Origin of the sequence: Neisseria sp. HMSC31F04 (assembly GCF_001807735.1) — a bacterium.
GTDB lineage: Bacteria > Pseudomonadota > Gammaproteobacteria > Burkholderiales > Neisseriaceae > Neisseria > Neisseria elongata.
The window spans coordinates 1-55,020 of the sequence record NZ_KV790806.1 but is presented as its reverse complement, the minus strand read 5'-3'; the positions used below and the strand labels follow the sequence as shown (position 1 = coordinate 55,020).

Genomic DNA, 55,020 nt, shown 5'->3' with positions numbered 1-55,020 from the left:
CGACCGCCGGGGCGATGCGGGCAATCAGGCGCGGGTCGAACGGTTTGGGAATCAGGTATTCCGGACCGAAAGTCAATTCCGCATCGCCGTATGCGCCGGCCACCTCCGCGCTGGATTCGGCCATTGCCAAATCGGCAATCGCGCGTACGCAGGCCAGTTTCATTTCTTCGTTGATGGTGGTCGCGCCCACATCCAGCGCGCCGCGGAAGATGAACGGGAAGCACAAGACGTTGTTTACCTGGTTCGGGAAGTCGGAACGGCCGGTGCCGATAATCACGTCGGGGCGGGCTTCTTTGGCTTCGGGCGGCCAAATTTCAGGCTGCGGGTTGGCCAGCGCCAACACGATGGGGCTGGCGGCCATGGTTTTCAGCATTTCTGGGCTCAACACATTGGGGCCGGAGAGTCCCAAGAAGATGTCTTTGCCGTTTACCGCGTCGGCCAATACGCGCTGGCCGTTATCGGCGATGGCGTAGCGCACCTTGCTTTCGTCCATGCGCCCACGGTCTTCGCGGGTTTGGTAAATCACGCCTTTGGAGTCGCAAACGGTGATGTTTTCGCGCTTCATGCCCAAAGCAACCAGCAAGTCCAGGCAGGCGATGGCGGCCGCACCCGCGCCGGAGCAGACGAGTTTGACTTGGCCGATATCCTTGCCCACCACGCGCAGGGCGTTCAATACGGCGGCGGCGGTGATGATGGCCGTACCGTGTTGGTCGTCGTGGAAAACGGGGATGTTGCAGCGTTCGCGCAATTTTTTCTCAATATAAAAACACTCGGGTGCTTTGATGTCTTCGAGATTGATGCCACCGAAGGTGGGTTCCAGCGATGCGATGATTTCAACCAGTTTGTCGGGATCGGTTTCGTTGATTTCGATGTCGAATACGTCAATGTTGGCAAATTTTTTGAACAATACACCCTTGCCTTCCATCACGGGTTTGCCCGCCAATGCGCCGATGTTACCCAAACCCAAAACCGCGGTACCGTTGGAAATGACGGCCACGAGATTGCCTTTGGCGGTGTATTTGTAGGCGTTCAGCGGATCGGCGTGGATTTCCATGCACGGTGCGGCCACGCCCGGCGAATAGGCCAGCGATAAGTCGTATTGAGTGCCCAGCGGCTTGGTGGGCGCGACTTGGATTTTGCCGGGATTGGGGTATTCGTGAAAGCGCAGTGCGGCTTCTTTGATTAAATCATCCATGCTGTTTTCTCCTGAAGGGTTTGGGATGCAGGCCGTCTGAAAACGCTGCCGGTTCAGACGGCCTGCGAAGATTTGCAAATGCACGATTCTAACATGGCGTGCATACGGGAAAAAGGCCGTCTAAAATGCCTGCATCGGCGTTTTCAGATGGCCTCCGTGTGGTGTCAGACAACTTGGGTTTGGTGTTCGTCGCCGCTGCGTTCGCGGATAACGCCCAAACGGTAAACGGTTTCGCCTTGTTCGGTTAAGAATGCCTGCACCGCGTCGGCATCTTCTTCGGCAATCACAACCACCATGCCGATGCCGCAGTTGAAGGTGCGGTACATTTCTTGAGTTTCCACATTGCCTGCCTGTTGCAGCCATTGGAACAGCTTGGGCAATTCCCATGCTTCGGCGTCGATTTGGGCGACGGTGTTTTCAGGCAGGATGCGCGGTACGTTTTCGGTGATGCCGCCGCCGGTAATATGCGCCATGCCTTTGACGGTGAATTTTGCCAAGGCGGCGAGAATGGGTTTCACATACAGACGGGTCGGGGCGATGATGGCTTCACGCAGGGTTTTGCCGTTGTCGAACTCGGCGTCCAAATCGGGATTGTCGCGGGCGATGATTTTGCGGACGAGGGAGTAGCCGTTGGAATGCGCGCCGTTGGAAGCCAGACCCAATACGATGTCGCCCGCTTTGATGCTGCGGCCGTTGATGACGCGCTCTTTTTCGACCACACCGACGGCGAAGCCCGCCAAATCGTATTCGCCTTCGGGATACATGCCGGGCATTTCGGCGGTTTCGCCGCCGATGAGGGCGCAGCCGGATTCTTCGCAGCCTTGGACAATGCCTTTAATCACGTCGGTAGCGCGGGCGACGTCGAGTTTGCCACAGGCAAAATAGTCGAGGAAAAACAGAGGCTCCGCGCCTTGAACCAAAATGTCGTTGACGCTCATAGCGACGAGGTCGATGCCGACGGTGTTGTGTTTATCCCAATCGAAGGCGAGTTTGAGCTTGGTGCCCACGCCGTCGGTGCCGCTGACGAGCACGGGATTTTTGTATTTTTTGCTGATTTCGACCAATGCGCCGAAGCCGCCCAAATCACCCAACACTTCGGGACGCATGGTGCGTTTGGCAAAAGGTTTGATGTTTTCGACCAGTTGGTCGCCTGCGTCGATGTCCACGCCAGCGTCGCGGTAGCTTAAGGATTCGCTCATTTTGTCGGCTTTCTCGGTTTTGTAAACAAGGTTGGGAAAAATCGGCGGCATTTTACCCTATTCCGCCTGTTTTGTCGGGCTTGGCAGCGGTTTTATACGACGTAAAAAGTTTTCAGACGGCCTGAAGGATGCAGCCCGTGCTTCTCCGTGTTATGCTTCGCGACTTTATTTTCCTTTTAGGTTAATCCATCATGTATACAAAGAAAAAACGCGGTCTGTCGCCCTGGCTGCCCTGCGCGGTATTTTTTATCGTCGCAAGCTGGCTGGTGCTGGCATTGCGCGATATTCTGACCCCGTTTATCGTCGCTGCCGTTTTGGCCTACATCCTCAATCCGCTGGTGGAAAAGCTGCGCGACAAAGGGGTATCGCGCGCCCCTGCATCGATGTTGGTGATGATGTTCGCCCTGCTCATACTGTTGGCATTGCTGCTGATTCTGATACCGATGCTGCTGACACAGTTTCAAAACCTGACCAACCGTCTGCCGCAGCTGATTGACTTCGTTCAAAACAAAGCATTGCCTTGGTTTAACAGCCATTTCGGCACGCATATCCCGCTGAATAAGGAAACCCTGCTGAACTGGCTGCAAAGCCACACCGGCACGCTGCAAAACACCGCGTCGAAAATCGCCCCAACTCTGATGGAACAAGGCGGCGCGCTGGCTTCCGGCTTGAGCAACTTCGCCCTCCTACCGCTGCTCCTGTATTACTTCCTATACGACTGGCAGCGTTGGTCGCACGGCATACGCGCCCTGATGCCGCGCCGCTTTATCGATGCCTACACCCGTATCGGCGGCGAAATCGACGAAGTATTGGGCGAATTTTTGCGCGGGCAGCTGATGGTGATGCTGATTATGGGCGTGGTATACGGCGTCGGCCTGATGCTGACCGGCCTCGACTCGGGCTTCGCCATCGGCATGATTGCCGGCCTTTTGGTCTTCATTCCCTATTTGGGCGCGTTCACCGGCCTGCTGCTGGCCACCATCGCCGCCCTGCTCCAATTCGGCTCGTGGCAGGGGCTGATATGGGTATGGCTGGTATTTGTCGTCGGCCAACTGCTGGAAAGCTTCCTCGTTACGCCGAAAATCGTCGGCGACCGCATCGGCCTGTCGCCGTTTTGGGTGATTTTCTCTTTAATGGCGTTCGGCCAACTGATGGGCTTTATCGGCATGCTGATCGGCCTGCCGCTGGCCGCCATCTGCCTGGTGCTGCTGCGCGAAGGTTCGCAGGTCTATTTCGCCAGCCATTTTTACCAACACAAATGACCTTCCGCATGAACCCTTCCGCCCCGCTTTGGCAAACCCGCCTGCCCGCCATCCTCAGGCCGTCTGAAAAACTGGCCGGCCTGTTGCAAAGCCCGTCGCTGACCGCCGCCTTGCGCGCCCTACCCTGTGAATTTTCCGTCCGCCTGCTGCATCTGGGCTCGGCGGACGGCAGCCTCCTGCTCGACGGCGGCGGACCGGGCAAATCATACTTCTGCCGCGACGTCGAACTCTGCCTCAATGGCGAACCCGTCGTCTGGGCACGCAGCCAGTGCCTGCCGTCGTCCGGCTATTGGCGGCAGATGCTCGACTGCGGCAGCCGCCCGTTGGGCGAACGCCTGTTTGCCGAAAGTGCGGACTGGCAGCGTTCGCCGCTGGAATTTGCAGCCCTCGAAGGCATCCCGCTCCCATCGGTGCAAAATGCGCAATTGGCCCGCCGTTCGTTTTTCCAAAGACAAAACGAAACACTAGGCTTGGTGGAATGTTTCCTGCCCGCCCTGGCCGGTTATCTGTAAAACCGATTATTAAGATAATGCGTCATACCGCCAACCGTCATTCCCACGCAGGCAGGAATCCGGAGGTTTGGATTTACAGAAATCTTTAAATATTTCTGAAATGCAGAGGTTTGGATTCCCGCCTGCGCGGGAATGACGGCGGTCAGTTATTTTTATATTCGGCAACATACGCATAAACGTAAAGGCCGTCTGAAACAGGTTGGAGCGAAGTCCGATATACCTGTTTTCAGACGGCCTTTTTCTTTCAAATCAGCCAATCAGGATACAATTTAACCCAAAGCCTTCCTTGCTCCGGCGAAGAGGCGGTACCAGCCGGACAGTTCCGTCCAGTCTTCCGGTTTCCAGCTCATTTGCGCGGCACGGTACACGCGTTCGGGGTGGGGCATCATGATGGTGACGCGGCCGTCGGCGTTGGTTACGCCAGCGATGCCCTGCGGCGAGCCGTTGGGATTGAGCGGGTAGGTTTGGGTAACTTGGTTTTGTCCGTCGACGTATTGCAGCGCGATGCCGAGGCCGTCTGAAATTTTACCGCCGTGAAGCGCGAAGTCGGCGCGGCCTTCGCCATGGCTGACGACGACGGGCAGGCTGGAGCCTTGCATTTCGTTCAGAATCAGGGAGGCTGATTTGGGGACGTGAACCATGCTCAGGCGCGCTTCGAACTGTTCGCTCAGGTTGCGTTTGAACTTCGGCCAGCCTGCCGTGCCGGGGATGATTTCGGCGAGGTTGCTGACCATTTGGCAGCCGTTGCACACGCCCAATGTCAGCGTGTCCGGGTCAGTAAAGAAGGCGGCGAACTGGTCGCGCAAGGCGGGGTGGAACAGGATGGATTTCGCCCAGCCTTCGCCCGCGCCGAGTACGTCGCCGTAGCTGAAGCCGCCGCACGCCGCCAGCATTTTGAAGTCGGCAAGGTGGACGCGGCCTGCCATCAGGTCGGACATATGCACGTCGTAGGCATCGAATCCGGCGCGTGTGAAGGCGGCGGCCATTTCGATTTGCCCGTTCACGCCCTGTTCGCGCAGGATGGCGATTTTAGGTTTCGCGCCGCTGTTGACGAAAGGCGCGGCGATGTCTTCGTTTACATCAAACTTCACGTCGGCAAACAATGCGCTGCGGTCGTTGTCGCCAATCAGGGCGAACTCGCTGTCTGCGCAGGCAGGGTTGTCGCGCAGTTTCTGAATGGCGTGACTGGTTTCCTGCCATGCGCGTTGCAGGTCGGCGCGGGTTTGTTCCAACACGATGCCTGCCTGATTGCGGATAACGATTTTTTCGTCAGAATCGATGGTGGCAACGGTATGCAAGGGCAGCGCTGCCGCTTTGAACAAGGCTTCTGCTGCCGCGACATCTCGTTTGGCGATTTGAATCACTGCGCCCAGTTCTTCATTGAACAATGCGCGGATGCTGGCTTCGTTGACGTCGGCTTGGTTGGCAACCAGTGAAGTCAAATCCACATTCAATCCGCAACGCCCCGCAAACGCCATTTCCGCCAGCGTCGCAAACAAGCCGCCGTCGCTGCGGTCGTGATACGCCAAGAGTTTGTCTTCGGCGACAAGCTGTTGAATCACGTTGTAAAACGCTTTCAGACGGCCTGTATCGTCCAAATCGGGCGCGTCGCCGCTCATGTTGTTGTACACCTGACCGAACGCGGAGCCGCCCATGCGCGCTTTGCCGAAGCCCAAATCGACAAACAGCAATACGCTGTCTTCGACGTTTTTCAATTCGGGCGTAACGGTTTTGCGCACGTCTTGAACTGGCGCGAACGCGGAGATAATCAGGCTCAACGGCGAAACGACGGATTTTTTCTCTTCGCCATCCTGCCATACGGTTTTCATCGACAGGCTGTCTTTGCCCACGGGAATGCTCAAATCCAGTGCCTGACAGGCTTGGGAGACGGCTTCGACGGTGCGGTAGAGTTTTTCGTCTTCGCCTTCATTGCCGCACGCCGCCATCCAGTTGGCGGAAAGCTTGATGTTGCCGATGTCGCCGATGTTGACCGCCGCGATGTTGGTGATGGCTTCGCCGACACACATTCTGCCCGAGGCGGGCGCGTCAAACAGGGCGACGGTCGGTTTTTCGCCCATAGACATTGCTTCGCCGCGATAGGTGTTGAAGCCCATCATGGTAACGGCGCAATCGGCTACAGGGGTTTGGTATTTGCCGACCATTTGGTCGCGGTGGGTCATGCCGCCGACGCTGCGGTCGCCGATGGTAATCAGGAAGTTTTTAGCGGCTACGGTAGGCAGGCGCAAAATGCGGTAGGCGGCTTCGGTGATGTCGATATTGCCCGCGTTAAACGGTTTTTCAGACGACCTCACGGTTTTGTCGCTGCGCGTGGTTTTGGGCGGTTTGCCGAGCAAAACATTCAATGGCAAATCGACGGGATTGTTGGAGAACAAATCGTCGCGCACTTTCAAATGTCCGTCGTCAGTCGCCGTGCCGACCACGGCAAACGGGCAGCGTTCGCGTTCGCAGATGGCGCGGAAGGTGTCCAAATCTTTTTCCAAAATCGACAACACATAACGCTCTTGCGATTCGTTACACCAGATTTGCAGCGGGTTGAGACCGTGTTCTTCCAGCGGCACTTCGCGCAGTTTGAATACCGCGCCACGTCCGGCATCGTTGACCAATTCGGGGAAGGCGTTGGACAGGCCGCCTGCGCCGACGTCGTGGATGGAGATAATCGGGTTTTTGTCGCCAAGCTGCCAGCAGCGGTCGATCACTTCCTGCGCGCGGCGTTCGATTTCGGGGTTGCCGCGTTGCACGGAGTTAAAGTCTAAAGACGCGTCGTTTGTGCCGGTATCCATCGAAGAAGCCGCGCCGCCGCCCAAGCCGATAAGCATGCCCGGGCCGCCCAGTTGAATCAGCAACGCGCCTTCGGGGATTTCGTCTTTATGCGTCTGCTGCGCCTGAATGCTGCCCAAGCCACCAGCGATCATAATCGGTTTGTGGTAGCCGCGAACCTGACCGTCAAACTTCTCTTCAAAAGTGCGGAAGTAGCCCAAGAGGTTCGGGCGGCCGAATTCGTTGTTGAACGCTGCGCCGCCGATGGGGCCTTCGATCATGATGTCCAGCGGCGAGGAAATGTGTTCCGGCTTGCCGTAATCTTGTTCCCACGGCTGTTTGAGGTCGGGGATGTTGAGGTTGGAGACGGTAAAGCCGGTCAAGCCTGCTTTCGGGCGCGAACCTTTGCCCGTCGCGCCTTCGTCGCGGATTTCGCCGCCCGCACCTGTTGCCGCGCCCGCAAACGGCGCGATGGCGGTCGGGTGGTTGTGCGTTTCCACTTTCATGATGATATGCGTGTCTTCCTCGTGGAAACGGTAGCCTTGGTTTTCCGCCGCATTCGGATAGAAACGCTCGATTTTCGCGCCTTCGATCACGGACGAATTGTCTTTATAGGCAACGACCGTGCCTTCGGGATGCGCGTTGTGCGTGTCGCGAATCATACCGAAGAGGGATTTCGGCTGTTTTTCGCCGTTGAGGATGAAATCGGCGTTGAAGATTTTGTGGCGGCAGTGTTCGCTGTTTGCCTGTGCGAACATCATCAGCTCCACATCGGACGGATTGCGCTGCAAAGCCTGATAGTTTTCAACCAGATAATCGATTTCATCGGCGGAGAGTGCCAAACCCATTTCGGTATTGGCTTTGACCAAAGCCTCTTTACCGCCGCCCAAAACATCGACGGTAGAGAAGGTTTCGGATTCGAGATGGAGGAATAATTTGGAGGCCGTCTGAAAATCGGGTAGCACGGATTCGGTCATGCGGTCGTGCAGCAAAGCCGCCCATTGTTGTTTCTCATCGTCGTTCAGACGACCTTCCAGCCACACCGCCATGCCGCGTTCGATGCGCTCTATGCCTTCCAAACCGCAATTTTCCGCGATATTGGTCGCCTTGGAAGCCCACGGCGAAATCGTACCCAAACGGGGCGTTACCAAAAATAAATGCAAGCCCTCGCGCGCTTCGGGCGTTTGTTCAACGCTTTGCGCCGCCAACAAGGCTTGCAGTTTTTCGACAGTTGCGGCATCCAGTGCTTTCTCGCTGCCGACAAAATACCAAAATTCGCTTTTCAGTTTCACTTCGGGCAGACCGAGTGCGGCTGCTTTTTGCAAGAGTTTTTCAACACGGAAATCGGAAAGGGCGGTAACGCCGCGCAAGGGCAAAACAACAGACATGATTCAGCTCTCAAATGCGGTTGGGAAAGAGGGCGGATTATACGCCGAAGAAGCGCATCCGTCCGCCTTTTTCAGACGGCCGCCCGCCCTGCCCGATTGAGTGTTGCGGCGGATTGTGATAATTTCCCGCCCTGCCAAATCAAGCACACAGGAGCCAAGCCGTGAAAAAAATCGAAGCCATCATCAAACCCTTCAAACTCGACGACGTGCGCGAGGCACTCACCGACATCGGCATCACCGGCATGACGGTTACCGAAGTCAAAGGTTTCGGCCGACAGAAAGGCCACACCGAAGTCTATCGCGGTGCGGAATACGCCGTCGATTTCCTGCCGAAAATCAAAATGGAGCTGGTTTTGCGCGACGACCAAGTCGATCAGGCGGTGGACGTCATCATCGAAACCGCCCGTTCCGGCAAAATCGGCGACGGCAAAATCTTTATCTTCCCGGTGGAAGAAGCCATCCGCATCCGCACCGGCGAGCGTTCCGATTCCGCCGTTTAAGCCCGATGGAACACAGGCCGTCTGAAACGCGGAATACCCCTTTTCAGACGGCCTTCCGCACCACCCAAGCCGCTCCGTTTCCCACCCCATACCCAAAACAGCCGAGGATTCCCATGCACACTTCCGCCCTACCCTTTTTCGGCCTGATCCGCATCAGCGGCGAAGACCGCGCCTCCTTCCTGCACGGCCAACTGTCCAACCACATCGAAGGACTGGCCAAAGGAGAAGCCTGCTATGCCACCTACAACACGCCCAAAGGCCGCGTCATCGCCAACATGCTGGTGTTCAACCGCGGCGAAGACCTGCTGCTGCTGACGGCGGCAGACCTCGTCGAAGCCCTGTGCAAACGCCTGCGAATGTTCGTCCTGCGCGCCAAAGCCGTCTTCGAACCCCTGCCCGGCTACGGCGCGGCAGGCCGTCTGAACGAAGGCGCAACCGCCCTGCCCGCCACCGAACCGCACCTTTCCTTCCCGTTTGCCGTTTCAGACGGCCTCATCGAATGCACCCTGCCCCACGGCGGCATCCTGCTGGCCGGCGAAAAAGACAAACTGCCCTCCTACGATGCCGAAGCGGAAAACGCCTGGCAGCTGCACGAAATCCGCAGCGGCTACCCGTGGATTTCAGAGGCGACCAAAGAAAGCTGCGTCGCCCAAATGCTCAACCAGCACACCATAGGCGGCGTGCACTTCAAAAAAGGCTGCTACCCCGGCCAGGAAATCATCGCCCGCGCCCAGTATCGCGGACAAGTCAAACGCGGCTTGGCCGTATTGTCGGGCAGCAGCCTGGAAGCCGCAGGCATCGCCGTCCTGCAAAACGGCGCGGAAGCGGGCATCATCATCAACACCGCCTGCACCGCCGAAGGCAGCCTGAGCCTGGCCGTCATCAAACACAGCGCGGCCGCCGCCCCGCTTACCGATGCCGACGGCAACCCGCTGCGACAACAGCAACTCTTCTTCGATACGGCGGAAGCGGAATAAGGCACGCCGCCGCAGATGAGGCCGTCTGAAAATACCGCACCGCTTTTTCAGACGGCCGCCGATTTATATAGTGTAGTGGATTAACAAAAATCGGGACAAGGCGACGAAGCCGCAGACAGTACGGCAAGGCAACGCCGTACCGGTTTAAATTTAATCCACCATACAACCCACCGAGAAAAGAAAACACCTTATGTTTACAGGCATAGTACAAGGCATGGGGCGCGTCGTTTCCGTCGAACAGCCCGCCGCCGATTTCCGCACCCACACGGTCGAACTGCCCGAGGACATGGCCGGCGGCCTGCAAACCGGCGCGTCCGTCGCCCACAACGGCTGCTGCCTCACCGTAACGGAAGCAAACGGCCGCACCGCCCGTTTCGACCTGATGGCCGAAACGCTGGACAAGACCAACTTAGGCCGTCTGAAAGCGGGCGACTTGGTCAATCTCGAACGCGCCGCCCGCTTCGGCGACGAAATCGGCGGCCACCTGATGAGCGGCCACATCACCGCCACCACCGAAATCCTCCGCATCGAACGCACCGAACACAACACCACGATGCACTTCGCCCTGCCCGCCGCACTCAAACCCTACATCCTGCCCAAAGGCTTCGTCGGCCTCGACGGATGCAGCCTGACTATCGGCAGCGTCGGCGAAGACTCGTTCTGCGTCCACCTGATTCCCGAAACCCTGCGCCGCACCCTGTTCGGCACACGGCAGGCGGGCGACACGGTCAATCTGGAAATCGACCCGCAAACGCAGGCCGTCGTCGAGACCGTCGGTCGGATATTGGCTGCCAAAGGCTGATGTTTTTCAGCCGGAGCAAGTCTGAACAAAGCCTGCGCGGCGGACAAAACCAGCCTATCCATTCCTTTGCGGATGCGGAACAGCTTTGCCCGCCGTCCATTCGGAAAAACAAACAGGCCGTCTGAAAAACAAACTTTCAGACGGCCTTCATCATCCATTCGCAAACGGTTTGGCAGATTCAACGTTTCGTACAAGCCGCCCGGTTCCGCCCGTGCCGTGCAGACAAAAAGGCGGTTCGGGCAAGCCGTCCGCCGTCAGGCCGTCTGAAAACACCTGCTTTCAGACGGCCCGCACGATAACGAAACCGCTGCGGGCTATTCCGCTTCCCGCCACACCGGCAGCGCGCCGAAAGCCTGCGCCGTCGGCATGATTTCAATCGCGTTCACATTGACATGCTTCGGCCTCTGATACAGCCACAGCACCGTATCCGCAATATCCTGCGGCGTAACCGGCTGCACATTTTCATACACCTTCGCCGCCCTGCCGTCGTCGCCCTTGAAGCGCACGTTGGAAAACTCAGTTCCGCCGCACAAGCCCGGCTCCACATTGCTCACCCGTACCCCCGTGCCCTGCAAATCCGCCCGCAGATTGAGCGAAAACTGGCGGACGAACGCCTTGGTCGCGCCGTAAACATTGCCGCCCGGATAAGGATAAGTGCCCGCGATCGAACCGATATTGATGATGTAGCCGTCGCGCCGCGCCGTCATCTGCGGCAGCACCAGACGGGTCAGGTACGCCAATCCGAGCACATTGGTTTCAATCATCGTTTCCCAATCGGCAAAATCGGCGCGGTCGGCCGCATCCAGCCCCAAAGCCAGGCCGCCGTTGTTAATCAGGCAGTCGATTTCGCCAAACGGAGGCGTCAGACTTGCCAACGCCGCCGCAACCGACGGCCTGTCGGTCAAATCCAATTCGAGCGGATAAAACGACCCGCCCAGTTCGTCGCGCAGGCCCTGCAATTTATCCATACGCCGTGCCGCGCCGACCACGCGGAAGCCGGCCCGTACAAAAGTCCTGCACATCGCTTCGCCGAAGCCCGCCGATGCGCCGGTAATCAAAACCGTCATTTTTTTCTCCTTAGCAATGGACGGCAAACCTTTTGCCGCCCTGTTTTCAGGTATGATGCGCGCTTCAAAAACCATACCGAAAGAGGAACACATGAATCTCCGTACCGTTTTTGCCGCAGCGGCCGCCACTGTAACACTGGCGGCCTGCGGCGGACAAGGCGGCCCTGCCGCAGACAAAGGCCCGATTTCCGCCGAACGCACCGCCGCCTTCAAGCGTATGATGCCCGAATTCGCCGTTATGGGGAAAATGGTCAAAGGCGACGAAGCATTCAGCCAAGGCAAATTCAAAGAACTGACGGCCGTTTTCACCCAAAATACGAAAAAACCGTTCGACCACTTCCAAAACGACCCGCAGGGCAACGGCGACGCGCTGCCCGCCGTATGGGCACAACCGGATGATTTCAAACGCAGGGAAAGCGAATTTTTCGCGGCGGTGGACGAGCTGAACACCCAATCGCAAAACGGCCGGCTCGAAGGCATCACCGCCGCCTACAACAACGTCAGCGCAAGCTGCAAATCCTGCCACGACGTATACCGCAGGCCGAAATAAAGGCCGTCTGAAAGCCGCAAAACCTCAAAACGCAAAAAAGGCCGTCTGAAAACGAAGTTTTCGAAGGAAGCCGAGTTTCTGCGGAGCTAAAACAAAGTTTCAGACGGCCTCAAACATCGGCACGTCAAGTATCGGCAAAATCCGCCCGGCGGACGAGCAAAAAGCACAACGGCAGCGCGGCCGCCGCCAAAGCCGCGCCGGCAAAGCCGACGTGTTCCAAACCGAACTGCTGCACAGCATAGCGTCCGAACAACGCGCCGCCGCCTATGCCCACGTTGTACAGCGAAGAATAAATCGACGTCGCCACATCCGTCGCATCGTCGGCAAACCGCAGCACGCGCGACACCATCGCCAAACTGAGCGCAGTAATGCCCACACCCCAAAAGAAGCACAACACCGTCAAAACCCAAGGGGACGCGGCCGACGGCAGCAGCAAAACCATCACTGCCGTCATCAGCAGCGCATAAGCGGCAAAAGACAAACGGCTTTTGCGGGCAAACCAACGTCCGAACAAGTACGACCCGGCAAAACCGGACGCGCCGTACACCAGCAGCAGCATCGTCGCCCGCTGCGGCGAAAAAGCAGCCGTCTGAAGCGCGAACGGCTCGATATAACTGTAAGCCGTGAAATGGGCGGTTATCATCAGCACGGTAAAGGCAAACAACTGAAGCAGACTCTTGCGCCGCAACAAAAGCGGCAGGCTGGCAAGCGAACCGCTGTTGATACTCGGCAGCTTGGGCAGGGTTTTAACCAACACCGCCGCCGTCAGAGCCGCCGCAACCCCGATCAGCAGGAAACTCAGCCGCCAGCCGTACGCCTGACCCGCCATCCGCCCCAACGGAATGCCCAACACCATTGCCAGCACCGTTCCCATACTCAGCAGGCTCAAAGCCTGATTCCCCTTGCCCTTGGGCGCAATCCGCACCGCCAAAGCCGCCGTAATCGACCAAAACAGCGCGTGCGTCAGCGCGACCACAGTACGGCTGACCAGCAAAACAGTGAAATTGCCGGCGAAAAACGACAACGCATGGCCGGCTGCAAACACCGCCAGCAAAACCAACAGCAACACCTTGCGCTCCGTCGCCCGCGTCATCAGCATCAGCGGCAGCGACATCAAGGCCACCACCCACGCATACACCGTAATCATCACACCGGCCTCGGCGGGCAGCATGCCGAAACTGCGCCCGATATCGCTCAACAGCGCAATCGGGATAAATTCGGTGGTATTGAAGATAAAGGCCGCGCAGGCAAGCGCGAACACACTCAGCCAGCGAGAAGATTCTGTCGCCATAGATTCATCGTCCGTTCACAAAAAGGCCGTCTGAAAATTCAGACGGCCCGCGATTGTACTCCATTTGCCGAGCAAATACCGCCCGACGGCTTTCAGACGGCCTTTCTTTTCATTCCCGCGGTTTAATCAAGCCAGCAGTTCGTCCAGATATTCTATCCAGTGCCGCACGGGGATTTTGCCGCCGCCGAGGTGGGCGATGCAGCCGATGTTGGCCGAAAGGATGATGTCGGGTTGCAATTCGTTTAGGGCGGTAAGTTTTTCGGTTTTCAGACGGCCTGCGGTTTGAGGCTGGAGCAGTGCATAAGTGCCCGCCGCGCCGCAGCATTGGCCGGAATTTGCGGGCAGGTAGAGCGGGATATCTAGTTGGGCAAACAGGTTTTCCACGCTGCCCGACAGTTTTTGGCCGTATTGCTGGGTGCAGGGCGGGTGGTAGGCGATTTTTTCAGACGGCCGTTTGTGCATCATGGCATTCAGGCGGTGGCTTTCGTTGCTCAGGATTTCGACGATGTCTTTGGATAATGCGCTGATGCGGGCGGCCCTTTCGGCGTATTCGGGGTCGTTTCGCAGGTGGTAGGCGTAGTCTTTGACGGTTACGCCGCAGCCGGAGGCGGTGGTTACGACGGCTTCTATGCCGTCGGGCAGCCAGGGTATCCAGGCTTCGATGTTGCGGCGCATGTCGTCCAGGCCGTCTGCTTTTGCGCCGTTGTGCAGATTGACGGCACCGCAGCAGCCGGCAAAATGGGAATAGTGGGTTTGGATGCCGAGCCTGTCCAATATGCGGGCGGCGGCGCGGTTGATGTTGGGCGAGAGGGCGGGTTGGACGCAGCCTTCGAGCATGAGGATTTGGCGCGGATGTTCGTTGTCGGGCATGAAGCCTGCTTCCCGCAAGGGCAGGATTTTGTTTTTGAGTGCGTCGGGCAGCAGGGGGCGGCTGTATTGTCCGATGCGGTAAAGGGGAGTAAAGAGTTGCGGGGCGGTAATCAGCTGCCGCAGTATGCCGCGTTGCAGTTTCTGCCACAGCGGCCTTTTGATGCGGCGTTCGGCTTCGTCGCGGCCGATTTCGGCCAGTTTGCCGTATTCGACTTTGGCGGGGCAGACGCTTTCGCAGGCGCGGCAGGTGAGGCAGTGGTCGAGGTAGCGGTGCAGGTTGCCGGCGGCGGGTGCTTCGTTTTCCAGGAGTTGTTTGATTTGGTAGATGCGGCCGCGGGGGCCGTCGGCTTCGTTGCCGCTGAGGCGGTAGGTGGGGCAGACGGCGTTGCAGATGCCGCAGTGGACGCAGCGGCGGATGATTTCGTCGGCCGTTTGGCCTTCGGGCGTGTGGCGGATGGAGTCGGCAAGGTTGGTTTGCATGGCCTGCTGAGTGGGAATCGCGTTTTGTGCGGCGGTGTGGAGGCCGTCTGAAAGGATGTGGTCGGCAAGGGTGTTTTCAGACGGCCTGTTTCGGTGTTCAGATGCTTAGTCGGGCGCGGAACATGGCTTCTTTCATTTGGACGATGGCGGCGGGCAGGCCGAGGAAGAGTGCCTGGGCGATGAGGGCGTGTCCGATATTGAGTTCGGCTATCGGCAGGATTTTGGCTATCGGGGCGACGTTGTGGATGTTGAGGCCGTGCCCAGCATTGACGATGAGGCCGCGTTCGGAGGCGAAATACGCACCTTCTTCGATTTGTGCGAGGCGTTGGCGGCGTTCGGCGGCATCGGCGGCATCGGCATAGGCACCGGTATGCAGTTCGATGGCGGGTGCGCCGATGTCTGCGGCGGCTTGGATTTGCGCTTCGTCGGCGTCGATGAAGAGGGAGACGCGGATGCCGGCCTCGCTGAGGATACGGGTGAAATCGGCTGTTTTTTGCTGTTGCCCCAGTACGTCCAAGCCGCCTTCGGTGGTGATTTCCTGCCGTTTTTCGGGCACGATGCAGACTTCTTTCGGCCGCACGCGCAGGGCGTGTTCGAGCATTTCTTCGGTCAGTGCCATTTCGAGGTTGATGTGGGTGCAGACGGCGCGGGCGATTTGTGCGACGTCGTCGTCTTTGATGTGGCGGCGGTCTTCGCGCAGGTGCAGGGTGATGTAGTCCGCGCCGTGGGTTTCGGCCAGCAGGGCGGCTTCGAGCGGGGACGGGTAGCTTGTGCCGCGCGCGTTGCGCAGGGTGGCGACGTGGTCGATATTGACTCCTAAGAGCATGGTTGTTTCCTTTCTCGGTTTTCAGACGGCCTTCTTAATAGTTGAAGGCCGTCTGAAAGGTTGGACGATTCAGCGTACGGGCAGGACGGCGCAGTTGCACAAATCCGCACTTTCGAACGTGGTCCGCTCTCCGGCCTGCAAGCCCGGAACGGGGAATACGCGCACGGTAAGCGGTTTGTTCAAACGAAAAGCCATTGTACCCGTGTCGCGCATGATGGCGGCGATTTTCGCTGCAGGTGTGTCTCCGGGAATGGGGACGGTATCCAGGCCGATGCCGCATACGCTGCTGTAGGTCAGCAAGTCGTGTAATCCGAAGCGGGCATGATGGGTTGCTTCGGCCAAACCTTGGTCTTCGGTTACTGCCAGCATGAGGCCTGAAAAACCGACTGCACGGACATTGTGCAGTGATTTGAACACTCGGGTCAGCAAAGCCGACGCTTCCACCGTACCTGCAGCGCCGAAATGCGGCACGCGCAACAGGCGGTAGAGTTCGACCATCGAAGTACAGTTTTTCGACGGGGCGGCGGAGGTATCCATGCCTGCATATTGCCAGCCTGCCGAGAGCGGGGTTTCGGTAATGCATTGCTGCACCGCATCGACATGATGTTGCAGTGCTTCGCGCATGGCATTGAAGGCCGTCTGAAAATAAGCGGTGTGTTCTTCGGGAAGGTTGTTTAGGCGGCGCAAGGCGGCAGCCAGCAGGTCGGGGGTTTCCAAGCCGACCACCAGGCAGTTTCCCTGTTCCCCCCTATGATAGCCTGCGGGAAAATAAGGTATCAGCGGGGAGCAGTTGAAATTGACGGTAAAGTTGAAATTGCCTTCGCCGCGCGGTGTAATGCGGCCTATTGTTCCGACGGCCTCCACGCAGCGGAGGATGGTTTCGTTGTCGGGCAGGCAGTTTGCATCGGCATGAACATTGACACAGGCGTTGCAGAGGTCGCCGTAGTCTTTAATCAGTTCGGGCAAAAGGGCGATTTCGGCCGCCGTGCATGCTTCGCCGATTGCAAACCGTATGCGCAAACTGCTGTTTTGATTGATGTGCGTCAGAATATTACGAATCCGTTCCAAACCGGCTTTTGAGGCCGCTATGTCCGATGTGTCGAGGTATTCGCCGAACGGATTGGACACTATGCGGATGGATTGCACCTGATAGCCGCCTCGGGCCAATGACGCGGCCAAACGGTCGCATTGGCTTTTGGCTTCGGAAAGGATGCTCTCCCAGCTTGCGGCATCAGCCGGCAATACTGTAAAGGCCGTAATGGCGCGGACGCGGCACAATTCGGGAGATTGAAGTTCGGCGTGCATATGATTCCTTTTGTTTCTGGTTATTCCGGATAGAACAAACGGTATGTTTTCGGATTAAGTTGGAGGCCGTCTGAAAAATATGGTGCGATTAAAGAAAATCGGCCTCCCCCTGCTTTCAGACGGCCTTCCCTTTGCGTTCGGCCTTGCGGCGTTCGCGCTCGGCTTTTTGTTCGGCTTCGCGCCGTTGGGCGGCTTTGAGCCATTGTTCCCATTGGTTCGGGGTTTCCAAGGTGATGCGGCCGATGTGGCCGTCGCGGAAGTCGGTCAGGGTGTTTTCGGCCGCTTTTTGGTAATTGATGCGTCCGCCGCCCAGCAGTGCGCCGCGCCTGCGCCCTATCCATTCCAACCATTGTTCGTCACGCCAATGGCTGCTTTCGTTTTTGTCGGCCTGATAGCGTTCCTGCAACTGCGGCAGGTAGTGGCGGCGCAGGTAATCGATGAGTTCGAGGGCGACGGTTTCTTCATCGAGTGCGTTGCGGCCGACCGCGCCGCCGGCGGCCAGGTTGTAACCGCCCTCTTCCACGATGATTTTCGGCCACAGCATGCCGGGGGTGTCGTAGAGCCAGAAATCGTCGGCAAGGAACAGGCGTTGTTCGGCTTTGGTAATACCGGGTTCGTTGCCGGTTTTGGCCGATTTTTTGCCCAGCATACCGTTAATCAGGGTAGATTTTCCTACGTTGGGAATGCCGCAAATCATGACGCGCAGGGGTTTGTCCACGCCTTTGCGGTTCGGCACGAGGGCGCGGCAGGCGGCAATCAGCTTTTGTGCCGCCTGCCGGTCGGAAGCGTCCAACGCGATGGCGTTGGTGTTCGGACGGGACTGGAATTCGGCCAGCCACAGGGCGGTGCGCTCGGGGTCGGCCAAATCCTGTTTGTTGAGGATTTTCAGTTTGGGTTTGTCCGACGAGAGTTTGCCTAGCAAGGGATTTTCGCTGGATGCGGGCATGCGCGCGTCTAGCACTTCTATCACCATATCGACGCTTTTAAGCCGTTCAATAATCGCTTTTTTGGCCTTGTGCATGTGGCCGGGATACCATTGGATTGCCATGTTTTTCGGTTCTCTGTTCTGAATATGGGAAAGGCCGTCTGAAAATGCCGGACGGCCTGTTTCAGACGGCCTCTGCGGTCTGATTATCCAATTGCGCCGGTTACGCGCCTAGGTTGAGCTGGCGATGCCGTACCAGCACCTGATAATCCGGCCTGAAATGTTCCGCCAGCCGTTCGCAAACGTAAACGGAGCGGTGCTGGCCGCCGGTGCAGCCGATGCCGACGGTAACGTAGCTGCGGCTTTCTTCCTGCATCCGCGGCAGCCAGCGGCCGATAAAGCGTTTGATGTCGCCCACCATTTCCTGCACCAGAGGCTGACTGTCGAGATATTGCCGGATAGGCTCTTCCGTACCGTTGAACGGCCGCAGGGCGGTGTCGTAATAAGGATTGGGCAGGCTGCGCATATCAAACAGGAAATCGATGTCGGTCGGCACGCCGTATTTAAAGCCGAAAGACTCAAACACCAGCAACAGGCCTTCGCGCTCTACCTTCAGCCATTGCTGCACAGCATAACGAAGCTGCTGGGAATTCATCGACGAACTGTCGATGCAGTATGCCTTTTCGCGCAGCGGTGCCAACATCTCCCGCTCCTGCCGCAGGCTCTCCTGCAAGGATTGCGTCAGTCCGGCCAGCGGATGGCTGCGGCGGGTTTCGGAAAACCGGCGCATCAATACGGCTTCGTCCGACTCCAAAAACAGCAATTCCACACTGTGCCCCTGCCGGCGCAGATAAGCAAGCTGCTTGTCGATTTCACTGATGCTCGGGCGGGAACGGATGTCCACGCTGACGGCCAAGTGCTCGACGTCTGCCCGCAAAATGTGATGCCGCACCAAATCGGGCATCATTTCCATAGGCATATTGTCGATGCAGTAGTAGCCGACATCTTCCAACAGGCGCAGTGCCACCGACTTGCCCGAACCGGACAGGCCGCTAATCAGGATGATTTTCATGCCCGACCTCTTGCTCTTTCATAATACTTTGATGCCGTTCTAAAAATTCCTTCATGCTGTCTTTTCCGCGCAGCTGGAGGATATAGTTCCGTACCGCCACTTCCACCAGCACCGCCAAGTTGCGGCCTGCAGCCACGGGGAGGGTAACGGAGCGGACATTGACGTTTAGGATGGATTCGGTTTCGCTGCGGATGCTCAAACGGTCGATTTGTTTCATGTAATCGTCGTCGGCCGCAACCAGATTGATGATGAGGTTGAGGGACTTTTTTGGACGGATAGATGTTTCACCGAAAATATGGCGGATATTGAGGATGCCCAAGCCGCGCACTTCGAGAAAGTCGCGTAGCATCGGCGGACAACGGCCTTCCAAAAGTTCCGGCGCGGTGCGGTGCAGTTCCACCGCATCATCGGCCACCAGGCTGTGCCCGCGCGAAATCAGCTCCAAAGCCAATTCGCTTTTACCCAAGCCCGACTGCCCGGTCAAAAGGACGCCGATTTCGAATACATCGAGGAATACACCGTGCTTAACCGTAGAAACCGCCAAGGTGCGTTGCAGATAAATCCGCAGCACATCCATCAAATAAGGGCTTTCCAGCTTGGAAGTCAGCAGCGGGACGCTGTGGGTATGGCAATAGTCGCGCAAACTCTTCGGCACGGGCAAGTCGTTTGCCACGATGGCCAGCGACATCGGCAACTCAAAAAGCTGGTCGAAACTGTAGGCCAAATCGCCGCTTTCCATACGGCTGAGATAATCGACTTCGGCCACACCCAAAACCTGAACCTGATTGGGGTGGATAAAATTCAAATGGCCGACCAAAGCCAAAACCGGCTTGTCGGCCTCTACTCCAATACGGTTGTCGGCACCCGCCGCACCTGCCGCCCAAGCCAATTGGAGTTTGTGCTGATTGTCCTGATAGAGGCTGCGTACGGAGATGCTCGGCATTATTCCTCCGTCAGAATCCGTAGGATTCCGGCGGCATCGGCAGCCTGCATCAGCTGTTCGCGCATGCCTTTGTCTGAAAATTTTCCTGCGAGTTTGGATAAGACTTCCAAATGCGTGCCTGCGGCATTTTCGGGAACCAGTAACACCATAACCAGTGAAACGGGTTTGCCGTCGGGCGCATCAAAAGGAATCGGCTCTTTGCTGCGGATAAAGACACCGACCGCCTTTTTCAATGAAGCCAATCGGCCGTGCGGTACGGCCACGCCGTGCCCCAAGCCGGTGGAACCGAGTTTTTCGCGGGCAAACAGGCAGTCGAAGACTTCGGAACGGGCAACACCCGCTTCGTTTTCCAACAACAGTCCGGCTTGCTCGAACAGGCGTTTTTTACTGCTGACTTCCAAATCCAGCAGGATGTGTGAAGACGGTAAAATTTCACCAATCAGACTCATAATATTTCTTTACAAAAATAAAACGCCGCCGATTGTACCGCCTGACGGCGGCAATCTCAATCGGAGGCGGGTGTTGTACACAGCAGGCGGCAAAGCGATGCCCGGGCCGTCTGAAACATTTCCGAAACGCGCCTTAGTAAGGCACTATTTCCCCAGCCATCGGCTAAACCAGCTTTTGCCTTTATTGCTTATATTTTCCGACACTTTATGCTCGAACGGCCCGGCGGCAAACACGGTTACGCCGTTGTAGTATTCGCGCAGCCACATATTGCTGAAATCTTCGCCGATGCCGCGCACATAAAAGCGTATAAACGGAAATTGCCGCGCGATTTCGTCAAACAACCCGATAACCGTTGCCGCATCCAAGCCGTTGAAAGCGAAAGAGAAAGGCTCATCCACTACAGTTTCGAGGTCCATCACGGCGTGACGGCTGGCATTTTTGTCCGCCAACCATACGGCGGCCACAGCCTGCACGGCAGTCATGTCGAGTTTTTTACGGCTTTGACTGTCGTCCCAATTGAATTCCAAGCGGGTCATGCTTACTGGCATTTGACTGTATTCCCTTAAAATATTTGTTAATGTGTCCGCAACTGCGGCATCTTTTTTTGCCGCCGGCCGATACTTCGGCCAGGCAGCAGCAATGATGCAACAAAAAAATACTTGATTATTACGTTACTTTACAATGATTGTGCCAATTCGTCAAACGAACACACGGCCGTACCGAGTTTGCCCACCACCACGCCGGCGGCGGCGTTTGCCAACTGCATGGCTTCGAGAAAATCCAATCCTGCCGCCATTGCCAACCCCATGCCGGCAATCACGGTATCGCCCGCGCCAGAAACATCGAACACTTCCCGAGCCTGTGTCGGCTGGTGGTGCGGTTCGCCGTCGCGGAACAGGGTCATGCCTTCCTCGCTGCGCGTCAGGAGCAGTGCCTGCAAATCCAAATTGCGCCGCAACGCGCGGGCTTTTTCCTGCAAATCGGCTTCGTTTTTCCAGCTGCCGGTAACTTGGCGCAGTTCGGCGCGGTTGGGGGTAAGCAGGGTTGCGCCGGTATATTTGGCGTAGTCGTCCCCTTTCGGGTCGATTAAGACCGGTTTTCCCGCCTGCCGCGCCCATTCGATAAAGGAAACCACATGGGTCAGCCCGCCTTTGCCGTAATCCGACAGGATGACGACGTCGCATTCGGCCAACAGCTCGCGGAAGCGGTTTTTTACGCCGTCCAACACTTCGTGTGTCGGCGCGTCTTCAAAATCCAGCCTGATCAGCTGCTGGTTGCGCGCCACGACGCGCAGTTTGACGGTGGTAGCGATGTTTTGGTCGCGTATCAACACTGTTTCAACCCCATGCTCCGCCATCAGTGCATTCAGGCAGTCGCCCGCTTCGTCGTCGCCGATGACGGACAGCAATACGGCCTGCCCGCCCAGTGCGGCCACGTTGCGCGCCACATTGGCCGCCCCGCCCGCGCGGTGTTCGGTTTTTTCGATTTTGGCCACGGGGACGGGGGCTTCGGGCGAAATACGGGACACGTCGCCGAACCAATAGCGGTCGAGCATCACGTCGCCCACCACCAATACACGCGCCTGTTGCAGGCGGGGTTTTAAGGTTTCGCTGTAAAAGGTCATTGCGCCCTCCTTGTTTTTTCAGACGGCCTGACAATCGGGAGAGGCCGTCTGAAAAGCTGATTCGTGAAAACTATACCGTGAAATAAACAATAAACCGACACAAGGCGGCAAACCGGCGGCACAAGCGGCAGAAAAAGCCGTTTCAGCCCATTCAGACGGCCTGTGCGGCAATTCGGTTCACTTCGCGCAATACGGCTAGCGGATCGGCGGCTTGGGTTACAGGGCGGCCCATCACCAGATAGGTCGAACCTGCCGCCAAGGCTTCGGCGGGCGTCATGATGCGGCGTTGGTCGTCGCTGTTACCTGCAGTGTCCAAGCGGATGCCGGGCGTTACCAAGACAAAATCGGAGCCGAGCGCGCCGCGCAAGGGGGCGGCTTCGTGCGCGGAGCAGACCACGCCGTCCAAGCCCGAATCCTGCGCCAGCCGCGCCAACCTCAACACCTGTTCCTCAATCGGCACATCCACGCCCGTTGCGGCCAAGTCGGCCTGTTCCATGCTGGTCAGCACGGTGACGCCGATTAAAAGCGGCTTGTCCGGACAGTTTGCCACCGCTTCCGCGGCAGCCTCCATCATGCGGCGGCCGCCCGACGCATGCATATCCACCATCCAAACGCCCATTTCCGCAGCGGCTTTGCAGGCTTTGGCCACAGTATTGGGGATGTCGTGGTATTTCAGGTCGAGGAAGAGTTGGTAGCCCTGATGGATTAAATTTTCCGCCAGCCTGCGGCCTGTGGCGGTAAACAGCTCTTTGCCGATTTTCAGACGGCACAGGGAGGGGTCAAGGCGGCGGACGAATTGAATGGTCGATGCCTCATCGGCAAAATCCAGCGCGACAATCACCGGCTTGCGGCTGTCGGATAAGGCGGAATCGGTAATCAGCGGGTTCATGGGGTTTCCTTTGTCTGGCGTCTTTCAGACGGCCTCAATAAAAATCGTAATACAGCGACCATTCGCCGTTTTCCGGATTGCGGGAAAACATTAGGCTGCCGTTGTCGATAACGTTGAAACAAGCCTTGCTGTCGCTGGAAATCTGAAACATAAATTCAAAATGATCATGCATCAGCAGGCGGCCGTCGGCATTTTCGCAAATGCCCGACTGGCAGAAAGACGGATAACCGCCGAACTTATGGCGGTAGTCGTGTTCGGTGCCGATGTCGTCGTAATAGCTCAAGCAGTTTGCTTCGTCGTCATCGTCTTCAAAGTAGCAGATTTCATCTTCCAAATGTCCATCCAAGCCTCCGCCGTCCCAGATGGGAAAATCCCGTTCGAGGAAGACAGGTTTGAGCGGAAAGGGCTTTGGCGAACCGTTCGGATCGGCGGGATATTCATAACGGACGAGCTCGTCATCGGCGGTGTATTCCCGAATCAGCCAGCCCTTGCCGTGCCGTCCGATATATTCTAAGAACGTCATGTCCCCGCGTTTTAATTCGAATTCTTCCAATTTGGGGATTTCTTCGCCGACAAACACGGTCAGCCAAGTAATATGGCTCAGTTGTTCGGGCACATAGGGCAAATCCGGCAGGTAAAACTGCGCCAGCGGATAAAGCGGCCTGCCCTCACTATCAACAACCGGCCGCGCTTCTTCCGGTTTGCACAAAAACACACGGCCTATCCAGTTTTCTCGCTCATCTCCCGCCGGTCGGAAACCGCCTGTTTCAAACGCCGTGCAGGGGCAGGCGATTTTCTGCCGCAGCTCACTGATTTTCTCGGAAATAAAAGGGCTTTTTCCGCTCATTGTCCTATACTCCCTGTCGGTATGGAAATACTTTTTCAGACGGCCTGTTTATCCTGCCCCTCCTGCCCGCGCCGTTCCTCCTTGGCGGCCTTTGCCGCCCAATAGGAAGCCAGCAGCGAACCGGAAATATTGTGCCACACGCTGAATATCGCGCCCGGTACGGCGGCAATCGGATCGAAATATTTCATCGCCAAACCGGCGGCCAGGCCGGAATTCTGCATCCCGACTTCGATGGCCAGCGTTTTTTGCGCGTCGTAAGGCAGTTTGATGAACTTGGCGGCGAAAAAGCCCAGCAGGTAGCCTATGCAGTTGTGCAGCATCACCACGCCGAAAATCAGCCCGCCCGCCTCGGCGATTTTGGTACGGTTCAAAGCCACCACCGCACCGATAATCAGGGCAATCGACACGACGGACACCAGCGGCAATACGCCTTCTACCGCCTTGGTCTGCCGATGCAGGAAAAGGTTGCACAGCACGCCCAGCACAATCGGCAGCATGACGATTTTCAAAATATCCATCAGCATGGCGGAAGCGGAAATGTCCAGCCACTGATGCGCCAGCAGGTAGAAAATGGCGGGGGTCAGTACCGGCGCGAGCAGTGTGGAAACCGACGTTACCGCCACCGACAATGCGACGTTGCCCCGCGCGAGGAAGGTCATCACGTTCGAAGCCGTCCCGCCCGGACATGCGCCGACCAAAATCACGCCGGCCGCAATCGCGGGCGGCAGTTGCAGCGTAACGGCCAAAACGTAAGCCGTCAGCGGCATGATGACGAACTGCGCCACCACGCCCGCCAGTACGGATTTCGGATGTTGCCCCAAAATTTTGAAATCCGACGGACTAAGCGTCAGCCCCATGCCGAACATAATCACGCCCAGAAGCCAGGTGATATAAGGCTTGAGCCAAACAAAGGCTTCGGGCAGGGAATAGGCCGCCACAGCGGTCAGTGCCGCCCACAGGGCGAAGGTTTTACCGAAAAAATCGCTGATGGTTTTAAGTGTGTTCATATTTGTTGAGGAAGTGTCTGTGTGCGAAAGCACGCAAGGATACGTTAATTCATGTGTAAAGAAAAGGCCGTCTGAAAGTTGGCGGCGGGTACTTTCGGCTATAATCGCGCTTTTATTTTTTCAGACGGCCTATCCAGATGAATAAGGAACTGCTCGGACTGTTTTTCCTGCCTGCGGGCGTTTTTTCAATGTGCGGCGCGGCTTTGTGGCAGATGTATGTGGTGATGAACGAAAGCTATACCCTCAACCGCTTCAAAGACCGGCAATTGGTGTGGGCGGTTGCGGCCATGTTCTTCAGTTTCAGCCTCGCCGTTTACTGGCTGTGCCCGAACGCGCGCAAAAAAGGGATTGTGTTTGCCGTTTTGGGTTTCGGCGGACTGTTGATGTATGTACTGGCCAAGATGTGGCTGCCTTGGAAACATTAAAATCCCGATATTTTTTCTTTCAGACGGCCTTCAAATCATGAAAAGGCCGTCTGAAAACGTTTCAGGCATCCGTCAAGCCCAGCGCGGCCAGTTCGGCGCGCAGCCGGTCTGCCGTCCAGGCGTTGCCTGCCGCCAGCGTCAGCAGCACGCTTGCCGTTTCGAGGTTGCATTTGCCGCCGCCGACCACGCCCGCCTGCCGCAGCGCGTCGCCTTGGGCGTAAACCGCCGCCGCGCATCCCTGCGGCACCTGACTGATGTTGAGCAGCAGGCCGCCGCGCGAGGTGAAGCTGCGGACGGCGTCGATAAAACCGTCATCCGAAGGGGCGTTGCCGTGGCCGTAGCTTTGCAGTATCGCGGCATCCGCCCCGCCCTGGCGCAAGGCGGCGGCGATATGGCGGGCGGAACCGCCGGGAATCAGGGTGTGGCAGGACACGGACACGGCGGGGTTTATCCGCTCCGCGCGCAATCCGCCCGACGGCTTTTCAGACGGCCTCAAACCGTCCCGCAGGCTTATCCGCCCTTCCGTTTCCGACCATTGCGCCAACGCGCCGAAATGCAGGTTGGCAAAACCGTCGGCCGTTTCGGTGCTGACCTTGCTGCTGCCGACGGCGGGGAACAGTTTGCCGTCAAAGGCGATGACGCACTGCGGCAGGCCGAGGCGGAGGGCGGCGGCGGCCGTCGCCAGATTGCGCGGCGCGTCGCTGCCCGGTGCGCCGAACGGCCATTGCGAGCCGGTCAGCACCAGCGGTTTGTCCAAACCGTGCAGCGCGAGGGCGAACAGATTGGCCGTGTAGGCCAGCGTATCCGTGCCGTGCAGCACCAGCACGCCGTCGTATTGCGGGATTTTTTCCGCCAGCAGGGCCAGCCAGTCGCGCCAGTTTTCCAGCGTTACGGCGGACGAATCAATCAGCGGCGCACAAATGTGCCAATCGAAAGAGAGGCCGTCTGAAAACGGTAGCAAGGCCTTTTCCGCCAAGGCCGCATCCGGCCGCAAGCCCCGGCCGCTTTGAACCATGCCGATGGTGCCTCCCGTGTAGAGGACGAAAATCCGCCGTTTTTCCTGACTCATCCCTGCCGCTCCTGTGCCGAAACCGTTATCAAAAACGGCGCGGATTGTAGCAGCAAAACAGGCCGTCTGAAATTCGGTTACAATGGCGGCCATGAAAAAAACCGCCCCGCTGCCGCTGATCGACGGCATCAAACCGAGCTACCTCCACCTGCCGTGCGACAAAAAACTGCACGGCACTTTGCTGCTCGACTTCCTCTGCCGCCGCTTCCCCTACATCGGCCGCGAAATCTGGGCGGGCAGGCTTTCAGACGGCCACATCTTCGACGAAGCCGGCACGCCGCTGGCCGCCGATGCCGCATTCCGCCCCGGCGGCACGGTTTACTACTACCGCGAAGCCATCGCCGCCGAAGAAGAACCCGTGCCGTTTCAAGAGCACATCCTGCACATCGACGAACACCTGATTGTGGCCGACAAACCGCACTTCCTGCCCGTCATCCCCGGCGGCCGCTTCCTGCGCGAAACCCTGCTCACCCGCCTGAGGCTGCGCCCCGAACTGCAGCACCTGAATCCCGAAAACTTCACCCCGCTGCACAGGCTGGACAAAGACACGGCGGGCGTCATCCTGTTTGCCCACCGCCCCGAAAGCCGCCGCGCCTACCAAACCCTATTCCAAAGCCGCGCGGTGGAAAAAACCTACGAAGCCCTCGCCCCCACCCGCACCGACCTTGCCTACCCGCTGCACGTCCGTTCGCGGCTCGAACGCGGCGAACCGTTCTACCTCACGCGGCAGGCCGAAGGCGAAGCCAACAGCCATACCATCATCGAACTGGCGGAAAACAGGGGCGGCCACAGCCTCTACCGCCTCCGGCCGGTCAGCGGCAAAAAACACCAGCTCCGCGTCCACATGGCCGCGCTCGACATGCCGCTGCTGAACGACCCGCTCTACCCCGACCCGCAGCCCGCAGACTGCACCGACTACGCCCGCCCGCTGAAACTCCTCGCCCGCGCGATAGAGTTTACCGACCCCTTCAGCGGCCTCAAAAGGCGGTTTGAAAGCACAAGGGCGTTATGAGGCCGTCTGAAACCGCCGTTTTCCCTGCTCCCCTTTATTACTGCAAACCCTTTTTCAGACGGCCCGGACATCCATCCGAACCTCCGCCCGAGGCCGTCTGAAAACACACACCGACACATCATGCTCACCACTCCGCCCTTCGCCCCGTCCACCCTCCAAGCCCTGCACCGCCTCGGCATCCGCAGTCAGGAAGAACTGCGGCGGACGGGCGCGGTCAAAACCTTCCTGCTGTTGAAAGCATCGGGCCGCACGCCGACCTGCAGCGTCCTGTGGCAGCTTGCCGCCGCCAGCCTCGGCTGCGACGTCATGCAACTGTCCGACACAGACAAAACCGCGCTGCTCGCCGCCGTCAAAAACCACCCGCCCGTCGCCCTACCGCCGCCTGCCGAAGAGGCCGCACGCTTTATGCGGCTTGCCCTGCATCAGGCCGAAGCGGCGGCAGCGGCCGACGAAGTGCCCGTCGGCGCGGTGGTGGTGCGCAACGGCGAAGTGTTATCGACGGCGCACAACCGCTGCGTCGCCGACTGCGACATCGGCGGCCATGCCGAACTGCGCGCCTTGGCCGAAGCGGGCCGGAAGACAGGCAGCTACCGCCTCGACGGCTGCGACGTTTACATCACCCTCGAACCCTGCGCCATGTGCGCCTCCGCCCTGATACAGGCGCGGGTGGCACGCGTGGTGTACGGTGCGGCCGAACCGAAAAGCGGTGCGGCAGGCAGCATCGTCGATCTGTTTTCAGACGGCCGTCTGAACAAACACACCGCCGTGTTCGGCGGCATTCTGACCGAAGACTGCCAAGCGGTTTTACAGCATTTTTTCCGGCAACGCCGGAGCAGCAAACCCGAAAAGGAAAATCCATGAAACATCTCGCCCTTTTACTTTCAACCGCCGCCCTCGCCGCCTGTTCCGCCGACAAGGTCGGACAAGAAAGCCCGGCCGTCGGCACGACCAACCCCGCTTCCGAATTCTGCGTCAAACAAGGCGGGAAACTGGAAATGAAAAAAGACAAAGACGGCGGCGAATACGCCCTCTGCCGCCTGCCCGACGGCAGCACGGTGGAAGAGTGGGAATACTTCCGCAGCCATAACGGGCAGTAAAAACAAAAAAGCCGCCAAACCAATCCGTTTGGCGGCTTTTTCAGACGGCCTTTAAGCCGTCTGAAGCCTTATTCGGCGGTTTCGGCGGCAGGCGGCGCGTCCTTCGCCTCTTTCACCGCCAGAATTCGCACCTTGCCGTATTTGTCGGCCAACACCAGCTCCGCCCCGGCAGGCGTTTCGCGCAACCGATAACGGCGGACGGCGGACAGCGCGCCCGACAGTTTTTCTTCCGCCGTCATCACTTCCGGCTCGCAGGCTTTCAAAGTGGTAACGGCTTGGGAAACATTCAGACGGCCTTTCCTGATGCGGTATCCGGCCGACAACATATTGCATCCCGCATCGGCATGCAGGCGCGATGACGCGCGGTCGAAAACCAATGTGCCCGATGCGGATTTGCCGTCAACCCCCGTGATCCGCCAGCGGCCTTCCGGCACGCCGGACGGCGCGGCAAAAGACGGTGCGGACACGGCCAGCAAGGCGGCGGCCAATATTGCGCTATGCTTCATTTCAGAAACTCCTTTCACTCATTCAACAGAAAAATTACGAAACGGCGGCCTGAACCGTCAGCCGCTTTCAGACGGCCTGTATTCAGAAACAGCGGTTTGCGGGATCGAGGCTTTGCATGGCCAGCCTCATCCATTGCCAGGCCAATTCGTATTGTTCGCCGAAAGCGTTGTACAGCGCGTCTTCGCTCAAAACGCGGTATTCCCCCTCCGTGCGCTCGTCGAGTTCGAGGCCGTTTTCTACGGCCTGATTGAATGCCATGTATTCTTTGGCGTAAAAAGCATCCAGTTCAGCCATCAGCCCCGCCGCCTGCCGCCATTCCTCCTGCGCCGCTTCCAGCTTGGGCTGCAGCTCCAGCCAACGCCGGTAGCAGCTTTGGATATGGTCGAGGCGGCTTTGCATTTGTTCTGCGGACAATTCCATCACAATCTCCCGAAATCAAAAAGAAGGATTTTACGCGCTTTTCACTTATTAGGCCGTCTGAAAGGCATTTCCCCCACAGCGACTTCGTTTTGGTCCCGCAGAAACTCCGCCTCCTATCGTCGGCTTCGTTTTCAGGTATCATACGCCCTTTGCCCGACCGAACCTTTTCCATGCTGCACACCGACAACCTCACTGCCGCCAAACCGGAACGCATTATCAGCGCGCAATCCCTGTCATCCCAAGAAGAACAGCTCGAACGCGCGCTGCGCCCGAAGCTGCTTGCCGACTACATCGGCCAGCACAAGGCCAAAGAACAACTTGAAATCTTTATCCAGGCAGCCAAAAAACGCGGCGAGGCACTCGACCACACTCTGCTTTTCGGCCCGCCGGGCTTGGGCAAAACCACGTTGGCCAACATCATCGCCAAAGAATTGGGCGTGAACCTGCGCCAAACCAGCGGTCCGGTGCTGGAACGCGCGGGCGATTTGGCCGCGCTCCTGACCAACCTCGAACCGCACGACGTATTGTTTATCGACGAAATCCACCGCCTCAGCCCCGTGGTGGAGGAAATCCTGTATCCCGCTTTGGAAGACTACCAGCTCGACATCATGATAGGCGAAGGCCCGGCCGCCCGCTCGGTGAAAATCGACCTGCCGCCGTTCACGCTGGTCGGCGCGACCACCCGCGCGGGCATGCTGACCAATCCGCTGCGCGACCGTTTCGGCATCGTCGCCCGTTTGGAGTTTTACAACCACAGCGATTTGGCCACCATCGTCCGCCGTTCGGCGCATCTTTTACAGCTGGACATGGACGAATCGGGCGCGGTGGAAGTGGCCAAACGCAGCAGGGGTACGCCGCGTATCGCCAACCGCCTGCTGCGCCGCGTGCGAGATTACGCCGAAGTGAAGGGCGACGGCAGCATCAGCGCGAAAACCGCCGATGCCGCGCTGTCTATGCTGGATGTGGACGCGGTCGGCTTGGACGTTATGGACAGGAAGTTCCTCGAAGCGGTGCTGCACAAGTTCGGCGGCGGGCCGGTCGGCTTGGAAAACATTGCCGCCGCCATCGGCGAATCCACCGACACCATCGAAGACGTTATCGAACCCTACCTGATCCAGCAGGGTTTCCTGCAACGCACGCCGCGCGGCCGCATGGCTACCGAAATCAGCTACCTGCATTTCGGCCTGCCGGTAGAGAAGTAACCGCACGACCACGATAAGGAAATATCATGAAATACCTATATTCCCTGATGGCCTGCGCCATACTGGCCGCCTGTTCTTTCGAAGCCGATGAAACCGCCCGCGCCGACAACAGTGCGGCCGTCAAAGCCGCCGCCGACGCGCAGGCGAAACAGGCTGTCCATCCCGACAATCCGTCGCCCTACGGCCTGACCATGGGCAAAGCCACGGTGGCCGACGCGCTGAAAAAGCATCCGCAGCTTGCCAAGGCGGGCTCCAGCACCATAGGCTACGGCAACGGCACGCCCGTGCCGATGAACAATGCCTACTCGATGCCCGACGCGGACGGTTCGATTATCGTTTTTCAATTCGACGATACGCACGACACGCTGCAAAACATCATGCTGATACCGTCTAAAAAAACGTTCCCCCAAGCGAAAAAGGAATTCGACGCGCTCTACCCGCCCTACCCGCGCCTGAGCCGCGAAGAATTCGAAGCCCTCGCCCCGCAGGGCGCGGATTTCGAGCATCAGGAAAACTGGTTCGCGCAACACAAATCCGACATCGCCTTCTACAAACAGGGCGACACGCTGATTTTGGCCGCCGTCAGCGCGGCATCGCCGAAGGAAAGCGTCGTAATGTACCGCAACAGCAGCTACATCCCCGTATTGAAGGAAAAAGCGGCAGAAATCACCACCCGCAAACAGCCCTAATCGGCAACACGGAAAAACAATCGGTTATAATCCGCGCCAATCCGTAACAGGCCGTCTGAAAACCTTTCAGACGGCCTTCAAAGAAAGACCTACATGAAACCCACCATCATCGAAAAATTACAACAACTGTCCGACCGTTTGGAAGAAGTAACCGCCCTGCTCGGCTCGCCCGAAGCGACTTCCGACATGGACAACTACCGCAAGCTCACGCGCGAACACGCCGAAATCACCCCCGTCGTCGAAACCTTCCACCAATACATGCAGGCGCAAAACGACATGGCCGAAGCGCAGGAAATGCTGTCCGACCCCGAAATGAAAGACTTTGCCGCCGAAGAAATCGAAGCGGCAAAAGCCAAAATCGACACGCTCGATACCGAACTGCAAAAACTGCTGCTGCCCAAAGATGCCGACGACGACAAAAACATCTTCATCGAAGTGCGCGCCGGAACGGGCGGCGACGAAGCCGCGCTGTTTGCAGGCGATTTGCTGCGCATGTACAGCCGCTACGCCGAGCGCAACCGCTGGCAGGTTGAAATCGTTTCAGCCAATGAAAGCGAGTTGGGCGGCTATAAAGAAGTCATCGCCCGCATTGTCGGTTTGGGCGCGTACAGCCGTCTGAAATTCGAATCGGGCGGTCACCGCGTGCAGCGCGTCCCCGCCACCGAAAGCCAAGGCCGTATCCATACTTCCGCCTGCACCGTCGCCGTCATGCCCGAAGCGGACGAACTGGAAGACATCGAGTTGAACCCCGCCGACTTGCGCATCGACACCTTCCGCGCATCCGGCGCGGGCGGTCAGCACATCAACAAAACCGACTCCGCCGTCCGCATCACCCACCTGCCCACAGGCATGGTGGTCGAATGTCAAGACGGCCGCAGCCAACACGCCAACAAAGCGCAGGCGATGAAAGTCCTCGCCGCCCGCCTGAACGACGCGCAAAAACGCGAAGCCCAAGCCAAAGAAGCCGCCGAACGCAAATCCCTGATCGGCAGCGGCGACCGCAGCGAACGCATCCGCACCTACAACTACCCGCAAGGCCGCGTGACCGACCACCGCATCAACCTCACCCTGCACAAGCTGGATTTTGTGATGGACGGCGACTTGGAAGAAATCACCAACGCCCTGATTGCCGAACATCAGGCCGAACTTCTGGCGGCAATGGGCGATTGATGCCGAACGAATCGGTTTCCTTTCAGACGGCCTTTTATGGCGGACGCCGAACGCCGAATGCCATCGTTGTGTCAGAAAGGCAGCCCAGGCCGGACGCTTTTGAAAAATGAAAAAAATCCTCCTGTTTTTCGCCCTTTTCAATGTTGCTGCGGGCTGGTATTTCCTCCAACAGCCGGCTTCACTGCCCCTGATGCGGGCAGCAGACGGCAGCCAGATATATCCGCAATCGGCGGGCAGCGGCGATTTGCACCTGCTCGCCTTTGCCTTCTTGGGGTTTTCGTTTGCCGCATTGATGCAGCTTTTCCCGCGCAATATTGCGGCGGCGGCATATGCCGTCAATCTGGCGGTATTATGGGCGGCTTGCGCCTTGGTCTCGCTGGATACCGGCCTTTGGACAGCCGCGGAATCCGGCTATCCGCAGCCCCTGTTGGCGGTCATTGCGGCAAGCCTGCCCGTGCTGTTGGCCCTGTTTGCCGTTTTGAAACGGACGCCGACCCGGCGTTGATGTCCGACACGTTCCTTCCCAATCGAAATCAGGCCGTCTGAAAGCACAGCGCATCCGTTTCGTTTTCAGACGGCCTCCCTTACGGAAAACCCGATGCCGATTTATCTGCCGTCCGCCTTTTGTGCGGGCGTTTTGCTATCCTTTGCCCTGCCTGCCGCACCGCCGTTTTGGCTGTTTGCGGTATGGGCGTCGTGTGCCGTGCCGATACTGCGCCGTTTTCCGCGCACGGCGGTTTTCGTGCTGCTGACGTGCGCGGGAACGGCATACGGCGTATGGCGGACGGAACAGGCTTTGTCCGCCCGCTGGCCTTTGGAACGACAGGGCGAAGCGGTGGAAATGACGGTGAGGGCGGCCGGTTTGGCGCAGGACGACGGGCGGCGGGTGCGCTTGGAAGCCGAAGCGGAAACGTCCGGCGGGCGGCGTTACCGCGTGCAGTTGTCCGACTATCAACGGCGCGAATGGCCGGCCGGCAGCGTGTGGCGGCTGAAGCTGAAAATGCGCCCGCCTATCGGTGAGGAAAACATCGGCGGTTTCAGCCGCGAGGCATGGGCTTTGGCCAACGGCATAGACGCATCGGCGACGGCCGGGGCGGAACGGCAGCTGCTGACCGGCAGGGAAAACGGTTTTTCAGACGGCCTCCTGCGCCTGCGCGGACACATACGCTCGAGCTGGCAGCGGCTGCCGCCCGAAGTGGCCGACGGCGCGGCCTTGATGCGCGCGCTCTCCATCGGCGAGCAGAACGCACTGTCGGGCGGCTGGTGGCAGGTGTTCCGCCCGTTGGGGCTGAACCATTTGATCAGCGTGTCCGGCCTGCATGTCGGCATGGTGGCCCTGCTGGCCGCCTGGCTGATGAAACGCCTGCTGCTCCTTTTGCCCGCCGCGCCGAGGCGGCCGCGCGTTTGGATGCTGGCGGCGGGTGCGGCGGCGGCCTTGGTTTACAGCGGCTTGGCCGGATTTGCCGTCCCCACCCTGCGCTCGATGCTGATGATTGCCTCCGTTGCGGCAGCCTGGAGTCTGGGCGGCACGGCTTCGGCCTGGCGCGGCTGGTGGGCGGCGCTGGCCCTGATTTTGCTGCTCGACCCGTCGGCCGCATTGGCGGCAGGCAGCTGGCTGTCGTTCGGGCTGGTGGCCGCGCTCTTGTGGGCGGACTCCTGCCGCACGAGCGACGGCAAGGCATGGTGGGTTTCGGCCTTGCGCGGGCAATGGGCGGCCACGTTGGCCTCCCTCCCTGCGGTAGGTTTTCTGTTTTCCGCCCTGCCGCCCGCCAGTCCGTTGGCCAATGCCGCAGCGATTCCGTGGTTTTCCTGGCTGCTGGTGCCGTTGGCCTTAATTGCCTCCCTCTTTCCGTTCTACCCCCTGCAATACGCGGCGGCCTGGCTGGGGCAGCATACTTTGCACGTTTTGGCCGCAATGGCGGAATTCGCGCCGGAATGGGGTTTGGCCGCCGCACCGTGGCCGCTGCTGCTGTCGGCACTGGCGGCGGTGGCCGTTTGGCTGCTGCCGCGCGGTGCGGCATTGCGCCCGTGGGCGACCGTCGTTTTGGCCGGTTTCCTGTTATACCGCCCCGCCCCGCCGACGGAAGGCCGTCTGAAAATGGTTGTGCTGGATGTCGGACAAGGCTTGGCAGTGTATTTTCAGACGGCCTCCCATCATCTGTTGTTCGATACCGGCACGGCGGGCGCGGCGCAGATGCAGACACTCCCCGCCCTGTACGCGCACGGCGTGCGCCGCCTTGACACACTGCTGCTGTCCCACCACGATACCGACCACGACGGCGGCGCACCGCTGATTATCCGTGCACTCAAGCCCCGCGAGGTGCTGGCCGGACAGCCCGAATTTTACGGCGGCTTAGGCCCGACTCAGATGCAAAACTGCCGCACCGGCCGGCAATGGCAATGGGACGGCGTGCATTTCGAACTCCTCGCCGTCGAGGGCGAAGCCGCAGACGACAACGCCCGAAGCTGCGTCCTGCGCGCCGTGGCGGGCGGCACGGCGTTTATCGTAACCGGCGACCTCGACATCAAAGGAGAACGAAAACTGCTGGAACGCTACGGCCAAAGCCTGTACAGCCAAGCCTTGGTGCTGGGGCACCACGGCAGCAGCGGCTCGTCGTCGGGTGCATTCCTCAACGCCGTCTCCCCCGACTTCGCCATCGCCTCCAGCGGCTTTGGCAACAGCTACCGCCACCCGACCGCCGAAGTGCAAAACCGCGTCCGCGCACACGGCATCCGTCTGCTCCGCACCGACCGCCAAGGCGCGTGGCTGCTTGAATCCGACGGCCAAACCGTTACCGCGCGCCAGTGGCGGCCGAAACGGTTTTACTGGCAATGGAAACCGCTGGACGATTAAACGACACGGCAAAAGGCCGTCTGAAAAGCTGTTTCCGGCTTTTCAGACGGCCTTTTTACCGCCAACCTCCGATACCGGGCGGCACGGCTACGACTGTACAATCTTCCACGCCATCCGCAGCGCAATCAGCAACAGCAGGATGCCGAAACCCTTTTTCAGCTTGTCGGCAGGCAGCTTGTGGGAAAGGCGCACGCCCAAAGGCGCGGACAGCAAAGTGGCCGCGGCCAGAATGCCCACCGCAGGCAGATAGACAAAACCCGCCGAACCTTCAGGCAGACCGCCCTGATTCCAGCCCGCCCAGGCATAACCCAGCGTACCCGCCGCCGCAATCGGCCAGCCCAAAGCAGCCGAAGTGCCGACGGCGCGGTGAACCGGCACATTGCAGAAAGTCAAATAAGGCACGGTCAGCGAACCGCCGCCGATACCGATCCAGCTCGACAGCAGGCCGAACAGCCCGCCCATACCGAACAAGCCGCCCCTGCCGGGCAACTGCCGTTCAGGCGTAGGCTTGATGCCCAACAACGCACGCACGGCGAGAATGGCGATAAACAGCGTGAAAAAAACCTGCAAACCCTTGTTCGGCAAATACTGCGCCACCAACGCCCCCGCCGCCACACCGCACAACACCCCGGGCACCATCGCGCGCAGCACGTCCATATCCACCGCCTGCCGCTTATACTGCGCCCGCGCGCTGGCAAACGACGTGAACACCATCACGGCAAACGACGTGCCGATGGCGATATGCTGGGCGTATTGAAAGTTTTCCGCCCCCTGCATCTGCAAAATCCACAGCACCAGCGGTACCAAAATCGTGCCGCCGCCGACGCCGAACATCCCTGCAATCACACCGGCCACCGCCCCGACCGCCAGCATGGCGGCCACCATTTCAAACGACCACATATCCTTCCTTTGCGCTTAATCTTATTCTCAAAATCCAAAAAAGCAATCCGCCTCGGCCGAAGCCCGTCCGGGGCACAAACCATCGCCCCGGATAGAAAACAGGCCGTCTGAAACTTTTCAGACGGCCTCCGTTTGCCGGATTACTTGGCGGCAACCAACTCCTGCAATTCGCCGGCGTCATACATTTCCTGCAAAATGTCCGCGCCGCCGATAAATTCGCCGTTCACATAAAGCTGCGGGATGGTCGGCCAATCGCTGTATTCCTTAATGCCCTGGCGCACTTCGGCGTTTTCCAACACATTGACCGTAACGTACTGCGCGCCCGCCGCGTTCAGCAGCTGCACCGCGCGGGAAGAAAAACCGCACTGCGGAAACTGCTTCGTACCCTTCATAAACAACACGATGGGATGGGTGGTAACGACTTCTTTGATTTGCTCTTGGATGCTCATGGTGTTCCTAACGATTTGTCGGTTAAAAAAACCGCACCATTATACGCATCCTTTTGACGAATTTGAAATGCTTGTTTTAGAAACGGCGGCGAAACGGTAAAATGCCGCCTTTTTCCGCCTCCATCCGCCCAAGCTTCAAACATGATAGAAATCAAAAACCTCACCCTGCAACGCGGCCTGAAAGTGCTGCTCGAACAAGCCGCCCTCTCCCTCGCTCCCGGCCGCCGCGTCGGCCTGATCGGCAAAAACGGCAGCGGCAAATCCAGCCTCTTCGCCCTGCTCAAAGGCGAAATCACAGCCGACAAAGGCGACGTTTCCATTCCGAAACACTGGAAAACCGCCGCCGTTGCCCAGGAAACGCCCGCGCTGGACATGTCCGCGCTGGATTATGTTTTGCAGGGCGACGGGGAATTGCAGCTTTTTCAGACGGCCTTACACGAAGCCGAAGCGAAAAACGACGGCATGAAACAGGCCGAACATCATGCCAAATTGGAGGAAATCGATGCTTACAGCGCGCCCGCCCGCGCTGCCAAACTGTTAAGCGGCTTGGGTTTTTCCCAAGAAGAACACAGCCGGCCAGTCAAATCCTTTTCCGGCGGCTGGCGGATGCGCCTCAATCTGGCGCAGGCACTGATGTGCCGCGCCGATTTGCTGCTGTTGGACGAACCGACCAACCATCTCGATTTGGAAACCGTGTTATGGCTGGAAAACCATCTGTCCGGCCTGCCCTGTACCCAAATCATCATTTCGCACGACCGCGATTTCCTCAACGCCACCACGACGCAGACCGTCGAACTTTCCGATCAAAAGCTCACGCTTTACGGCGGCAATTACGATTTTTACCAAGCCGAACGCGCCCGCCGCCTGGCACAACAGCAGGCGGCCTACCTCAAACAGCAGGCGCAAATCAAACACCTGCAATCCTTTATCGACCGATTCAAAGCCAAGGCCACCAAAGCCGTGCAGGCGCAGAGCCGCATGAAGGCCTTGGACAAGCTCGAACGCATCGCGCCGGCACACTTCGACAGCGGGTTTTCGTTTGAATTCGACAGCCCCGCCCACCTGCCCAATCCGTTGCTGCAACTGGACAAAGCCGATTTGGGCTACGGCGGCGAACCCGTTTTGCACGGCATCGACCTGTCGCTGGAAAGCGGCGCGCGTTACGGCCTTTTGGGGGTAAACGGCAGCGGCAAATCGACCTTTATCAAAACGCTGGCGGGCGAACTGAATGTCCTGTCCGGCCGGATTGTCCGCTCGGACAAGCTCAATATCGGTTATTTCGCCCAGCACCAGCTCGACACCCTGCGTCCCGACCAAAGCCCGCTGTGGCACATCCAAAAACTCAGCCCCGACGTGCGCGAACAGGAAATCCGCAACTTCCTCGGCAGCTTCAACTTTGTCGGCGATGCCGCCCTGCAGAAAACCGAACCGTTTTCAGGCGGCGAAAAGGCGCGGCTGGCATTGGCGATGATTGTGTGGCAGAAGCCTAATTTGCTGCTGCTGGACGAACCGACCAACCATCTCGATTTGGACATGCGCCACGCACTCACGCTCGCATTGCAAAGTTTTCAAGGCGCGCTGATTGTCGTCTCGCACGACCGCAGCCTGCTCGAAGCCACCACCGACAGCTTCCTGCTGATAGAACAAGGCCGTCTGAAAACGTTTGACGGCGATTTGGAAGATTACCGCCGTTACCGCTTGGCGCAAGAAAACGCCGCCGCCGCGCCCGCCGCATCCTCCCAAAGCCAAAACCGCAAAGACGCCAAGCGCGTCGAAGCGCAAATCCGCCAGGAAAAAGCCCGCCTCGGCAAACCCTTGCAGCAGAAAATCAGCCAAGCCGAAAAAGAAATCGCCGCCCTGAGCGAAATTCAGACAGCCTGTGAAGCATTTTTGGCACAGGAAGACGCCTATTCCGATGCCAACAAAACCAAATTGCAACAGACCCTCGCACAATTGGCGGAAACTAAAGTAAAATTAGAAAAACAAGAGGAAAACTGGCTGGCATGGCAGGAAGAATTGGAACAGATAAACCATGCCGTTGAAACAGAATTCCGGGGATAAACTTATGAACAGCATCATCAAATACAGCATCATCGCCGCCATATCCGCCGCCTCGCTGCCGGCAGGGGCCAAAGTGTACGAATGCAACGTCGGCGGCGTAACCGTCTATACCTCGCGCCCGTCGGCCAACTGCCATACGCCCGACCTGCCGAGGATAGGCAGCTATACCAGTATCGCCCCGCGCGTTGCACCGCCGCCGCGCGAACCGGCCGCCCAGGCCTCTGCTGCTCCGGCATCGCCGAGGCGCGCCTCCATGAGTACGAACCGCGCCGCCAACGCGCCGATACGTACCGCGCCCCCGCTGCAAACCGCCGATGCGGGCCTGCCCAAGCCTTCGGGCAGCAGCGGTCGCCGCACCATTCTGGAACAAGAACTGGCCAACGAACAACAGGCTTTGGCATCCGCACAAAACGAACTGAGTGCCGCCCGCGCGCAGAAAAACCAAAACCGCGCCAGCCAGCTCACGGCCAGCATCCAAGACCGCCGTCAAAATATCCAAGCCCTGCAGCGCGAATTGAGCCGGATGTAGGCTGCCCGAATGCAAAAATCCTGAAACCCATTGCCGGTTTCAGGATTTTTGTTTTCATATCGCTTTTTCAGACGGCCTCCTGCGTGGATCAGGCCGTCTGAAAGCCCTTATGCCAATTCAAATTTCCGTTTCATACGCTCTTGCTCCTGTTCGTTGAACAGGCAGATGCACAAAGCAAAACAATCGCATGATTCCCAACCGTTTTAAGCGGCAAAATCAAAAAGGGCTGCGACAAGCCGGCGTTGTCGTTTTTATCGGCAAACCGGGCTTGCAGCCTTTCAGCGGCAACCGGTTCGGGAGTACCGACCGGCATCACGCCGCAACCGTCGGCCAAATCCAAAGGAAACGGCAAAGGAAGGGAGAAATAAATTTTGCTGTCCCAATCCTGCAAGGCCGGCTGCCCGCCGCGCATGATAAAAAAAAAGCATCCGTGCCAAGCAAGGCAAATATATTTTCATGTTCGCTTTCGACTTCGCTCCCGAAAACACCTGATGAAAATCCGCTAAAAAATTGTCTTTGCCGTTATCGAACAAAATCAGCGAATCGGGCGATGTTTGCAACAGATAAGGCTGCTTCATGGTTCAATCTTTCACGGTTCAATCAAAATTCACATCACTTTAACGGGTTTCCCCGTTCGTCCTTCATTTTCAGACGGCCTTATATGCAGAGGTCGTCTGAAAGCCTTATCTTCCGGCATCGGGTCCGAACGGTATCGGGTCGGGAATCTTGTTTAAATCATAAACATCAAAGTCGATAACTCGCTCTTTTTCGTTCCATCTCAATTTGCGCGACGGGGAGGAATGTTCGGCCAAAACTTTATCCAGGGCGGCGCGGCGGCTTTCGGCGGGCAGGCGGTATAAGGCCAAGGCCGCGTTAAAGGCACGCTGCTGCATGGAGGTGTCTTGCAGGCGGTAGACATAATCGTCAAAAGAAGGCAGGGCCGTGTCGGTGGTCAGGCAGCCTATGCTGTTGCCCAGGCACGCCCATTTTCGGGTAAATGTTTTTTCAGACGGCTGCGGCTGCGGCTGCGTTTTTTGATCGGCCTTCAAAACGGCGGCGGCTTCGGGTTTGCAGTAGGAGGCATAATTCGGCGCGCTTAAGGCGCGGTTGTGTGCCGCATCAAAGCGCGGCAGGAACAATAATGCGAAGTCGGCTGCCCGGATTTGCGAGTCGTCGCTCAAAGCCATAAGTTCCCGCCATTCCGTTACCTGCATCATCTGCACACCTTTGCCGTCCAATTTGCGGTACATATTATCCGCTTGGTGGAATTCGTCCTGCATGGCCAAACAAATGCCTTGTTCCTGTTCGTCCAATACATCGAACATGCCGCCGCATTCGGCGGGCAGGCGGTTTGCCCATTCGGGTTTTTCATGCAGCATTTGTGCCGCCAGGCCGGTGTTGCGGCGGATGACGGCGTTTCCGATCATGGGGTAAATCAGGCCCGGGCGGCCGTGAAGCAGGCTGCGGCCGGTTTTGATGTTGCGGCAGACACGCCTCCAGGCCTGGCCTTCCCCGCCCTGCGCCCAGTCCAATGCGGCAAGGCCATGACTGCGAAGAAGCCATTGGAAATATGGAAGCCGCATTTTGTTTAAGTCTTCTTTGTCGTTCGGCCAGTCGCGCGGGGCGAAAGTGTCGTAATCGGCCAGTTTGTCCACGTTGGCAAACAGTTCGGCATGTTTTTCCGCTTCGGCGCGGTATTTAGGCAGGTTGGCGCGGATTTGGGACAGGTATTCCGCCGCCGTCCCGGTAAAGATCAAAATATCGTCATCGGGCGGCGGCAGGTATCTGTCCGCCAATTCGTTATGGCGCGCAAAGGTATCAGGGGTGTATTTGAGCACTTCGCCGAAACGGCGCATCAAATCGGCGCGTTCGGCATCGTCTTTTGTGCGGTATTGCAGCAGCCACAATGCGTCTATGCCGTTTTTCGCAGACGGCGGCGGCGCGGGCGGCGCGGCCAGCAAAGCCAAATCGGCTTCGGCGGCACGGATTTCGCGCTGTTTCAGCCATTCGGGAACGGCATACAGGACGGCGACGGCGGCCAATATAAGGACGGCGGTTGCACCAAGCAGGTATTTGAGCAGGCGTTTCATAGCATTTCCCCAATCGTTAAGTGTTTTTTAAAACGGTGGTAATGGTATTTCAAACGGTGTTTTGGTTTTTCAAACCGTCTGAAACGGCGTGTTCGGCCAATATTTCGCGCAATGCGTCCAAACCTTCTCCCGTTTTAACCGAAATATTGGCCGCCACCGCCCTGCCCTGTACGTCGCGCAGGACGCCGAAACGGCGTTCTTCGGGCGGCAGCAGGTCGGTTTTGTTGTACAGCACGATTTGCGGTACGTCGCCCGCGCCGATTTCGCGCAATACTTCGTTCACATCGTCTATTTGCCGTTCGTGTTCGGGATGGGCGGCATCGACGACGTGCAGCAGTACATCGGCCAATGCGGTTTCTTCCAGCGTGGCGGAGAAGGCGGCCACCAGGCCGTGAGGCAGGTCGCGCACGAAGCCCACCGTGTCGGTGAGTATGATGCTGGCGGACGGGTTGAGATACAGGCGGCGGGCGGTGGTGTCGAGTGTGGCGAAGAGTTGGTTCTTGGCCAAGACGTCGGCTTTGGTCAGGCGGTTGAACAGGCTGGATTTGCCGGTATTGGTGTAGCCGACCAGCGCGAAGGTGGGCAGGCTGCCGTGTTCGCGCGCCTTGCGGCGGGTGGCGCGTTGGCGGCGGACGGCTTCGAGCCGTTTTTTCAGGGCAGTGATTTTTTGTGCGATCAGGCGGCGGTCGGTTTCGAGTTGGGTTTCGCCCGGCCCTTTCAGGCCGATGCCGCCTTTTTGGCTTTGCAGGTGGCCGTAGCCGCGCACGAGGCGGCCGGTTAGGTGGGTCAGCTGCGCCAGTTCGACCTGCAAGTGCCCTTCCTGGCTTTGCGCCCTTTGGGCAAAAATGGCCAATATCAGGCCGACGCGGTCAAGCACGCGGCATTGCAGGGCTTTTTCGAGATTGCGCTCCTGGGTGGGGGTGAGTTCGTGGTTGAACACGGCCAGTTCGATTTGCCGGTCGCGAACGGTTTGCGCCAATTCTTCGGCCTTGCCGGTGCCGACAAACAGGGCGGGATGGGCGCGGTTGCGTTTGGCGGTTTGGCGGCAGACGAATTCGCCACCGGTGGCGCGGACGAGTTCTTCCGCTTCGGCCATCGCGGCGGCAAAGGAGCGTTCGCGGGTTTCGTTCGCGCCGGTGTAGTCGGCATCGAGCATCATGCCGACCAGCATGATGCGTTCGGGTTTGCTCAGGAATTTATCGGGCTGTTTGGACACTGGCTTTCCTCGGATTTCGGGTTTGCCCGCGATGATACGGCAAAGGCCGTCTGAACGGTGGAAAAGGTTTTTCAGACGGCCTTTTACTCTATCCCCGCCCATTTGTGCGTCTGTACGCTCAACTGCCAATGCACGGGCGCGTCGGGGCGGCTGTTTAAGATACCGATTTGGCGGATGGTGTCGTAGATGTTCATCACGCCATCTTGTTCGCAGGGCGAAAGGTAGTAATGGCTCGCGCGGATTTTGCGTTCCATATTTTGGCAGAACGCAACGACATCGCCGTCCGCAACAATCCGCACTTCGTCGGCTTCGGCGATGCAGTTTGTTTCATATTTGGCGGCGTAGCAGGCTTTGGGGCTGGTGGCGACGTAGTCGATTTGCGGCGGTGCGGGTTTGAGGCCGTTGGTTTCGATACAGAGAAAATAGCCTTCCGCCTTGAGCGCGTCGAGCAGCGTATCGAGATGCGGCTGTATGGTCGGCTCGCCGCCGGTGATGATGATATTGCGGGCGGTGTAGGTTTTCAGACGGCCTAAGATGTCGGACAGGCCCATCATGCCGAATTTCAAATAATCGGTATCGCACCAGCCGCACGCCAGATTGCATTTACCCAAGCGGACAAAAACTGCGGGCATGCCCGTGTTCCAGCCCTCGCCTTGCAGGCTCTCGAAAATTTCAACGATGCGGTATTGCGGATTTTCGGGGGCGACGCTGATTTTTTTCATACCGCCGACACCGCCGCCTTTTTGCTGGAAACCCGAGCCATTTTGAGCCAAGCGATGTAGAAATGTTCGGCAATGACGAGGAGGACTAAGAGGGTGGAATGGAGTTTCATGAGTGTTCCTTTTAATGGGTGTGTTGGTATGAAAGGCCGTCTGAAAAGCAGGGAATCCGTGCAGGAGAAAAACGGTTTTACAGTAAATTCAAAGAAGAACGCCCCACACCGTCATTCCCGCGCAGGCGGGAATCCAGGGATTTGGAATTGCTGCAATTTTTAAATTCCTGAAAAACCAAGGCCTGGATTCCCGCCTGCGCGGGAATGACGGGAGTGGACAGGCCTTATTTGAATTGACTATATCGATACGTCCGAGATATTCCCTACCCCTCCTCATACTCCGCACACGAGGTCGGCGTTTCCCACAGTTTGACATTAGACACATTCAAACCCGCGTTTTTCAGACGGCCGTACATTTCAACCGCCATTTTTTCGGCGGTGGTGCGGAAGGGAAGGCGCAGGGTTTTCATGTTCCAACCCTCCAAAAGCGCGGCGATTTGGCTTTCCCGTTCATTGCCGCCGTGATAGATGAAGGCGTGGTCGAAAGGTTCGATGATGTGTTGCTTGACCGTGCGTTTCAGGTCGGAAAAATCCATCACCATGCCGTCTTTCGCGCCGCCTTCGATGGGGCTGCCCGCAACGGTGATTTCCAGTTTGTAAGTATGGCCGTGCAGGTTTTGGCACTTGCCATCGTGGCCGTCGAGCATATGCGAGGAATCGAAAGTAAAAATTTTGGTGATTTTCATTATTTTGTTTTTGAGCTGTTTTGACGATATGGAGGCCGTCTGAAAGCCGTTGCTGCGGTTTTCAGACGGCCTTTTGCCGTTGCCGGACGCACTTAGGGATTCAAAACCCGGGCAATCAGGGCTTTTTCTTTGCCCTGCATATTCGGGATTTTGACTTGGATGCCGTTGCCCGGGGCGACTTCGACGGCTGCGCCTTTGCGGGTCATTTGTTCCAACGTGATGGTTTGATTTCCTTCGGGGTGGATGATTTCCAAAGTGTCGCCGACGGCAAAGCGGTTTTTGACTTCCACCGTTGCCCAGCCTTCAGCGTCGATTTCAGTAACGTGGCCGACGTATTGGCTTTGTTTGGCGGTGGAATGGCCGCTGAGGTAGTTTTGATAGTCTTGGGTTTGGTGGCGTTCGAGGAAGCCGCTGGTGTAACCGCGGTTGGCGAGGCCTTCGAGTTCGCTCAACAAGCCGTAGTCGAACGGACGGCCTGCGACGGCATCGTCAATCGCTTTGCGGTAGGACTGAGCAACGCGGGCGACGTAGTAGAGCGACTTGGTGCGGCCTTCGACTTTGAGGCTGTCCACGCCGATTTTGGCGAGTTTTTCAACGACTTCGATGCCGCGCAGGTCTTTGGAATTCATGATGTAGGTGCCGTGTTCGTCTTCCATAATCGGCATCATCTCGCCCGGGCGGTTGGACTCTTCAATCAGGAAGACCTTGTCGGCGTAGGGGTGGCGTTTCTGACCGTTGATGCCTTCGAAGTTTTGATTGGCTTCTTCTTGGGCTTTTTCAAAGTTGAAACCTTGCAGAAGCTGGGCGTCGCCCGCATCGCTTTCAGTGGCGTTATGGACTTTGTAATCCCAGCGGCAGGAATTGGTGCAGGTACCTTGGTTGGGGTCGCGGTGGTTGAAATAGCCCGACAATAGGCAACGGCCTGAGTAGGCGATGCACAATGCGCCGTGGATGAAGACTTCGAGTTCGATGTCGGGGCATTCTTGGCGGATTTCGGCGATTTCTTCCATGCTCAATTCGCGCGATAGGATGATGCGTTCGACGCCGATGTTCTGCCAGAATTTCACGCCCCAGTAGTTGGTGGTGTTCGCCTGTACGGACAGGTGGATCGGCATTTCGGGCCATTTTTCGCGCACGGTCATAATCAAACCCGGATCCGCCATAATCAGCGCGTCGGGCTTCATGGCAATCAGCGGTTCCATGTCGGCGACGAAGGTTTTGAGTTTGGAATTGTGCGGCAGGGTGTTGACGGTTAAAAAGAATTTTTTGTTGCGTTCGTGCGCTTCTTTAATGCCTTGCTCAAGGACGTCGAGTTTGGCAAATTCGTTGTTGCGGGCGCGCAGGGAGTAACGCGGGCTGCCGGCATAAACGGCGTCTGCGCCGTAGTCGTAGGCGGCGCGCATACGTTCGAGGCCGCCGGCGGGAAGGAGGAGTTCGGGTGCTTTCATGTTCGTGCTTTATAAAAGGTTTCAGACGGCCTGAGTTTGGGCCGTCTGAAAAAGATGGGTAAACGGGCGGATTATCCGTGCTTTCGCCCGTCGGGTCAATTTACCACCACCAAGGCCCCCACGGACGCGGGCCGTACCACCAGTCGTCGTAATAGCGGTAGCGGCGCATATCTTCCAATTCGACTTGGGCGGCATAGCTCTGCCAAGCCATTTTGTAGCAGGCTTGGAACATTTTGTCGTTTACCCTGTCGAGATAGGCCAGCCGGAAAGCCTGCCTTTCCTTTTCTCCCGAACCGGTATCGCCGTCGAATTGGCGGCGCATCAGGCGGGCGGTTTCGGGGTCGCATTGGGCGGCCAGCCCGACTTGGAGGTTTTGGCGCGCCCGAATGCGGGCTGCCTCGCGTTCGACCTGCTGTTCGGGTGTCAGGGCGCAGGCGGACAGCAAAACGGCGGCGGCAAGTACGGCATATTTCACAGCATATTTCATCGCAACACTCCTTGATTGCAAAACGGTATCGGACGGCGGCGGCATGTGTTCGTTTTTTTTTGGGGGCGGCGTATGAATTTTCTGTTTTCAGACGGCCTGCCTTCATTATCGCGCTTTGCGGCGGCTAGTCCAAGCCTCCCTTGCCTTTTTTACCTTCCGCCTTACCTGACGCGATGTGTTCCAAAGCGGCTTGGGCGCAATACAGGCCGAAAGGTGCGGTTACCAACATGCTCGCGCCGTAACCCGCGCAAGACAGTCCTTGCGGCGCGGAACCGGCGGCACAGGCTTCGGCCGTTTGCGGCGGCGTGATGCTTTCCAGCGAATACACGCAGGGCACGCGCATTTTTTCCTTGGCATCGCGCGGGAAGCCGTAGCGTTTCCGCAAGGTGTAGCGCAGGTTGGCCAGCAGCGGGTCGTGGGTAACGCGGCTCAGGTCGGCGGTTTGAATCAGGGACGGATTTTTCTGCCCGCCCGCACCGCCGCTCAATATGAAAGGCTGCCCGTGACGGACGAAATAGGCGACCATCGCCGCTTTGACGCGCATTTGATCGATGGCGTCGATAACGAAGTCGAAAGGCCGTCTGAAAAGCACGGGCAGGTTGTCTTCGGTAACGAAATCCTCGATTTCGGTAACGCGGCAGGCGGGGTTGATCTGCAGGATGCGTTCGTGCAGGGCGGTTACTTTGGCCTTGCCGAAATCGCAAGTCAGCGCATGCAGCTGGCGGTTTACATTAGACTCGGCCACATTATCCAAATCGATCAGTGTTAACGCGCCGATGCCGGAACGCGCCAAAGCCTCGACCGCCCACGAACCCACGCCGCCCACGCCGACCACGCAGACATGCGCGGCGGCAAAGCGGTTTAAGGCATCTTCGCCGTAAAGGCGGGCGATTCCGCCGAAACGGCGTTCGGAAACGGCGGCAGAAAAATCGTTGTCGTTCATTGTTGCATATCAAAACAAAATAGAAAAATTACACACTTGGGTGCAGGCTGCATTATACTTCAGGCCATGCGGCGCGTCCGTAAACGAAATCTTAATAATTTCATGAAGGAGGGTTGTGTTATGTATAAACATCTGGTGGTAGCGGTAGACGGCAGCGAAACTTCCGTCAATGCGTTGAAACATGCCTGCAGCGTGGCCGCCGCGGGCAAAGCGAAACTGACTTTGGTCCATGTGGCCAACCCCGCTGAATATATGGCTCTGGCTCCCGAATTCCTGCAACAGGCCAGTTATGAAGAAGCCGCCATTGCCAACGGCAACGAGGTGCTTTCCGAAGCCGTGGAAATTACAAACGGCGCGGAACCGGGCATCTCCGGTGTCAATACCCACCTGCTGCTGGCCAATAAAGGCGCGCGCGAAATGGCGCAGGAATTGGTGGATTATGCCAGCCAACAGGGCGCGGATCTGCTGGTGCTGGGTACCCACGGCCGCACCGGCCTGATGCACCTCTTGATGGGCAGCTTCGCCGAAACCGTGATGCGCCAAAGCCATCTGCCGCTGCTGATTATCCGCAGCGAACAGCCTGACGAAGCCTAAGCGTCATCATCTGCCCGTAGCAATCAAAATAGCAAAAGGCCGTCTGAAACATGGTTTTCAGACGGCCTTCCCTATTGCCGGGCTACCTGCTTATTGCGCCTTCACCGCCGGCACTTTTGCGCCTTCGACAATCTTCATCCCTGCGGAAACCAAACTGCCGATGTCGGCCACGTTTGCCGGCATAATCAGCGTATTGCTTTCTTTGGCCAGTTTGGCGAAGGCTTCGACGTATTGCTCGGCGACTTTCAGTTTCACCGCCTCGTCGCCGCCCTCGGTGCGTATCGCTTCGGCCACGGTGCGGATGGCGTCGGCACTGGCCTGCGCAACCAGGCGGATGGCTTCCGCCTCACCCTGCGCCTGATTGATTTTCGCCACTTTTTCACCGTTGGACGCATTGATGGCGGCCTGCGCCTCACCCTCGGATTTTTGAATTTCCGCTTCGCGCTGACCGGAAGCCAGGTTGATTTGTTCGATTTTCAAACCTTCGGACTGGGCGATACGGGCGCGTTTTTCGCGTTCCGCCGTGGTCTGCGCCTGCATGGCGCGCAAAATTTCCTGCGGCGGCACCAGGTCTTTGATTTCGTAACGCAGCACTTTAACGCCCCAAGAGACGGCAGCCTCATCCAATGCCGCCACCACTGCGCGGTTGGTATCTTCGCGCTCTTCGAAGGTCTTGTCCATTTCCATCCGTCCGATAACCGAACGCAGCGTGGTTTGCGCCAGCTGCGTAATCGCCAGCACATAATTGCTGGAACCGTATGACGCAAGCTTCGGATCGGTTACTTGGAAATAAATGATGCCATCCACGGTCAGCTGGATGTTGTCGCGCGTGATACACACCTGGCTGGGCACATCCAGCGGGATTTCCTTCTGCGTGTGCTTGTAGGCCACACGGTCGAGGAAGGGAATCAGAAAGTTCAAACCCGGCTCCAATACGCTGTGGAACTTGCCCAAGCGTTCGACGACGTGCGCCTCCTGCTGAGGCACAATGCAGACGGCCTTAAAGCCGAATATGACGACCGCGACCAGAATAATCAGCGGCAAACCCAAAAATTCCATAATATCTCCTTAGTTTAAGTGGACAAGCAATATATTGCCTTCTTTGCCGCCAATCACGGCAAAGGAAGGCTCGGCAGTGATTCGGGCGTTCAGGGCGCGCGCCTGCCAGGTGGTGCCCCGGTAAGAAACTTCGTATTGCCCTTCGCTCACGCGGCGCAGGATTTTCACGGTTTGACCGATGTCCAAATCATTGCTGACTTCATCAGCCGGCGTGCGGCGGCGTTTGATAAAGCCATGCAGCCAAAAAAGGCCGGCGGCGGAAATGGCGGCCGCCGTCAATATCGGCACGGCCGAGCCGTCAAACAGAAGTGAGGCCGCACCCGCACCGGCCAGGGCGGCACTGATGATGAGCAGGTACAGGGTGCCGACAAACATTTCGACCACCAAAACGGCAACGGCTGCGATAAACCAATACATAACTCCCTCCGCGCGGCAACATTAACAAATAATGTTGAGAATATAATCTATTTCAGACCGTCTGAAAACCGTATCCGACCTGCCGCACCTGTTTTTCCGCCGTACAAACTGCGGTAGAATGCGCACCTGCCGCATCCCGCACACAAAGGCCGTCTGAAAACCGGTTTTCAGACGGCCTGTTACAGGAAATCCCCATGAACACCAAACTCTTCCCGCTTGCCGCCGCCATGTTGCTGACTGCCTGCGGCTTCCACCTGAAAGGCAGCCTGCCCTACGACCGCCTGCCCTATAAAAACTGGCACATTCAGGGCGGAGAACTGCAAGTGCAGCTGGAAAACGCCCTGCGCCGTTCAGACGGCCTCCCCGTTTCCGCCGCCCAAGCCCAGGCTTCCGTTACCGTGAACAGCGTCGAACAGCAAAAAGACGTACTCACCATCACGCGCGCCGCCATGATTAACGAATACCAACTGTCCCTGCGCGTCCGCGCGCAAGTTTCCCGCAACGGCGAACCCGTCGGCGAACCGATGCAGATCGAAGTACGCCGCACCTTGGAATATGCCGATTCCGAAATCTTGGGCAAACAGGAAGAAGAAGCCATGATATGGCAGGAAATGCGCCGCGACGCCGCACAGCAAATCGTCCGCCGCCTGCCGTTCGCCGTACACTGACTGCCTTTTCAGACGGCCTCCGTGCCATTACCCCAACCACAACACAGCAAATACAACCATGTTCCATCCCGCAGACCACCCGCACCGCCGCTACAATCCCCTTGCCGACCAATGGATACTCGTCTCCCCCCACCGCGCCAAACGCCCGTGGCAGGGACAACAGGAAGCGGCCGACACCGCCGCCAAACCCGCGCACGACCCGTCGTGCTACCTTTGCCCGGGCAACAAACGCATCACCAGCGAGCAAAACCCCGATTACACCGAACCCTTCGTCTTCACCAACGACTTTTCCGCCCTGCTGCCCGACACCCCCGCCTATTCCGACAGCAGCCATCCGCTGTTCCAAAGCCAAAGCGTGCGCGGGGTCAGCCGCGTCATCTGCTTCTCGCCCGACCACGGCAAAACCCTGCCCGAACTGCCGCCCGAACAAATCGAAGCCGTCATCCGCGTTTGGCAGCAACAGGCAGAAGAACTGGGGCAGGCCTACCGCTGGGTGCAGATATTTGAAAACAAAGGCGCAGTCATGGGCTGCTCCAACCCCCACCCCCACGGCCAAATCTGGGCGGGCGACTTCCTGCCCGACCTGCCCGCCAAAGCCGACGCCGCCCAAAGCCGCTATTTCGCCGAAAACGGCCGCGCCCTGCTGCAAGACTACGCCGAAGAAGAAGCCGCCCGCCGCGAACGCATCGTGGCCGAAAACGACGACTGGCTGGCCGTCGTCCCCTACTGGGCCGCATGGCCGTTTGAAACCCTGTTGCTGCCCAAAGGCGACATCCGCCGCATCACCGACCTGAATGACGGCCAACGCCGCACACTGGCGCAGATACTCAAACAGCTCACTACCCGCTACGACAACCTGTTCCAAACCAGCTTCCCCTATTCGATGGGCTGGCACGGCGCACCCTTCGACGGCGCCGAACACCCCGAATGGCGGCTGCACGCCCACTTCTACCCGCCGCTTCTGCGTTCCGCCACGGTTCGTAAATTCATGGTCGGTTACGAAATGCTGGCCGAAGCCCAACGCGACCTGACCCCCGAACAAGCCGCCGAACGGCTTGCCGCCCTGTCAGATGTCCATTACAAACAGGCCGTCTGAAAAACATGCAGCTTCCCCGCCCGATAAGCATCGACATGCTCGATTTCCTGCGTGACGGCCGTTTCGACTGCATCGAACCCGACCAAACGAAAGAATGGATACTCAACAATTTTCCCGATCCCGATGGAAAATGCCGCATCGCCGACGATATCCGGCTCTACGGCAACATCGAATTCCACTTCGGTGACGGGGAACTCGTCCACATCTATTCCGACCATTTCCCACATGAGAAACTGCATGGCGGGCGGCACATCGTGCTCAAACGCCGCCTGCTGTCGCGCGTGAAAAAACTCAGCCTGCCGCGCGTCATCCGCTGGCTGAACCGACGCGGCATCGACTTCGTCAAACAAAGCGACAAATTAGGCATCCGCCTATATCTGCAAAGCGGCGTGGAACTCTACTTTGAAAACGACAGCGGCCGTCCCGACCGGCCGCGCCGCTTCAAAATGACCGCATTCTGCCGCACAAACGGCGGCGTAAACCGCTATCCCGTCATCCGGCGGCTGACAGGCGGCGAATGACAAAGCCTCCGACTATGCCCGACATCCGCATCCTGACCCGCAGCATTTCCGAAGAATGGGAAGACCTATTGCTTGGCGCGTACACCGACCCCGAACAGGCCGAAACTGACCGCCTGCGCTATCTGGCCGCCATCGGGGTGCAAGACCCTTGGCAGGAACGGCGCGATGACGGCGACTTGGAAAACGCAGTCAAAATCACCGCCGTCCCCTATCACGGCGATGCCCCCGCCGAAACGCTGCACATCGTCATGCTTTACGAAGAATGCTTCGGCCAAACCGCCAAAACCATGCTCGCCGCCTTTCCTTCCGAACAACAGGCGGAGCAATACGGCAATCGGATTGAAGCGGACAACGAAAAATCATTGTGGCCGGCCTATTGCGCCATCGTAGCCGTTACTCCAAACCGCTCGAGCGGGCTGCCCGAAGGCTGGCACGACAACGGACAGCAGCCCGATTACCCCTATTTCGAACACAGCGGACAAGCCGTCTGAACGTATGTTTTTTACCTTTCCGTTTTTCAGACGGCCTCAAAGTAAACGCTATGAACCCGACCGACCGTTACCGCCAAATCTGCACACAAACCGCACAATGGTTGGCAAAACAGACCAAACGCCCCGATTGCCGCATCGAAACCCTGCAAACCCGCGACCCGGACGGCAGCCTGTTTTACGTCATTGACATCGAAACACCGAGCCACGTCTGTAAAATCAATGTCAATACCCCGATATTTGCCCCCTACCGTTTCATCTGCATCGAAGCCGCCGGACTTGGCGGCGAAGCAACCGACTACCACTGGCACGACGGCGGATGCGACCCTGAAGACAGAGAAATCCGCATCCGGCTGCAAGAACTCGCCGAACAGATATTTTCAGACGGACTCTGAGACCGTCTGAAAGATTCAGGCTGTTTCCGACCGTTTCATCACCAACCCGCATAACCGGACGACGCACACCGCCCCGTCAGTACCCGCCGTCTGGTTTCAAACTGCCTGAAACGCCGAAGCAAACAAGCAAATACCTGATTTCGTTTGCACTGCGGTGGCGGTTTGCGTATGGTATGCGCCGTTACCGTCCCGCCGCCATACCCCGCACCGTCGCCACAGAAAGGAAACCATGCCGAACACCCGCTCGCCGACCGGTTGGTATTACTGCTCCTACCTCTTGCGGCTGACCCTTGCCGGCAGCCCGTCCGTGCAAGACCCGGAAGCGCGTTTCCTATCGTATGAAAACACCGTGCTTATCCGCGCCGACAGCAGTTTGGAAGCCTACGACAAAACCCTGCGCATCGCACGGGAAAACGAAACGTCCTACACCAACGAACATCAGCAGGATGTGCAATGGAAACTGGTCGGCATCACCGACATCCTGCCGATTTACGAAGCACTCGGAGACGGGGCGGAAATCGCGTTTACCCTACGGCCGCCGCGCAAACTCAAAAACCTGCAAAAATGGGTGTTGCCGCGCGAACGGTTTGCCGAAAGCTGAAGCCGTCCGCCATTATTTTTTCAGACGGCCCCAATCCATGCAGGCCGTCTGAAAAAATTGATACAATACGCGCCCCGTAAAAAGCCTGCACGTTGGGCTTTTTCCTTATTCGGGTATCGTCCGCCCGGTGATGGAAGTGTATCCGCACGCATGGCTGTTTTTCGTCCCGTTCATCCTGGTTTCCGCCTTTGTGATGCTCAACCTGTTCGTCGCCGTGATTGTGGACACCATGGCAAACTTGGGCGCGGACGGCGAAGAAACGGACAAACAGGCCGGGCCGGAAACCAAAGACGGCGAACTGCCCGTCAGCAAAGACGAAATCGAACGCCTTCATCGGGAACTCGCCGAAATCAAAGCCATGCTGCGCGAACAATCAACGCGATAGTTTTCAGACGGCCTGACCCGCAAACCGAACAACATCCCGACAAACACCAACCGAAAGAACCTTATGAACCTCTCACAAATCTTTGAAAGCCAATTCGGCCGCCGGCCAGAATTTACCGTCCGCGCACCCGGCCGCGTCAATCTGATAGGCGAACACACTGACTACAACGACGGCTTCGTCCTGCCCTGCGCCATCGATTTTGCCACCTGCGCCGCCGCCGCCAAAAACGGCACGGACACCGTGCGCGTATATGCCGCCGATTACGGCGAAAGCGACGAATTTTCCCTCGCCCAAGCCATCGAATCCTCCGGCAAACAATGGGCGGACTACATACGCGGCGTGGTTTGGGCATTGCGCGAACACGGTTTCTCCTTTTCAGACGGCCTCGACATCGCCGTCAGCGGCAACGTGCCGCAGGGCGCGGGTTTGAGTTCGTCCGCCGCATTGGAAGTCGCCGTCGCCCAAGTGTTTCAGACGGCCTTCGACCTGCCCGCCGACAAACCCATGCTGGCCAAAATCGGCCAATACGCCGAAAACCGCTTCGTCGGCTGCCAATGCGGCATCATGGACCAACTCGCCAGCGCGTGCGGCCAACGCGGCCACGCCCTGCTCATCGACTGCCGCAGCCTGCACACCGCCCCCATCCCCGTCCCCGACACGCTCAGCGTCATGATTATCCATTCCCACGTACAACGCGGCCTGGTCGGCAGCGAATACAACACCCGCCGCCGCCAGTGCGAAACCGCCGCCGCCCACTTCGGCGTCAAAGCCCTGCGCGACTTGGACTTGGAGCAATTCGAGGCCGGCAAAACAGGTTTGGACGAAACCGCCGCCCGCCGCGCCCGTTACGTCATCGAAGAAAACCGCCGCACGCTGGATGCCGCCGAAGCACTCCGCCGCAACGACGTCCCCGCCCTCTCCCGCCTGATGGCCGAAAGCCACGCGGGTATGCGCGACAGCTTCGAAATCACCCACCCCGCCGTCGATACGCTGGTGGAACTGGTACACGAAATCATCGGCGAGCAAGGCGGCGTGCGCATGACCGGCGGCGGCTTCGGCGGCTGCATCGTCTCCCTGCTGCCGCACCACCTGGTCGAACCCGTCAAACAGCATCTGGCGGCAAACTATCAGGCACGCACGGGGCTGAAAGAAGAAGTCTTCGTCTGCACCGCGCACGAAGGTGTCAGCGTAGCGAAAAAGGCCGTCTGAAAACGGCTCGGGGATTCGGACGGCCTTGCGCGGCAACGGCCGTTCCATCCCGTTTCTTCATCCGTTGAAAAGGTATTGAGGGCAAGGCAGCCGGATGTGCGGCGCATGGCCGGTCTGTCCGCCACACTACGCATCCAAATTGAAAGCAAAAAGGGAATTCTAAACGGCAGCTTGCCTGCACATGGAGTAAGGGAATACAAACCCGATGGCAGTTCCTCCATTCATAGCGGAGGAGCAAAAGCGTCATTTAAGGCATAAATGGGCGGCTGCATGATGTTTGAATGGGACTTTTGGAACGGGGGGCAAAAAACATGAATACAAACTTAAATGACAAAGACAAAGCCATGGATACCGCAATCAGGTTTCAGAAAAGAATGAGGATTCCGAAATTTTTCTTTTTAATTTTCGGAACCACAATCATTTTGGCATTTATCCAAGACGTGATAACGGGTTCTAACTTTCTGCAAACAACAATTATGCAAATAATATTTGCGATATATTTAGGCTTTGGAGGCATCATAATTTTATTCTACATAATCATCGCAGGAAGTTGTCCCTATTGCCACGAGTTCCAAAAGATGAATTATGGCACCTCTGTCGGCATCGGGTTGGATAGCTTTACTTTCTTTAAAGGCATTTCCCCTGTTCCAAAAATCGATTACTGCAGCAAATGCGGCAAGCCCCTGTCTCCCGAAGCCGTAAATAAGGTAATGAGACCTTTGCAAAATTCCTTTTCCTCAGC

At 58.0% G+C, this 55,020-nt stretch carries 60 protein-coding genes (1 of these 60 only partly in view); 27 read left to right on the top strand and 33 right to left on the bottom strand.

The features are described from left to right. Positions 1–1,195 carry the 5' portion of an NADP-dependent malic enzyme gene (locus HMPREF3107_RS06590; RefSeq protein WP_070454412.1) on the bottom strand. It extends 1,085 nt beyond the left edge of the window, so the window shows 1,195 of its 2,280 coding nt (coding positions 1–1,195); its start codon is at positions 1,193–1,195; its stop codon lies beyond the left edge, outside the window. A 164-nt stretch (positions 1,196–1,359) separates the two neighbouring features. After that, positions 1,360–2,394, bottom strand: a complete 1,035-nt coding sequence (purM, locus tag HMPREF3107_RS06585) for a phosphoribosylformylglycinamidine cyclo-ligase (protein WP_070454512.1) — start codon at positions 2,392–2,394, stop codon at positions 1,360–1,362. Between the two features lie 191 nt (positions 2,395–2,585). Between purM and HMPREF3107_RS06580 the strand changes: the two genes are divergently transcribed. After that, positions 2,586–3,656 carry an AI-2E family transporter gene (locus tag HMPREF3107_RS06580; RefSeq protein ID WP_070454410.1) on the top strand — a complete coding sequence of 357 codons (1,071 nt, stop codon included), beginning with the start codon at positions 2,586–2,588 and terminating at the stop codon, positions 3,654–3,656. 8 nt (positions 3,657–3,664) lie between these two features. Next, a complete protein-coding gene (locus HMPREF3107_RS06575) occupies positions 3,665–4,168 on the top strand; it encodes a chorismate--pyruvate lyase family protein (RefSeq protein ID WP_070454409.1) in 504 nt (167 codons plus the stop codon). Positions 4,169–4,437: 269 nt separating this feature from the next. Here HMPREF3107_RS06575 and purL read toward each other — a convergent pair whose 3' ends face one another. Beyond that, entirely contained in the window at positions 4,438–8,334 is a 3,897-nt protein-coding gene (gene purL, locus HMPREF3107_RS06570) for a phosphoribosylformylglycinamidine synthase (protein WP_070454407.1), read from the bottom strand. Between the two features lie 161 nt (positions 8,335–8,495). Here purL and HMPREF3107_RS06565 point away from each other — a divergent pair, with 161 nt between their 5' ends. From HMPREF3107_RS06565 to HMPREF3107_RS06555, 3 genes are all read left to right on the top strand, one after another. Further along, positions 8,496–8,834: a P-II family nitrogen regulator gene (locus tag HMPREF3107_RS06565; protein ID WP_003771425.1), complete on the top strand. Its 339-nt coding sequence runs from the start codon at positions 8,496–8,498 to the stop codon at positions 8,832–8,834. 113 nt (positions 8,835–8,947) lie between these two features. After that, positions 8,948–9,811 (top strand): CAF17-like 4Fe-4S cluster assembly/insertion protein YgfZ, encoded by an 864-nt coding sequence (locus HMPREF3107_RS06560; protein WP_070454405.1) that lies wholly within the window; start codon positions 8,948–8,950, stop codon positions 9,809–9,811. A gap of 190 nt (positions 9,812–10,001) precedes the next feature. Continuing rightward, positions 10,002–10,613, top strand: a complete 612-nt coding sequence (locus HMPREF3107_RS06555; protein ID WP_070454403.1) for a riboflavin synthase — start codon at positions 10,002–10,004, stop codon at positions 10,611–10,613. 314 nt (positions 10,614–10,927) lie between these two features. Here HMPREF3107_RS06555 and HMPREF3107_RS06550 read toward each other — a convergent pair whose 3' ends face one another. Then, positions 10,928–11,680, bottom strand: coding sequence for an SDR family oxidoreductase (locus HMPREF3107_RS06550; RefSeq protein ID WP_070454400.1), 753 nt, complete (start codon positions 11,678–11,680; stop codon positions 10,928–10,930). A gap of 91 nt (positions 11,681–11,771) precedes the next feature. On the opposite strand from HMPREF3107_RS06550, the gene HMPREF3107_RS06545 reads away from it, so the two are divergent. Next, positions 11,772–12,230: a c-type cytochrome gene (locus HMPREF3107_RS06545; RefSeq protein ID WP_070454510.1), complete on the top strand. Its 459-nt coding sequence runs from the start codon at positions 11,772–11,774 to the stop codon at positions 12,228–12,230. 124 nt (positions 12,231–12,354) lie between these two features. Here the strand turns inward: HMPREF3107_RS06545 and HMPREF3107_RS06540 are convergent, their stop codons facing one another. The 13 genes from HMPREF3107_RS06540 to HMPREF3107_RS06480 form a co-directional block, all read right to left on the bottom strand. Beyond that, the gene (locus HMPREF3107_RS06540) at positions 12,355–13,521 is read right to left on the bottom strand and encodes a sugar transporter (RefSeq protein WP_070454398.1); all 1,167 of its coding nucleotides are present in this window, start codon (positions 13,519–13,521) and stop codon (positions 12,355–12,357) included. Between the two features lie 126 nt (positions 13,522–13,647). Further along, positions 13,648–14,871 (bottom strand): glycolate oxidase subunit GlcF, encoded by a 1,224-nt coding sequence (glcF, locus tag HMPREF3107_RS06535; RefSeq protein ID WP_070454396.1) that lies wholly within the window; start codon positions 14,869–14,871, stop codon positions 13,648–13,650. 97 nt (positions 14,872–14,968) lie between these two features. Beyond that, entirely contained in the window at positions 14,969–15,697 is a 729-nt protein-coding gene (pdxJ, locus tag HMPREF3107_RS06530) for a pyridoxine 5'-phosphate synthase (protein WP_070454395.1), read from the bottom strand. Between the two features lie 69 nt (positions 15,698–15,766). Then, on the bottom strand, positions 15,767–17,002 hold the full coding sequence (locus tag HMPREF3107_RS06525; RefSeq protein ID WP_070454393.1) for a DUF711 family protein: 1,236 nt from the start codon (positions 17,000–17,002) through the stop codon (positions 15,767–15,769). Positions 17,003–17,117: 115 nt separating this feature from the next. Then, positions 17,118–18,050 carry a ribosome biogenesis GTPase YlqF gene (gene ylqF / locus HMPREF3107_RS06520; RefSeq protein ID WP_070454391.1) on the bottom strand — a complete coding sequence of 311 codons (933 nt, stop codon included), beginning with the start codon at positions 18,048–18,050 and terminating at the stop codon, positions 17,118–17,120. 100 nt (positions 18,051–18,150) lie between these two features. Further along, complete coding sequence (gene rapZ, locus HMPREF3107_RS06515) at positions 18,151–18,999, bottom strand: RNase adapter RapZ (protein WP_070454389.1); 849 nt, start codon at positions 18,997–18,999, stop codon at positions 18,151–18,153. Then, entirely contained in the window at positions 18,980–19,942 is a 963-nt protein-coding gene (gene hprK, locus HMPREF3107_RS06510) for an HPr(Ser) kinase/phosphatase (RefSeq protein ID WP_003771398.1), read from the bottom strand. The genes rapZ and hprK overlap by 20 nt, the downstream gene beginning before the upstream one ends. Next, positions 19,942–20,391: a PTS IIA-like nitrogen regulatory protein PtsN gene (ptsN, locus tag HMPREF3107_RS06505; RefSeq protein WP_070454387.1), complete on the bottom strand. Its 450-nt coding sequence runs from the start codon at positions 20,389–20,391 to the stop codon at positions 19,942–19,944. Before ptsN ends, hprK begins: the two co-directional genes overlap by 1 nt. Positions 20,392–20,535: 144 nt before the next feature. After that, positions 20,536–20,940, bottom strand: coding sequence for a hypothetical protein (locus tag HMPREF3107_RS06500; RefSeq protein ID WP_049254222.1), 405 nt, complete (start codon positions 20,938–20,940; stop codon positions 20,536–20,538). A 128-nt stretch (positions 20,941–21,068) separates the two neighbouring features. Beyond that, positions 21,069–22,016: a D-glycero-beta-D-manno-heptose-7-phosphate kinase gene (gene rfaE1 / locus HMPREF3107_RS06495; protein ID WP_070454385.1), complete on the bottom strand. Its 948-nt coding sequence runs from the start codon at positions 22,014–22,016 to the stop codon at positions 21,069–21,071. 151 nt (positions 22,017–22,167) lie between these two features. Then, the gene (gene pyrF / locus HMPREF3107_RS06490) at positions 22,168–22,905 is read right to left on the bottom strand and encodes an orotidine-5'-phosphate decarboxylase (RefSeq protein WP_070454383.1); all 738 of its coding nucleotides are present in this window, start codon (positions 22,903–22,905) and stop codon (positions 22,168–22,170) included. A gap of 34 nt (positions 22,906–22,939) precedes the next feature. Next, positions 22,940–23,752 carry a DUF1963 domain-containing protein gene (locus tag HMPREF3107_RS06485; RefSeq protein WP_070454381.1) on the bottom strand — a complete coding sequence of 271 codons (813 nt, stop codon included), beginning with the start codon at positions 23,750–23,752 and terminating at the stop codon, positions 22,940–22,942. Between the two features lie 35 nt (positions 23,753–23,787). Continuing rightward, positions 23,788–24,759, bottom strand: coding sequence for a bile acid:sodium symporter family protein (locus HMPREF3107_RS06480; protein ID WP_070454379.1), 972 nt, complete (start codon positions 24,757–24,759; stop codon positions 23,788–23,790). Positions 24,760–24,896: 137 nt separating this feature from the next. Between HMPREF3107_RS06480 and HMPREF3107_RS06475 the strand changes: the two genes are divergently transcribed. Next, positions 24,897–25,184: a hypothetical protein gene (locus tag HMPREF3107_RS06475; protein ID WP_049250158.1), complete on the top strand. Its 288-nt coding sequence runs from the start codon at positions 24,897–24,899 to the stop codon at positions 25,182–25,184. 61 nt (positions 25,185–25,245) lie between these two features. Here HMPREF3107_RS06475 and HMPREF3107_RS06470 read toward each other — a convergent pair whose 3' ends face one another. After that, the gene (locus tag HMPREF3107_RS06470) at positions 25,246–26,253 is read right to left on the bottom strand and encodes an asparaginase (protein ID WP_070454508.1); all 1,008 of its coding nucleotides are present in this window, start codon (positions 26,251–26,253) and stop codon (positions 25,246–25,248) included. Positions 26,254–26,344: 91 nt separating this feature from the next. On the opposite strand from HMPREF3107_RS06470, the gene HMPREF3107_RS06465 reads away from it, so the two are divergent. The 3 genes from HMPREF3107_RS06465 to HMPREF3107_RS06455 all read left to right on the top strand — a co-directional run bounded on the left by HMPREF3107_RS06465 (position 26,345) and on the right by HMPREF3107_RS06455 (position 28,362). Next, complete coding sequence (locus HMPREF3107_RS06465) at positions 26,345–27,265, top strand: pseudouridine synthase (protein WP_070454377.1); 921 nt, start codon at positions 26,345–26,347, stop codon at positions 27,263–27,265. 120 nt (positions 27,266–27,385) lie between these two features. Then, positions 27,386–28,126, top strand: a complete 741-nt coding sequence (locus tag HMPREF3107_RS06460) for a tRNA-specific adenosine deaminase (protein ID WP_070454375.1) — start codon at positions 27,386–27,388, stop codon at positions 28,124–28,126. Continuing rightward, positions 28,123–28,362 carry a putative hemolysin gene (locus tag HMPREF3107_RS06455; RefSeq protein WP_070454373.1) on the top strand — a complete coding sequence of 80 codons (240 nt, stop codon included), beginning with the start codon at positions 28,123–28,125 and terminating at the stop codon, positions 28,360–28,362. The genes HMPREF3107_RS06460 and HMPREF3107_RS06455 overlap by 4 nt, the downstream gene beginning before the upstream one ends. Positions 28,363–28,430: 68 nt before the next feature. Here the strand turns inward: HMPREF3107_RS06455 and HMPREF3107_RS06450 are convergent, their stop codons facing one another. Together HMPREF3107_RS06450 and HMPREF3107_RS06445 are read right to left on the bottom strand one after the other, a co-directional pair. After that, positions 28,431–28,868, bottom strand: a complete 438-nt coding sequence (locus HMPREF3107_RS06450; RefSeq protein ID WP_070454370.1) for an META domain-containing protein — start codon at positions 28,866–28,868, stop codon at positions 28,431–28,433. Between the two features lie 82 nt (positions 28,869–28,950). Then, positions 28,951–29,289, bottom strand: a complete 339-nt coding sequence (locus tag HMPREF3107_RS06445; protein ID WP_082155977.1) for a DUF4298 domain-containing protein — start codon at positions 29,287–29,289, stop codon at positions 28,951–28,953. Positions 29,290–29,459: 170 nt separating this feature from the next. Here HMPREF3107_RS06445 and ruvB point away from each other — a divergent pair, with 170 nt between their 5' ends. The 5 genes from ruvB (at position 29,460) to HMPREF3107_RS06420 (ending at position 35,204) form a co-directional block, all read left to right on the top strand. Further along, entirely contained in the window at positions 29,460–30,491 is a 1,032-nt protein-coding gene (ruvB, locus tag HMPREF3107_RS06440) for a Holliday junction branch migration DNA helicase RuvB (RefSeq protein ID WP_070454368.1), read from the top strand. A 26-nt stretch (positions 30,492–30,517) separates the two neighbouring features. Then, positions 30,518–31,180, top strand: coding sequence for a hypothetical protein (locus HMPREF3107_RS06435; protein WP_070454366.1), 663 nt, complete (start codon positions 30,518–30,520; stop codon positions 31,178–31,180). Between the two features lie 93 nt (positions 31,181–31,273). Continuing rightward, a complete protein-coding gene (gene prfA / locus HMPREF3107_RS06430; protein WP_049250170.1) occupies positions 31,274–32,350 on the top strand; it encodes a peptide chain release factor 1 in 1,077 nt (358 codons plus the stop codon). A 106-nt stretch (positions 32,351–32,456) separates the two neighbouring features. Beyond that, complete coding sequence (locus HMPREF3107_RS06425; protein ID WP_070454365.1) at positions 32,457–32,855, top strand: hypothetical protein; 399 nt, start codon at positions 32,457–32,459, stop codon at positions 32,853–32,855. A gap of 93 nt (positions 32,856–32,948) precedes the next feature. Next, entirely contained in the window at positions 32,949–35,204 is a 2,256-nt protein-coding gene (locus HMPREF3107_RS06420; RefSeq protein WP_070454364.1) for a DNA internalization-related competence protein ComEC/Rec2, read from the top strand. Between the two features lie 87 nt (positions 35,205–35,291). On the opposite strand, the gene HMPREF3107_RS06415 is transcribed toward HMPREF3107_RS06420, so the two are convergent. Continuing rightward, complete coding sequence (locus HMPREF3107_RS06415) at positions 35,292–36,104, bottom strand: sulfite exporter TauE/SafE family protein (protein WP_070454362.1); 813 nt, start codon at positions 36,102–36,104, stop codon at positions 35,292–35,294. A 140-nt stretch (positions 36,105–36,244) separates the two neighbouring features. After that, positions 36,245–36,553 (bottom strand): Grx4 family monothiol glutaredoxin, encoded by a 309-nt coding sequence (grxD, locus tag HMPREF3107_RS06410; protein WP_040665786.1) that lies wholly within the window; start codon positions 36,551–36,553, stop codon positions 36,245–36,247. A gap of 141 nt (positions 36,554–36,694) precedes the next feature. Here grxD and HMPREF3107_RS06405 point away from each other — a divergent pair, with 141 nt between their 5' ends. Both HMPREF3107_RS06405 and HMPREF3107_RS06400 read left to right on the top strand, forming a co-directional pair. Next, entirely contained in the window at positions 36,695–38,614 is a 1,920-nt protein-coding gene (locus HMPREF3107_RS06405; RefSeq protein WP_070454360.1) for an ABC-F family ATP-binding cassette domain-containing protein, read from the top strand. A 4-nt stretch (positions 38,615–38,618) separates the two neighbouring features. Next, positions 38,619–39,143, top strand: a complete 525-nt coding sequence (locus HMPREF3107_RS06400) for an OmpH family outer membrane protein (RefSeq protein WP_049250320.1) — start codon at positions 38,619–38,621, stop codon at positions 39,141–39,143. Positions 39,144–39,421: 278 nt separating this feature from the next. Here the strand turns inward: HMPREF3107_RS06400 and HMPREF3107_RS12570 are convergent, their stop codons facing one another. The 8 genes from HMPREF3107_RS12570 to HMPREF3107_RS06360 form a co-directional block, all read right to left on the bottom strand. Beyond that, positions 39,422–39,721: a hypothetical protein gene (locus HMPREF3107_RS12570; protein WP_246828604.1), complete on the bottom strand. Its 300-nt coding sequence runs from the start codon at positions 39,719–39,721 to the stop codon at positions 39,422–39,424. 105 nt (positions 39,722–39,826) lie between these two features. Then, complete coding sequence (locus HMPREF3107_RS06390) at positions 39,827–41,233, bottom strand: hypothetical protein (RefSeq protein ID WP_070454358.1); 1,407 nt, start codon at positions 41,231–41,233, stop codon at positions 39,827–39,829. A gap of 49 nt (positions 41,234–41,282) precedes the next feature. After that, on the bottom strand, positions 41,283–42,404 hold the full coding sequence (hflX, locus tag HMPREF3107_RS06385; RefSeq protein WP_070454506.1) for a GTPase HflX: 1,122 nt from the start codon (positions 42,402–42,404) through the stop codon (positions 41,283–41,285). Between the two features lie 128 nt (positions 42,405–42,532). Beyond that, the gene (locus tag HMPREF3107_RS06380) at positions 42,533–43,171 is read right to left on the bottom strand and encodes a 7-carboxy-7-deazaguanine synthase QueE (protein ID WP_070454356.1); all 639 of its coding nucleotides are present in this window, start codon (positions 43,169–43,171) and stop codon (positions 42,533–42,535) included. Positions 43,172–43,544: 373 nt separating this feature from the next. After that, positions 43,545–43,967, bottom strand: coding sequence for a 6-carboxytetrahydropterin synthase QueD (queD, locus tag HMPREF3107_RS06375; protein ID WP_070454355.1), 423 nt, complete (start codon positions 43,965–43,967; stop codon positions 43,545–43,547). 92 nt (positions 43,968–44,059) lie between these two features. Continuing rightward, positions 44,060–45,415: a prephenate-dependent tRNA uridine(34) hydroxylase TrhP gene (gene yegQ, locus HMPREF3107_RS06370; protein WP_070454353.1), complete on the bottom strand. Its 1,356-nt coding sequence runs from the start codon at positions 45,413–45,415 to the stop codon at positions 44,060–44,062. A 100-nt stretch (positions 45,416–45,515) separates the two neighbouring features. After that, on the bottom strand, positions 45,516–45,902 hold the full coding sequence (locus tag HMPREF3107_RS06365; RefSeq protein WP_070454351.1) for a hypothetical protein: 387 nt from the start codon (positions 45,900–45,902) through the stop codon (positions 45,516–45,518). A 124-nt stretch (positions 45,903–46,026) separates the two neighbouring features. Beyond that, positions 46,027–46,845 (bottom strand): tRNA threonylcarbamoyladenosine dehydratase, encoded by an 819-nt coding sequence (locus HMPREF3107_RS06360; protein ID WP_070454349.1) that lies wholly within the window; start codon positions 46,843–46,845, stop codon positions 46,027–46,029. A gap of 120 nt (positions 46,846–46,965) precedes the next feature. On the opposite strand from HMPREF3107_RS06360, the gene HMPREF3107_RS06355 reads away from it, so the two are divergent. Next, positions 46,966–47,439, top strand: a complete 474-nt coding sequence (locus HMPREF3107_RS06355) for a universal stress protein (RefSeq protein ID WP_049250187.1) — start codon at positions 46,966–46,968, stop codon at positions 47,437–47,439. Positions 47,440–47,529: 90 nt separating this feature from the next. Here HMPREF3107_RS06355 and HMPREF3107_RS06350 read toward each other — a convergent pair whose 3' ends face one another. The 3 genes from HMPREF3107_RS06350 to HMPREF3107_RS12120 are packed head-to-tail and all read right to left on the bottom strand — an operon-like array spanning position 47,530 to position 49,111. Then, positions 47,530–48,498 (bottom strand): SPFH domain-containing protein, encoded by a 969-nt coding sequence (locus tag HMPREF3107_RS06350; protein ID WP_070454348.1) that lies wholly within the window; start codon positions 48,496–48,498, stop codon positions 47,530–47,532. A gap of 9 nt (positions 48,499–48,507) precedes the next feature. Continuing rightward, complete coding sequence (locus HMPREF3107_RS06345; protein ID WP_070454346.1) at positions 48,508–48,915, bottom strand: NfeD family protein; 408 nt, start codon at positions 48,913–48,915, stop codon at positions 48,508–48,510. A 52-nt stretch (positions 48,916–48,967) separates the two neighbouring features. Beyond that, positions 48,968–49,111 (bottom strand): hypothetical protein, encoded by a 144-nt coding sequence (locus HMPREF3107_RS12120; protein WP_168160527.1) that lies wholly within the window; start codon positions 49,109–49,111, stop codon positions 48,968–48,970. On the opposite strand from HMPREF3107_RS12120, the gene lptE reads away from it, so the two are divergent. From lptE to HMPREF3107_RS12115, 9 genes are all read left to right on the top strand, one after another. Further along, entirely contained in the window at positions 49,110–49,583 is a 474-nt protein-coding gene (gene lptE, locus HMPREF3107_RS06340; protein WP_070454344.1) for an LPS-assembly lipoprotein LptE, read from the top strand. The genes HMPREF3107_RS12120 and lptE overlap by 2 nt on opposite strands. 58 nt (positions 49,584–49,641) lie before the next feature. Further along, positions 49,642–50,679 carry a UDP-glucose--hexose-1-phosphate uridylyltransferase gene (locus HMPREF3107_RS06335; protein WP_070454343.1) on the top strand — a complete coding sequence of 346 codons (1,038 nt, stop codon included), beginning with the start codon at positions 49,642–49,644 and terminating at the stop codon, positions 50,677–50,679. Positions 50,680–50,684: 5 nt separating this feature from the next. Further along, positions 50,685–51,200 carry a hypothetical protein gene (locus HMPREF3107_RS06330; protein ID WP_070454342.1) on the top strand — a complete coding sequence of 172 codons (516 nt, stop codon included), beginning with the start codon at positions 50,685–50,687 and terminating at the stop codon, positions 51,198–51,200. Continuing rightward, complete coding sequence (locus HMPREF3107_RS06325) at positions 51,197–51,691, top strand: hypothetical protein (protein WP_141742843.1); 495 nt, start codon at positions 51,197–51,199, stop codon at positions 51,689–51,691. The genes HMPREF3107_RS06330 and HMPREF3107_RS06325 overlap by 4 nt, the downstream gene beginning before the upstream one ends. Positions 51,692–51,741: 50 nt before the next feature. Beyond that, positions 51,742–52,083, top strand: coding sequence for a hypothetical protein (locus tag HMPREF3107_RS06320; RefSeq protein ID WP_070454338.1), 342 nt, complete (start codon positions 51,742–51,744; stop codon positions 52,081–52,083). A gap of 229 nt (positions 52,084–52,312) precedes the next feature. Further along, positions 52,313–52,684 (top strand): DUF4288 domain-containing protein, encoded by a 372-nt coding sequence (locus tag HMPREF3107_RS06315; protein WP_070454336.1) that lies wholly within the window; start codon positions 52,313–52,315, stop codon positions 52,682–52,684. 127 nt (positions 52,685–52,811) lie between these two features. Continuing rightward, positions 52,812–53,069, top strand: coding sequence for an ion transporter (locus HMPREF3107_RS06310; protein ID WP_371327477.1), 258 nt, complete (start codon positions 52,812–52,814; stop codon positions 53,067–53,069). Positions 53,070–53,132: 63 nt separating this feature from the next. Next, entirely contained in the window at positions 53,133–54,278 is a 1,146-nt protein-coding gene (galK, locus tag HMPREF3107_RS06305) for a galactokinase (RefSeq protein WP_070454332.1), read from the top strand. A 281-nt stretch (positions 54,279–54,559) separates the two neighbouring features. Next, a partial coding sequence (locus HMPREF3107_RS12115; RefSeq protein WP_070454330.1) for a hypothetical protein occupies positions 54,560–55,020 on the top strand: 461 nt, incomplete at its 3' end.

Bases quoted from the DNA above. Each gene is read 5' to 3' on its own strand.
- purM (WP_070454512.1), bottom strand. From the start codon at position 2,394: ATGAGCGAATCCTTAAGCTACCGCGACGCTGGCGTGGACATCGACGCA.
- HMPREF3107_RS06580 (WP_070454410.1), top strand. From the start codon at position 2,586: ATGTATACAAAGAAAAAACGCGGTCTGTCGCCCTGGCTGCCCTGCGCG.
- HMPREF3107_RS06575 (WP_070454409.1), top strand. From the start codon at position 3,665: ATGAACCCTTCCGCCCCGCTTTGGCAAACCCGCCTGCCCGCCATCCTC.
- purL (WP_070454407.1), bottom strand. From the start codon at position 8,334: ATGTCTGTTGTTTTGCCCTTGCGCGGCGTTACCGCCCTTTCCGATTTC.
- HMPREF3107_RS06560 (WP_070454405.1), top strand. From the start codon at position 8,948: ATGCACACTTCCGCCCTACCCTTTTTCGGCCTGATCCGCATCAGCGGC.
- HMPREF3107_RS06555 (WP_070454403.1), top strand. From the start codon at position 10,002: ATGTTTACAGGCATAGTACAAGGCATGGGGCGCGTCGTTTCCGTCGAA.
- HMPREF3107_RS06550 (WP_070454400.1), bottom strand. From the start codon at position 11,680: ATGACGGTTTTGATTACCGGCGCATCGGCGGGCTTCGGCGAAGCGATG.
- HMPREF3107_RS06545 (WP_070454510.1), top strand. From the start codon at position 11,772: ATGAATCTCCGTACCGTTTTTGCCGCAGCGGCCGCCACTGTAACACTG.
- HMPREF3107_RS06540 (WP_070454398.1), bottom strand. From the start codon at position 13,521: ATGGCGACAGAATCTTCTCGCTGGCTGAGTGTGTTCGCGCTTGCCTGC.
- glcF (WP_070454396.1), bottom strand. From the start codon at position 14,871: ATGCAAACCAACCTTGCCGACTCCATCCGCCACACGCCCGAAGGCCAA.
- pdxJ (WP_070454395.1), bottom strand. From the start codon at position 15,697: ATGCTCTTAGGAGTCAATATCGACCACGTCGCCACCCTGCGCAACGCG.
- HMPREF3107_RS06525 (WP_070454393.1), bottom strand. From the start codon at position 17,002: ATGCACGCCGAACTTCAATCTCCCGAATTGTGCCGCGTCCGCGCCATT.
- ylqF (WP_070454391.1), bottom strand. From the start codon at position 18,050: ATGGCAATCCAATGGTATCCCGGCCACATGCACAAGGCCAAAAAAGCG.
- rapZ (WP_070454389.1), bottom strand. From the start codon at position 18,999: ATGAAAATCATCCTGATTAGCGGCCTGTCCGGTTCGGGCAAGTCGGTG.
- hprK (WP_003771398.1), bottom strand. From the start codon at position 19,942: ATGCCGAGCATCTCCGTACGCAGCCTCTATCAGGACAATCAGCACAAA.
- ptsN (WP_070454387.1), bottom strand. From the start codon at position 20,391: ATGAGTCTGATTGGTGAAATTTTACCGTCTTCACACATCCTGCTGGAT.
- HMPREF3107_RS06500 (WP_049254222.1), bottom strand. From the start codon at position 20,940: ATGCCAGTAAGCATGACCCGCTTGGAATTCAATTGGGACGACAGTCAA.
- rfaE1 (WP_070454385.1), bottom strand. From the start codon at position 22,016: ATGACCTTTTACAGCGAAACCTTAAAACCCCGCCTGCAACAGGCGCGT.
- pyrF (WP_070454383.1), bottom strand. From the start codon at position 22,905: ATGAACCCGCTGATTACCGATTCCGCCTTATCCGACAGCCGCAAGCCG.
- HMPREF3107_RS06485 (WP_070454381.1), bottom strand. From the start codon at position 23,752: ATGAGCGGAAAAAGCCCTTTTATTTCCGAGAAAATCAGTGAGCTGCGG.
- HMPREF3107_RS06480 (WP_070454379.1), bottom strand. From the start codon at position 24,759: ATGAACACACTTAAAACCATCAGCGATTTTTTCGGTAAAACCTTCGCC.
- HMPREF3107_RS06475 (WP_049250158.1), top strand. From the start codon at position 24,897: ATGAATAAGGAACTGCTCGGACTGTTTTTCCTGCCTGCGGGCGTTTTT.
- HMPREF3107_RS06470 (WP_070454508.1), bottom strand. From the start codon at position 26,253: ATGAGTCAGGAAAAACGGCGGATTTTCGTCCTCTACACGGGAGGCACC.
- HMPREF3107_RS06465 (WP_070454377.1), top strand. From the start codon at position 26,345: ATGAAAAAAACCGCCCCGCTGCCGCTGATCGACGGCATCAAACCGAGC.
- HMPREF3107_RS06460 (WP_070454375.1), top strand. From the start codon at position 27,386: ATGCTCACCACTCCGCCCTTCGCCCCGTCCACCCTCCAAGCCCTGCAC.
- HMPREF3107_RS06455 (WP_070454373.1), top strand. From the start codon at position 28,123: ATGAAACATCTCGCCCTTTTACTTTCAACCGCCGCCCTCGCCGCCTGT.
- HMPREF3107_RS06450 (WP_070454370.1), bottom strand. From the start codon at position 28,868: ATGAAGCATAGCGCAATATTGGCCGCCGCCTTGCTGGCCGTGTCCGCA.
- HMPREF3107_RS06445 (WP_082155977.1), bottom strand. From the start codon at position 29,289: ATGGAATTGTCCGCAGAACAAATGCAAAGCCGCCTCGACCATATCCAA.
- ruvB (WP_070454368.1), top strand. From the start codon at position 29,460: ATGCTGCACACCGACAACCTCACTGCCGCCAAACCGGAACGCATTATC.
- HMPREF3107_RS06435 (WP_070454366.1), top strand. From the start codon at position 30,518: ATGAAATACCTATATTCCCTGATGGCCTGCGCCATACTGGCCGCCTGT.
- prfA (WP_049250170.1), top strand. From the start codon at position 31,274: ATGAAACCCACCATCATCGAAAAATTACAACAACTGTCCGACCGTTTG.
- HMPREF3107_RS06425 (WP_070454365.1), top strand. From the start codon at position 32,457: ATGAAAAAAATCCTCCTGTTTTTCGCCCTTTTCAATGTTGCTGCGGGC.
- HMPREF3107_RS06420 (WP_070454364.1), top strand. From the start codon at position 32,949: ATGCCGATTTATCTGCCGTCCGCCTTTTGTGCGGGCGTTTTGCTATCC.
- HMPREF3107_RS06415 (WP_070454362.1), bottom strand. From the start codon at position 36,104: ATGTGGTCGTTTGAAATGGTGGCCGCCATGCTGGCGGTCGGGGCGGTG.
- grxD (WP_040665786.1), bottom strand. From the start codon at position 36,553: ATGAGCATCCAAGAGCAAATCAAAGAAGTCGTTACCACCCATCCCATC.
- HMPREF3107_RS06405 (WP_070454360.1), top strand. From the start codon at position 36,695: ATGATAGAAATCAAAAACCTCACCCTGCAACGCGGCCTGAAAGTGCTG.
- HMPREF3107_RS06400 (WP_049250320.1), top strand. From the start codon at position 38,619: ATGAACAGCATCATCAAATACAGCATCATCGCCGCCATATCCGCCGCC.
- HMPREF3107_RS12570 (WP_246828604.1), bottom strand. From the start codon at position 39,721: ATGAAGCAGCCTTATCTGTTGCAAACATCGCCCGATTCGCTGATTTTG.
- HMPREF3107_RS06390 (WP_070454358.1), bottom strand. From the start codon at position 41,233: ATGAAACGCCTGCTCAAATACCTGCTTGGTGCAACCGCCGTCCTTATA.
- hflX (WP_070454506.1), bottom strand. From the start codon at position 42,404: ATGCTGGTCGGCATGATGCTCGATGCCGACTACACCGGCGCGAACGAA.
- HMPREF3107_RS06380 (WP_070454356.1), bottom strand. From the start codon at position 43,171: ATGAAAAAAATCAGCGTCGCCCCCGAAAATCCGCAATACCGCATCGTT.
- queD (WP_070454355.1), bottom strand. From the start codon at position 43,967: ATGAAAATCACCAAAATTTTTACTTTCGATTCCTCGCATATGCTCGAC.
- yegQ (WP_070454353.1), bottom strand. From the start codon at position 45,415: ATGAAAGCACCCGAACTCCTCCTTCCCGCCGGCGGCCTCGAACGTATG.
- HMPREF3107_RS06365 (WP_070454351.1), bottom strand. From the start codon at position 45,902: ATGAAATATGCTGTGAAATATGCCGTACTTGCCGCCGCCGTTTTGCTG.
- HMPREF3107_RS06360 (WP_070454349.1), bottom strand. From the start codon at position 46,845: ATGAACGACAACGATTTTTCTGCCGCCGTTTCCGAACGCCGTTTCGGC.
- HMPREF3107_RS06355 (WP_049250187.1), top strand. From the start codon at position 46,966: ATGTATAAACATCTGGTGGTAGCGGTAGACGGCAGCGAAACTTCCGTC.
- HMPREF3107_RS06350 (WP_070454348.1), bottom strand. From the start codon at position 48,498: ATGGAATTTTTGGGTTTGCCGCTGATTATTCTGGTCGCGGTCGTCATA.
- HMPREF3107_RS06345 (WP_070454346.1), bottom strand. From the start codon at position 48,915: ATGTATTGGTTTATCGCAGCCGTTGCCGTTTTGGTGGTCGAAATGTTT.
- lptE (WP_070454344.1), top strand. From the start codon at position 49,110: ATGAACACCAAACTCTTCCCGCTTGCCGCCGCCATGTTGCTGACTGCC.
- HMPREF3107_RS12120 (WP_168160527.1), bottom strand. From the start codon at position 49,111: ATGGGGATTTCCTGTAACAGGCCGTCTGAAAACCGGTTTTCAGACGGC.
- HMPREF3107_RS06335 (WP_070454343.1), top strand. From the start codon at position 49,642: ATGTTCCATCCCGCAGACCACCCGCACCGCCGCTACAATCCCCTTGCC.
- HMPREF3107_RS06330 (WP_070454342.1), top strand. From the start codon at position 50,685: ATGCAGCTTCCCCGCCCGATAAGCATCGACATGCTCGATTTCCTGCGT.
- HMPREF3107_RS06325 (WP_141742843.1), top strand. From the start codon at position 51,197: ATGACAAAGCCTCCGACTATGCCCGACATCCGCATCCTGACCCGCAGC.
- HMPREF3107_RS06320 (WP_070454338.1), top strand. From the start codon at position 51,742: ATGAACCCGACCGACCGTTACCGCCAAATCTGCACACAAACCGCACAA.
- HMPREF3107_RS06315 (WP_070454336.1), top strand. From the start codon at position 52,313: ATGCCGAACACCCGCTCGCCGACCGGTTGGTATTACTGCTCCTACCTC.
- galK (WP_070454332.1), top strand. From the start codon at position 53,133: ATGAACCTCTCACAAATCTTTGAAAGCCAATTCGGCCGCCGGCCAGAA.